Origin of the sequence: Sulfoacidibacillus thermotolerans (genome assembly GCF_003144315.1) — a bacterium.
In the GTDB taxonomy this organism is placed as follows: Bacteria; Bacillota; Bacilli; order Alicyclobacillales; family SLC66; genus Sulfoacidibacillus; species Sulfoacidibacillus thermotolerans.
This window is the reverse complement of record NZ_MPDK01000019.1, coordinates 1-54,636: the sequence shown is the minus strand read 5'-3', so window position 1 is coordinate 54,636 and position 54,636 is coordinate 1. Positions and strand designations below refer to the sequence as shown.

The following is a 54,636-nucleotide window of genomic DNA, read 5'->3' as shown; positions in this document are numbered from 1 at the left end:
GAGCAGCAGGAGAAATGGAGGCAGAAGGTCGAGGCGGAGGCATCATGAAGAGCTTCCACCTTGCGCTTGGGTCCCGTCTGGCCGGACAAACCCAACCGCATCCATGCAAGGGTGGAGCCGCACGAATCGCAAGATGAACGGAAGAGCTTCAAGTCGCCAGAAGGCGATGAAAAGGCAAGGCACCCCGTCGACAAAGGGAAAACGAAATTACACACAATTACGGACTTGATCACAAACTCCTCGTCCTTTTTTGCAAAAGGGTGCGTCTATGACCAAGCGTCTATAGAGAAACTTCTTGCGAAAATCTGCACGTCTATTCTGCCATCCACTCTGAACATAGAACCCCATACTACTCATCCTTCATCTTCATAGATGACTTCTGTAAACTCTATTAGAATACAAAACAGATAGCGCTATTTTCGTGTATTCTTGAGTAGACACGGAGTTAGTGAGGGATCTTTTCATGAAACGTTGGATAGGTTGGACAGATCAAACACTCGTTGTCGCAGGAGAAGCATGGCATGAAGGGGTTATCGGCATCGTTGCAGGGAAACTCACGCAAAACCTGTACAAGCCTACACTGTGCCTGTCGATCAAAGATGGCGTCGCCAAAGGATCAGGACGGAGTGTACCTGGTGTTGATCTCTATGCGTTGTTGCAAGCGGTACAAGCAAAAACGGGTATCTTCACCGCGTTTGGTGGCCATGCAGCGGCGGCAGGATTCTCCTTACCTGATGTTAGGCTATTTACGGTGTGTAGCTTAAAATCAGAATCATACTTATCACCAATATAGATGCCTCAAATCGATTTACTTATTTTAACATTTTCGATTCGTCGTATCCACTATTTCATCACATCAGGATTCACGGTACGCTCGGCTACTTGACTCCGGTTGAGTACAAATCAATACATCTTTAAAAAGTTGCCTAGTTTAGTATTTACAATTAAAAATAGAAGTGGTAATATTTTGTCTTACTTACACAAAATCAAACGGAGTGGTGCTATTGATTTGTCAATCCGACATTCAAAGCACCTCAAAGCACTACTGCTACGTGGCTCTGCATAACATTTTGGTATGCGAAAGTTAAGATAAGAATTACATTTAATTATTCTGGGAGTAGATTTTTAAAATTATTTCGATTTATCTGATGTTGTTGTTTCTATCAATAAAATATGAGGAGTAATTCGAAAATGGTATTGAGAAAATCTGCAATTTTTATTTTGGCGGTTGCCGCAACTTCTGTAATGTCGATCGAAACGAGCTATGCGGCCACTGTACCATTGAATTCCCAAATTACCCTTACGAAGTCGCAAGTTCAACAAGGTCAATCTCGACAGGCTGATTTGAATCAAAAATACGGGGCTATAGCCCTAGGTCAGTCTCCTAAGGTATCAACCAGCAATGCAATTATTCCTAATTACGTCCCTGGAGGTCCTCCGTATTCCGCGTCTGCACCTGTTGGGAACATGAACGAAAGCGATTCGGGGTCAACATGCGGACCAATATCTGCATGGAATCTATTGGATGGTGAGTTGGGCTCGAATACGCCTTCTCTTTCAACTTTGGAGTCGCAACTGGGTTGGACTCAAGGTGGTGGCACTAATCTCGGGAGCAACTGGACGTCCACACTGAACAGCGACCAATCTTATTACACCTATTCCGTCATGCCCAATCCGACACCATCAGACGTCTTCGTCGACACAGCAACGATAGTTGGTCTCAGCGATATCGGGAACATAGATAACATCTACGGATATTTGCCTGGATACAAAAGCGTTTGGTATCTCGGATATACCTATCATTACGTTACTGGATATGCCTACAGCGGCTACGGTTACGGTACCGCTAGTTCGCAAGATGTCACATGGTATGACGAGTCAGACATCAATAGCTACGGACACCACATTACAAATTCTGTGGCAACACTTCAAGGGCTGGAAGGTTCATCGCAACCAGGGCTAAATTTTCAGGGGGTTATCTCTTAGGATGCTACGTTCGTATCGTTCGGCTCACATAGGTCTCTGCGTATTGATATCACTCGCCTTGTATGGATGCGGGACGGCTTCGGTTAAAAGCCAACAAAGCAGAGAAATCCAAGTGATCAACTTGACGAATCAACCTTTCGAGAACTTGAAAGTACGCAATGTAGAACATTACAGTATTCCATTTTTACCCTTGACTTATTCGAAAAACACAGGTGTGGTTAGCGCCACGCCAGTGTTTCCCAACGGTCAGCCGGGGATGCCTACAGTGCCCTACAAGCCACAGAGAGTACTGATCGAAAAGAATATGACATATCTCCCACAGCCCAATCCGCTTAGAGATTATGGATGTGCCTTTGTACAAACCGACGGAAATTGGATTACTTGGATGTATTTAAATAATGGTTTGGGTCAAGGTTATGGTGAGCGTTTGTACGCATACAACGTCGCAACGAAAAAGACGAGCTTAATATGGAAACCACTTGACACTCATACGCAATTGTTTGATGTTCAGTTAAATCATGGAATTCTCTATTATGGGCTAGATCAACAAGAGAGCACCAAAATCACACGGTGTGTTATTACCTACAATCTGGATTCGCACGTGAAAAAAACGGTATTGTCCACTTCGGCTGCATCGAATGAAGTCACGTTGAGCAACCAGAAAACCATTTACGATTTTCATGTGTCCGGTGGATTAATCGGCGTGATTTCGGCTCCTTTTTCGCAAGTTTATGCTAACCCAACGGATTTCCCGTATCAATTCAATTTGTACACTTTGTCAGGTCATTTGTACCGTTCTGTTTTCCAAGGGACATATCCGAACCAATTTGATATGGCTTCTGACAAGGGGACTTGGGTATGGTCTTCGAATCAAGGGGGTGTTTACTACTACTCCGAAAAGAATTCACGGGATCATGTCTACCATATCCTCAATGAGGCGAGTTATGTCCAAATATCCGGCAACTACATTGAAATGGAGCCATTGAACAAGCCTCAGGAGTATCTCTTCAACACAAAGGACGAAAAATACGTACATCTCCCGAGCAAGTACAAGAACTTCACAATTACTGACGGTGTAATTGGTCTAACGACGGATAACAGTATGTTTCCTGTGAATGGGTATGATCTTATTACATTGCCAACATCCTGATGTAAGGTGGACCCCGTTGTCAAGAGTTGTAGAATAACCAGGCTTTGGGCGTTCTGGACCTAGTATAAGATAGTGGACACCAATGGAAGGACTACTATACGGAGATTGCACTCTACAAAATTTCCTTTTCGAATGAAAGTGATTATATCATTTTTATAGATGATTCTATTACGCCCATACTTATCGACCTAATTTTTAGGAAAAGCAGAAGTGCTTGCAGAACGCTATGCACTCGCGTATGGCATCGACATCGTTTCCTATCCAGAGTACCTAGATGACCAACGAACGATCACTGATCTGATCGCGAGTGTACACATGCCAGAAAGACCTTATGGTCGAATGGAACCCATCACACCCGTGATTGTAGGTTATATCGATCATGCGCCCACACGAAAACTGTTGCACGAACAAGTGCACACACTTCGTGATGCGGTGTACATCGACAGTGGCAACGGTGGCGGCTGTGTTTTGCAAGCAAACATAGACAAGCCAAAGGGAAATTGAATACTGTGGTATATTCAAAAATATCTATGATCAGAAGAACGTCTTCTAACTTATAAGTATATCCGTTACTGCATAAATATGCATGAGTAATGAAAAGCAGTAGTGTCGCTATTGGAGCAGAAGAGCTTAACAAGGCATTGAGAAACGAGGGTGAACGTACAAGTGTCGATAAATCATGATAACTTAGAGGAGTATCGAGATGCCGATACCTATGATTTCATAAACGGAGGATTTGAGATCGGCGGAAATTTCTATTTGAATTTAGCCCGTGAGTACGGAAGCCCCATCTTAGAGATTGCGTGCGGAACGGGTCGAATAACAGTTCCAATGGCAGAGCAAGGATACAACATCACAGGAGTGGACATCACTCAAGAAATGCTTGAAGCCGCACGGCAAAAAGCAACACATCACGGCGTTTCTGTGAAGTGGGTTCACGGTGACGCAAGGAATCTTGAATTACAGCGAACTTACCGAATGATTTTTACCACTGGCAACTCCTTTCAAGCCTTTTTGGATCGCCATTCACAGGAGAGATTACTGCTAACAGTTCACAAACATTTGGACAGCAATGGCGTTTTTGCGTTCGAAACGAGAAATCCCATTATGTCACAACTGTCGACCAGCAACGGCAAGGAAGAAGATGCAGGTGCGTACGTCAATAAAGAGGGAAGAACCGTTTTCGTTACTGAACGGTGTTTGTATGACCACCGAACCCAACTGGAGCATTATGTGACCCGTCGCCGATGGAAAACCAAATCAAGTGCAGAGGAAAGCGCGGAGACCCGAATTGCGATTCGTTACGTTTTCCCTCAAGAGCTTGAAGCCCTGCTGCATTATAATGGATTTTACTTGGAACAAATGTATGGCAATTTTGACTTAAGCCCTTTCCAATCCGATAGTCCGCTGATGGTATGCGTTTGTCGGAAACGACCAATCTAACCACTTATTTTATTGCGTTAACGGGCGCGAATGTGCAAGAAGGTCCATCATTCTTATGCGCTATTTATACATTATTTTTGCATAAATAGCGCATAAGAAACCAGCTGAGTCTGTATCATGTGTGTATGCTCTGCCGTAATAGGTGCAAGAAAAAAGACAAACTCCTCGTCCTGGAGCAGTATCATTTTCGTTGAGTCAACAAACTCGTAATTCTGGACGGAATGATAAAAAAGGAAGAAGGAATCCAGATGCGAGTGTACGATAAAGAATTCAAAGAAGAAGCATGAAAATGGTATTAAGTCAATATCGTGGACACTTAAGAACAGAGAAATTATAAGTTTTCATATTCTGATATGATGCTTGTTGTTGCTCAGTTTGCTGCATCTTCTAAGGATTTGTAATATCTTCTTTCGAATTCAACCGGTGTTAGGTAACCTAGCGATGAGTGAGTTCACTTCCGGTTGTACCAAACCTCGATGTATTGGGAGATGTGCTTCATTGCATGCTCTCTTGTCTTTAACTTCTCCAGATAGACGAGCTCTCTTGATGATACAGTGAAACGATTTGATGTAGGGATACTCACCCTTGCATCGGGCCATTCCACAGCGTCATTAAGCGCGAACTCGTACATTTGGAAAAGTACCAAACACATAAAGAAGAAAAAATAACATTTGGGAGTACATCGAGATTGGGTACAACCGCCTGCGGATTCATTCGTCAATTGGATATAAGACGCCTGTACAATTCCAATCAATGTATTTCAAAAAAGCGAACAAGAAGGCTAGCTAAATCCAAAGTGCAATCCTTCAGACTGTTTTGATATTATTTGTTCGATGTGTCCACGATATTGACTTAATACCAAATTGGACGCAACCCTAGAAAAGGATGTTTCGATCGGTCTGCATATATATGCAGCGTGCACGACGCACGTCTTCTTGGACATCAGGGCCGGATAGCGGCGTGACGGGAGGGGATTGACCGAAGTGATATCGTACAAAGAAGGCAATAAGAGATTCAATTACAGAATTGTTGGTGTGTGCATCTACGATGGTCATGTCTTGCTCCATAGGGCTGTGACGGACGATTTTTGGGCTTTGCCAGGCGGGCGAGCTGAGTTGCTAGAATATTCACCTGAGACGCTTCGTCGAGAAATGAAAGAAGAGCTGGACGTCGAAGTTGATATTGGACGCCTGTTGTGGATTTCAGAGAACTTCTTTGAGATCGAAGGCGATACATGGCATGAGTTGAGTCTGTACTTCGTCATGAATTTTCCAGAGGGATATGTACACAATACCTCGGCTGAATTTCGTGGAATTGAGGAAGATGAGCGATTGGTATTCAAATGGCATCCACTTAGTGAGCTGCTGAATACAAGACTGTATCCAACATTTCTACGGGAATCATTGACCAATCTACCGAATACTCCAGTACATATCCTGCACCAGGACAAGGACTGATCAGATTGGAAGTGACTTATGAACATTCGTTTGCACGGGAGGATCGACTGAATGTGTACTTCGCTTCCTCTTATTCGGGTAACGGGTGCGATACTTGGAGCGGGAACGAGCGAGCATAAAGGCGTATCTAAAGATTGGGTTCCAGGTAGAAGGGACATTGAGAGAAGCTGTTCTTGTGAAAGGCGTCCCAATGGATCAAGTGGTGATGGGACTGCTTCGTTCAGAGTTGATTTACTGAATGCCGGAGCCATTCGGCAGCACAGAATCTCGGTGCTTGCTTGCATTATTATGCGTTAGCTGATGGACTGTACCTCTGTCGCACATGGAGCAGTTTAGTAATATTCAAAATTTTATATATATTTTTCTTGGTAGGAGGGGATGCAGATGTGGAGGCACCTGAAATGAGGAAACTACCAAAGGATAGGTGATAAACCCATGGATTTTCATATAAGAAGTGTCGAATAACATGACATCCCGTTTTTGTGGGAGATGCTATACCAATCCATGTTTGTGCCTGAAGGACAGAAGCCATTTCCAAGAACAATTATAGACAAACCATTTATCTCTAAATATGTGGATGGATGGGGAGAACAGAATAGTGATATTGGATTGATTGTGGAAAAGGACAATCATCCAATCGGAGCCATTTGGTTGCATCGGTTCGATGAAGCACACAAGGAATTTGGTTATGTGGATGATGAGACACCAGAAATCGGCATTGCCATCCTAGAGGAATTTCGTGGAGAAGGAATTGGTACTGCTTTAATGTGTGAGCTTGAAGTCCAAGCTAGAAGCTACGGCTATAAAAAGCTATGTTTAAGAGTCGACCCCACGAATCCAGCTCGCCGTTTGTACGAACGATTTGGATATGTACATGTTGGATGGTGTGATACTTCCTGGACAGATGACGAAGCACTTCGTGACTTGATGCGTGCACGAGAAGCAACCAAAGAGGATCAACTCCGGGCTCGCCACCAACTGATCAAATTTCTTTTGCAACATGAGGTTAAATCACCGGAGAAGGAATGATTATCTATGGGTTTCATGAAGTTTAATCTCGAAAATAGTCTAACGTCCGATAATATACATTATGTTAACTTATTACGGACAAAATGAAAAAGGGCTTTCGCCCTTCAGTATTTTTCAACGAGCATGCTTTTTTGAATCACGGTAAATTTTCATGAGGTTCAACTGCATCTTTTTTGCGAAAAACTTCATAAAACCGCTCGTATTTACCTGGTTGTACCGCAGGGACAATCTGTTCTTTATTCGTATCCATGATGCGCTTCTTTTCTTGCATCCCATCAGATTTATTGCGCTGCGTGTTGCTGCTGTTTGTATTTAATCGTTTATTGGTTCGATCCGCAAAACGGGCTCGATATTTTTTTCGATACTCTTGAAGCTGTTGCTCAGATTTAATATGTGCTCGCATCCAATCAGTTAAGACGGTATCAACATAGCGAAAATTGTATACGCCAGCGAGAACAGATTCGCGCAATGCTTCAATGATCATCCAATCGGGATACTGGTCTTCATCAATCCAATGCATAATCTGCTCATATTCTAAGGGCGACAAGAGCCTTCCAAATTCCTCCTCAAAACGATTATAAATCGAAGAAACTGTATTCGCTCGATTTTCTAGTCCTAGGAGGCGTTCAATGAGCGGTCGTAGACTCACTCGTTCATTGCCATGCTGTAAAAGTCCTTGTCCCATAAGCCCTTGCAAGATGACAGCGATTCGCTCTTTGGAAAGACTCATACGCAAAGCTAGATCGTCAAGGCGAGGAAATGAATGCTCTGCTTGCTGTGTTGCGATAATGTGTAAGATTACGAGGAATTCTTCATCACTTAAGCCGATTGAATGATAGCGACGAAATAAAATATATGGGAATGTAGCATAACTATCCTCTAACGCGTCTAAAGCTTGGTCGAGGGGTTTACTGCTCACGAGGTACCACCTCCGCTTCTCAGTATACCATTCTCCTATGAGCGCTAATAGGGGTAATTTTATCGCTTGTGACGTCTTACAAACATCTGCAATGCAGGAGGAGAGGTATATTTTCTATACACTCCCCTTTTTTGTTTTCAGACGCGGTTATGGGTATAAGCGGTACAATAAACGCGGGAATGGAATCGTTTCGCGTACATGCTCTAACCCGCAAATCCAAGCAACTGTCCGTTCTAATCCGAGACCAAAGCCTGAGTGTGGGACTGAACCGTATTTGCGCAAATCCATATACCACGCATAGGCTTCTTCCGGCAGTTCATGTTCGGCAAAACGCGCAGCAAGTAAATCCGGGTCATCAATGCGCTGAGATCCCCCAATAATTTCTCCATATCCTTCAGGTGCGAGCAGGTCTGCACACAGTACGACTTCTGGACGAGCAGGATCGGGTTTCATGTAGAACGCTTTAATTGTTGTAGGGAATCGCTCAATAAAAACAGGGCGCGAGAAATGCTCGACAATGGCTGCTTCATGGGGAGCTCCAAAGTCTTCCCCCCATTGGATTTCGTGGCCGTCTTTTTGTAATAAAGTGATCGCTTCATCATAAGAGATGCGTGGAAAGGGCGCAATGACTTGCTGTAATTTTGTAAGGTCGCGACCCAATGTTTTTAATTCAATTGCACAATGAGTGAGTACATGTTGAATAATATATGCAACCAGTTGTTCTTGAATCACGAGACTTTCTTCATGTGTTGTATACGCCATTTCAGGTTCGATCATCCAAAACTCAATGAGATGACGTCTAGTTTTCGATTTTTCAGCTCGAAAGGTCGGACCAAAAGAATAAACACGACCTAAAGCCATAGCGGCAGCTTCCATGTATAGCTGTCCACTTTGCGTGAGATAGGCATCACGGTCAAAGTATTGTGTATGAAATAGTGTGGTAGTCCCTTCACAAGAGGATGGAGTTAAAATCGGAGGATCAACTTGTGTAAAGTCTCGTTCATCTAAAAATGAACGGATTGCCTTAATGATTTCTGCGCGAATCTTTAAAATTGCCCGCTGGCGTGGACCGCGGATCCACAGATGTCGATGATCGAGAAGAAAGTCTACTCCATGCTCTTTGGGAGTAATGGGGTAATCGTGTGTAAGATACACGACTTCGACATCTTGAATTTGCAATTCAACACCTGAAGGAGCACGCTCATCTTTAACGACAGTGCCAGTAACGCGTAGTGAACTTTCTTGCGTAAGCGCAATAGCACGAGCAAAAATTTCTTCTGAAACTTCGGCTTTCGTAACTACACCTTGAACAAATCCAGTGCCGTCGCGCAATTGAAGAAATGCTACTTTTCCTGAGGATCGCTTCGTATGTAACCAACCTTGAATCATGATGGTTTCACCAATATGTTCACTTAAATGTTTGATAAATACAGTTTGGACCATAACCTTACGCCTCCAAAACGTAATCATACAGATCACAGCAAGTAGTCGCCCTACATTTGAAAGGATGGGGAAACTAGGTTCATTGTAAAAAGAAAGCTCCTACAATGCAAATCACTGTAGGAGCTTTCTTTCAAACCCAATTTGCCTGATGACAAACTTTCCTGCCTAATTGGCTAAAGTCATATCCAATACAGGTGTAGTTATGGTTGAAGAGGATGCCTGTTCTTTGCACTGAGCAAGCCATTCGCGAAATTGACTCCCATCAATACTTTCAGTGACTACTACATATTTGGCGTATTCCTCTAGTGCCTTAGCAAATGGAGCTAGCACTTCCCGCGTGCGTTGTTCGATCTCTGCTAAGATAAAACGAACTTCTTCATCAAGAATATTCTCTGGCAAGTGTTCTTCTGCAACGATACCCATTCGACTTAAGCCACACATGACTTCCGTACGGGCAATGCGACTCGCCTGCAAAAAGTCGTTTTGTGCTCCAGTCGAACGGTTGTTAAAGACTAAGCTTTCGGCTACTGCTCCACCGAGGGCCACAACGATTTGTTGATCGAGTTGTTCTTTTGTATATAAATAACCATCTGTTTCCGGAATTTGTCGAACAAATCCCAGAGCATTCCCTCGCGGTGCAATGGTAATATGTGAAACGGAATGCGGGCGCATCATCTCCGAAGCGATGGCGTGTCCTAATTCGTGCACCGCTACTCGATACAATTCTTCATCTGTCGGATGACGCCCCGTTTTTTCTCCCATTAAAACTTTATCAACTGCGTCACGGAAATACGCTTGGGTGATACGCGTTGAGTTCTCGCGCAGTGCGATAATCGCAGCTTCATTGCACAAACTTTCCAATTGCGCACCAGAAAATCCATACGTCTCCCGTGCAATATGCTCTAAATCGACATCTTGTGCAAGCGGTTTATCTTTGGTCTGAATGCGCAAAATATGAAGGCGTCCTTCTCGGTCTGGTAAATCGACGCGAATTTGACGATCGAAACGCCCCGGGCGCAAAAGTGCGCTATCGAGAATATCTGCACGGTTTGTCGCTGCAATGACGAGGACCATCGGACTTTGCGTCGTTTGCATACCATCCATCTCAGTCAGTAGTTGATTGAGCGTTTGATCGTATTCCTGATGACTGTGCGCCCCTCGTTTGCCACCGACGACGTCAATTTCATCAATGAAGACAATCGCGCTGTCTTTCCCTTCTTTTCGCGCACTTTGGCGTGCACGTCGAAATAAATCCCGAACGCGTTGAGCCCCAACGCCGACATACATTTCGACAAACTCACTTCCTGAAGCTGAAACAAACGCTGAGTCTGTATACGTTGCAGCAGCTTTTGCCATCAATGTCTTTCCTGTTCCAGGAGGACCAGTCAGTAAAATCCCTTTTAATGGACGAATACCTAACGAGCGAATTTTCTCGCGATAGCGTAAAAAATCAAGAGCTTCCATTAACTCGCGCTTGGCGTGCTCCTGTCCTCCAATGTGGTCGAAATTCACAGCATGGCGCATCGCTGTCTCTTTAGAGCCAGTTGGCGCGATCATCTGTCTGCGTTCTAATAAGGTGTAAACTGCAAATCCAACAGCTACAAGCAACAAAGCAGGCAACACGTTAATTCCGATAACAGCTAAAAAAATCACGAAGGCAACAGCAACCCCAATGAGCCAATCTCTCACTGTCCATTCCCCCCAAGCCCACGAGTTGCATAAGGTACAATGCTATACAGATAACCATTGTCCTTTGTCAACTGGATAAAGATATCCTGGCTGTTCATAGTAACTGTACAGTTTACGTGTTGTTGTTTGGCAGAACTTTCAAGTTCATGAACCATAGAAACGTACATTCCCTGTGCGATTCCTTGGTACAAAATCGGTTGTAATACCTCAAAGGCTGAGGTGAGCGATGGGGTTGGATGATCTTTCAAAACGATATTGATGGGTCCGCCCAAGCTATTCTCAACTTCCGTTTGAATTTGAGTATAGGTTGCTTGCAAGTCCTGTACAGGTCCAAGCGTAATTGTTACGGATGGCGTTTGTGCAGTGGCATTCACTTGTACATCACGAACTTGCGGAATTTGCGCGAGTTGGCTTTCCAGCGGTTGAATAATCTCATAGGTGCGATAGACCTGCAGTCCCCCAAATAGCACAATAAGTGTGAGCAGGAGTGCTGCAAGTGCCGGCAGAATACGGATTCTCGACAAATGAATCACTCCTCCACAAACAGTCTAGCAAGAGTATATCATTTATCGAGAAAGAGAGCAGCCCGTAAAGTCGACCAAGAGAACATAGAAATTCCTTTGGCGCAATATCTATTCCACTTGAGGTAAGCGATTCGTTTGAAATTGAAACAACATACGGCCTGTGTACATATCAACGTACGCAACTAGGAATCCCCCATCAGCAAGACGAGCGGTCACTTGCCAGACGGCGTTACCACTTGCTTTTGCGGAGAGCGGAGTGTTTAAATTCTTATCGACTAGCCCAGGCACAGCAGACACAATGCTAACGATAGGCGCATGAAGAGCATTTACAGCAGCGATTGCGCGCGCCTCTGAGATTGTTTGGCTTTGATAAACCACAATCGCTTGTTGATTGCGAACAAAAACATAGAGTGGGCGTCCAAGCGCATCTGTTCCTGTCACTGTGACGTCACTTGGTTCACCTGTATAAATCACAGCGCTCTGTACGTGTTGTAAGGGTGTATGATCAAGAGCAAACAGCGTTGCTGTTTCGAGTGTAGAATTTGTACTTGTTAAGTATGGAAGAATCCATACAATCACAAGAATCACAACGCAAATAAAGATCACTGCAAGGCTAACTACCGTATATAAAACTTTACGCTTCATACGTCCGTCCTATAGATGGTCACGGTGTATTTTCCAGGTTGATTTGATTTGGACAACCCAAAAATTACGTCTTTATCTTTCAGATTGCGATTCAAAAAATCGATCAGAACATAAAGTTCTGCTGTTCCTTCAACTTCCTTGACCGCTACTACGCGATTAGTTTGTTCCATAAATAGTTTACTTCTCTCCTCACAGTGTGAGTTGCCACGAATCTAGTGTAACAAGGGTTTGGGGATTTGTAAAATTAAAATGAATTGGTGTTACACTGACTTTTCCTTCTTCAATCGCTCGCACGTCTGTATCGGGTTCGTTCTGCACATTGACAATTTGACCTGCTTGCCAATAATAGCTGCGGCCTAAAGGGTCTTTACGTTGTTCATACGCATTTTTATATTTGCGTACACCGATGCGTGTCACACGAATCCCCTTAAGTTGATCATATGCAAGGGGGGGGATATTTACATTTAGGTAGGTATCTGCTGGGAGACTGTGTTTGATGAGTTCGTGCGCCAATTTTTCTGCAATCCGCACACTTGACGTAAAATCAAAAGGAGGCTTTGTGACAGACAAGGCAATGGCTTTATAGCCTTGCAAAACGGCTTCCGCTGCTGCTGAGGCAGTACCAGAATAAACGATGTCAAGACCAAGATTCGCTCCACTGTTGACTCCGCTTAACACGAGGTCAGGCGCATGGTCACAAAGAGCGCCAAGTGCTAACTTTACACAATCAGCTGGCGTGCCATTGACCTGAAAAGAGCGAATATTTGCGCCAATGTGCACTTCATCGACATGTAAGGGTTTGTGAAGAGTAATGGCATGACTCGTTGCACTTTGCTGGCGATCTGGGGCTACAACAGTGACATGTGCAAATGCGGCAAAGTGTTTTGCGAGCGCTTTGATTCCAGGGGCGTAAATTCCATCGTCATTTGTAATTAATACACGCATTTGTACGGAGTCCTTTCTGTATTGGCATAACCTACGTCTCATGCAAAGTACGCGGGACGGTGATAATAGGCGCTAAGGAGGTGGCAGCCGCAATGCCACAACAACCACCAACGAAGAGGATGCTGGCTGATCGCGATCTATTGCTAAGAATGCCCGAGTTCACCCCGGCACATGAGCCAAAGCGCCTACTTTTTGACGCGCCTAAATTATATCGATTTTTGTTTGATCAGACGTTGACACGCTGAGACAAAGGGAATTTTTGCACAACCCGTTTTACATTGTAAAAAACTTTTTCTTTGTCTAGAGTAAGGTGCTCACGCTTGCGAAATAAGGGCTTGCCAGCCACGAAGACATCGGTTACGTCACCCCCATGGGAACTGTAGACGATGTGCGAAAGTAGATTGTGGCGTGGATAATAACGCGGCCCGCTGATGTCAATGAATTGAAAGTCTGCAGGTGCTCCGGGCTGTAAGGTGCCTAGCATAGGATCTAAAAACAGCGTTTTTGCCCCTTCATTTGTAACAAGGCGTAAGGCAGAAAAAGCGTCAATTGCTGTTGCGTCCTGTTCTACACCTTTATGCAGTAAAGCGACTAAACGCAACTCTTCGTAGAGGTCGAGTTTATTGTTGCTTGCTGCACCGTCTGTTCCAAGACCGACCACGATATTTTGTTCTAATAATTTGCGTAATGGAGCAATCCCACTGCCCAATTTTAAGTTGCTTCCCGGATTATGTGCGACGTGAACATGATGTTCAGCCATCAGTTCGATGTCGCGATCTGTTAGATGTACACAGTGTGCACCGATGATTTGACATTCAAAAAGTCCTGTTTCATAAAGTAATTCCACGGGAGATTTTCCATATTCCGAATAAGAGTCGGCCACTTCTTTTGCTGTTTCTGCAATGTGGATTTGCAAAGGAACAGCGAGCTGTTGTGAGCGTGTGATGACGTGTTTAAGATAATCAGGTGGACACGTATAAGGAGCGTGGGGGGCGAATGTCGTATGAATGAGCCCCTCCCCTGCTCCTTCGTACATGCGAACAAAGCTTTCTGATTCAGCAAGTTTTTCAAGATTTACGTCATCAAACCCAATCAGCCCACGGCCTAATACCGCACGCATACCTGCTCTTATTGTGGCGTTGGCGACGCGATCCATATCCGCATACATGTCGGTGAACGTCGTTGTACCCGTTTCAAGCATTTCCAACATCGCAAGTTCTGTACCCAGTTCGATATCATCTGGTGACAATACCGCTTCGGCTGGCCAAATAAGATCCTTTAGCCAAGTATGTAGGGGGAGATCATCTGCATATCCACGTAATAGCGACATTGCTGCATGACCATGCGTATTTATAAAACCAGGGAGAAGCAATCGATCCTTTCCGTCGATTCGCTCATATGAAGCGTCACAAAGCGGCGCTTCTCCAGCTCCGAGCGCTTCAATTTTGCCATCTCTGACAAGCACATAGCCACGTTCCATACACGTGTTATGAATGCCGTCAAAATAGGCCACATTTTCGATAAGCCAGTTCATCGCAAAGTCCCCTTTAGCACATAATCGAAGTAAGTCAATAGATCACCGCGAATCAGATTGTTCCAGCCGCTGTTGAACAAGCACAGGATGCAGTTTTCTCAAGTGTAGCGATCGCTTCAAAAAATAAAGTGCGAATGAAGTGTACATTTTTTGCCATTTCATCTAAAACCTCTTGATGTGTGAGAGGTGATCCTGACATTCCAGCGCAATAATTTGTCACCATTGCCACCGTTGCATAGCAAAGTCCCCGCTCTTTTGCGAGTACCGTTTCTGGAATAGAAGTCATGCCCACTACATCACCACCCAGTTGTGCAAACATGCGAATTTCAGCGGGCGTCTCAAAGCGCGGTCCTTCTGTGCATACATACGTGCCTCCTGGCGCTGCCACAATCCCAAGACGCTGTGCAGTAGTTTGCAAATGCCGACGAAGTCGACCACAATAAGGATCTGTCATGTCTGTATGAGTTACAGGTTCTCCATCTTCAAAAAACGTCAATGGTCGATTTTTTGTGAAATCTAGAAATTGATCCACAATGACCAAAGCTCCCGGAGCTAATGATTGTCGCATACTGCCGACAGCAGCAGTTGCAAAGATTTGCTTAACGCCAATTTGATAGAGGGCTTGAATGTTCGCTTTATAGTTTACCTGATGTGGTGGGACGTGATGTGATTTGCCGTGTCGGGGCATAAAAGCAATGCGTTTGCCTTTATATTCGCCGATTGTACATGTTGCAGTGCCATAGGGAGTTTCAATCTGTTCTTCTGTTGGGTGATCGAGCAATGCGGGATCATAAACCCCTGTCCCGCCAATAATTGCATAATCCGCATGAATCATAAGTATCATAACTCCTTCCGCAGTCTATTTTGCCATTATACCGTTTATTCATTTTCTAAGTAGTAAGCAAGTGCTTGTAACTCGGTGGTTACGTCCGTGTTGCGTAAATGAACACCTTTTGGAATGCGCAAATTAGCAGGAGCAAAATTTAAAATCACTTTGATCCCTGCTGCCACAAGTTCATCACATACTTCTTGTGCGGCAGAGGCAGGGACAGCAATAATGCCCATCTGCAAATTGTATTTTTGTCGGTACAAAGGAAGATCTTGTGCATCTGCAACGGTGAGCGAACCCACTTTTTGTCCGATCTTTTGAGGATCACGATCAAATACGGCAGTGATTTTGATCCGCTCTGATTGAAAGCGCGCGTAGTTTGAAAGCGCGATCCCAAGGTGTCCAGCGCCGATCAACGCGACGTTAATCTGGCGATCCAGGTTGAGTATTTGACGCAACTTCCAATCGAGATAAGCGACGTTATAACCTACTCCTTTACGTCCAAATTCGCCAAATGAAGCCAGATCTTTGCGGATTTGGGCGGGGTTTAAATCGAGGCGATCGCCCATTTCTTGTGATGAAATTGTTGCGATAGACAATTCTTTTAACTCTTGCACGAGCCGCAGATATACGGGCAAGCGGCGGATAACCGAGGGTGAGATACGCAACTCTTTGTTCCCCATCTCCCAAAGCCTCCTTATGAAATCATGTAGTAAAAAGAGCTTCAAATTCTTTGTGCGGGTTCAAAAAATGCCTGAGCTCGAATACAAGTTTCTTGTAGAGTTCCTTCAAAAATCTCTGGATCGGGCAGTGATCGAATAAACATACGGCCGTATTGCGTTTTTGTAATTCGTTTGTCAAGGACGAACACAGCCCCGCGATCCGTTTTTGAGCGAATGAGACGTCCAAATCCTTGCGTGAATCGAATAACGGCAGAAGGGACACTATATTCGATAAATGGACGTTTTCCTTGTCGAGTGAGTTGTTCACTGCGTGCTTCTACAATCGGGTGAGTAGGGACGGAAAAAGGTAGCTTGACGATAATCAAACAAGACAGGTCGTCACCGCGGATGTCAATCCCTTCCCAAAAACTATTTAGACCAAAGAGAATTGCGCGTTCTGCTTTACGAAAAGCATCAATCAGGTAAGTTTTGCGATGGTCTTCAAATCCTTGTGCAAATACAGTAATTCCACGATGTTGTAATTCTTCCCGTTCATTTTCATAAGTGTAAGCAAGCATCTGTTGTGAAGTAAAAAGGACGAGTGTACGCCCGTTTGCCGTAGTGGCAATTTCTGTAATTGCTTTGCCGATCGCAGATTGAAACTCCATTTGTTGTTTGATGTCTGGCAAATCGGTTACGACACACAACAGAGCTTGACGCTTATAATCAAATGGCGAGGCAACAATTTCTGTTCGCGCACTTCCAGTTGCAACCAATTGGCTCATCCCAATGCGATCGAGAAAATAAGAAAATGAATTCGCAACAGCTAATGTAGCCGAAGTCAAAATGACCGATTGTTTTTTGAGAAAAAGTTCTTGTAAAAGAATTTCCGCTACACTTAATGGTGCCAGCTGCAAAGAGATGCGACGTGTGTTGCGTTTTCCAGAAATTGAAATCCAGCCAACGAACTGTTCTCTTGAGACGCGCAATAACAAAACATCTAGACAGACAGTGAGTCCGAGTTGCAGTTCTTTTGCATATGCGAACACATCAGAGATTTTGTGCATCACTTCATCTGGTAATTCGGCATCTTCAGCTAAGTGCGCAAATGCATTCCCTGCTTCCAAGAGGAGTACACGGCAGGTATCGATGTCAGTTGCGGCTTGAATTACCGGTTTATATAAAGGTTCATTCGTGCGTTCCGGAGTTAAGCGCCATTCCCCTTGCGAAGTGTCCATAGATTCCACATATTGAGCGATCACGGTAAAGAGTGTTCGCACATCCTGTGCAGTTCGTATCAGTGCTCTTCCTAATTGATTTAAGACGGCAGCAAAAGCTTGTCCTAAAATCAGACCTTGCGATGACTCAGTTTTTACTGTGCGCAAAGCTTCATGCAGCAATCCTGTACGAGTGTGAAGCAAACGTTCAAGCAAGCGCAACAAGTCTGCTTCTGTCACTTCTGCTCCAAGTTGCTTTGTCGCTGCGTCTTCGAATTGGTGGGCCTCATCGATAATGAGGCGATCATACGCAGGCAATACACGAGATTCAGCTTTTAAATCAGACAACACCAAGGAATGGTTGGTTAAAATGAGATTGGCTTTTGCTGCTTTATGGCGAGCTCGAAAGTAGTAGCATTCTTTAAAAAATGGGCAGCGTTTTGCAATGCAAGAGTTGCTGTCGCTTGCTACGTCGCGCCAATATTCTTCTTCGCTTTCAGCAAACGCAATTTCCTCGCGATCCCCTGCTGCTGTTTCGGTGAGCCAGACGGTGAGACCCAAATCAAAATCTCTTTCTTGTATAGATAAAGAATGGATTTCCTGGATGTTGTGGTTTAATTTTCGCATACAAATGTAATGATTTCTACCTTTTAGTATTGCAGTCCTGACAGATTGCAAAAGAGGACCCGTGATCAGAGGTACATCGTATCTGTGCAATTGTTCTTGTAAGGCAATTGTATGTGTAGCGATAACGACTTTTTCATTCTGCGCAATCGTAAACAGTGCGCTTGGCAGCAAATACGCAAGTGACTTTCCAGTTCCAGTTCCTGCTTCTACAATCAAATGGGTATTCGTTTCAAGTGATGCTGCAACAAGTTGCAGCATCTGCTCTTGGCCTGGTCTACTTTCATAAGGAAAGTCGCCCATCGCACGAAATTGTGTGCGCAGTATATAGAGACTCTGTTTTGCGAGTGACTGTTCTGGAACTTGGAGGAATGCTTCTTCGTTCGCTAGATGATTTGCTTCTTCAAGTGACGTTGTGAACGCTAGATTTTCAATGACCTTTATCCCCTCTTGTGCACGCACCGAGTTGCGAGATGGTGATTCTGTAAGCTCGCGTATAATGCGCAAAAGAACGGGGTGCATTGTGGCTTGAAGGATGCGAAGCGTAGCTTCTGGCAGCGCTTGCAAGCGCAAGAACAGTTCTCTTGCGACACATTGTACGATGTCAAAATCAGAGACAGGCAGATCGTTGGGTTTACATAGCGTGTGATACATTGCCTGAAGATCTCTTTTTGCGAACTGAGGCAATAAAATCCGACTTAACCATGCACCTACTAGGGTGATTTCTGACCCTAAAGATGAATATCCAGTTTGCTCCACAAGAAGATCGAGGCGTTTTTTGTCCTCAGGATCAAATAGAAAGACAATATCATGATCTATCCACTTCATACACTCTATCCAAGCGTCAGCAAATGAAGCGACTTGAATCGTCTTATTTGTGGTTTTCACAGAGTAAGTTCCGTTTGGCTCTTGATATAAGCTAAATTCAGAGCGCAAATGAGGATCCCATAACTGCTGGCGACTCATTGATAAGGATAATAGGGTCGGTTCAGAAATCCCTTGCTCCAGAATGAAATGGAGAACAATATACTGCAATCCGAGTTCCTCTTTTCAACGCATGCGATTAGACGTTCCTGACAAATTCACGTCGTAGCTTCAGTATCTGAGAGCAATGAGATACTGTCAATCCCAAAACTCGGAGTAACCTCTGTTAGAGTTTGCAAATCTGATGGCTGCGTCTCATGTAAAGCTCCTTGATGCATCGCAATACCTAAAAAAACGAGTGTTGATTCTTGAGATCGATCAATGCGAAGTGAACAGTGGAGATAGCGTTTCGCTCGCTCAATATCCCCCTGTTCGAGGTACATTCGACCAAGTTCAGCTAATCCGAGTGCACGCACTTTGTCTTGTTTTGCACGAATGATTCGCCGTAGGTATGAGCGCGCCGCCGCCATTTGACCACGCAAACTAGCAATACGCGCAAGTCCAACAGTTGCCTGTAATGAATAGCCAAAAAGTTCTACATGACGTTCAAAATAGTGGGCGGCTTCATCGAATCGCTTATCGGCATACAATGCCCAAGCAAGTCGTTCTAAGGAAAGATTTGTGCGTGTCAGGCATGCTTGTTTTTTAAAAAACGCGACGGCTTCTTGGGTGTGCCCTAGGCGCAACGCCAGTTCCCCTTTTGCCCCATAATAGTGAGCAAAATGATGTCCGCGCCGCTCGATCTCACGTAAAAGTGCATCTGCTTCTTTGAGACGCCCTAAATGGAGTAAAATAATGGCCATTTCAGTGGCGATATAGGAATTTGTGGGGAGCCAAGTAGAAGCGTTTTGATAGGCTTTTAGCGCTTGTAATAAATTTCCTTGCGCAAATTGGGCAGCGCCGTAAATTCGCCACAGATCGCCATCTTTTGGTTCGGTTACTAAGGCTTTTTGTGCGCTTGCTTGCGCCTGTTTGTAATCTCCTAACAAATAGGAACAAACGGCATAGTTAAACTGCGCGTCGCTATAATTCGGGTTGATCGCAAGCACGGCGCTCAATTCTTGCATAGCTTTCGCAGGTTGATTTTTCAATATCCACAATTGAGCGCGTGCATCATGCACTGCAGCTTGTAACAATTTGTCTTTTGCGCTTTTTTGTACAATGTTTAAGTGTGACTGTGCTTCTTCATAATGTCCAGTCGCAAGATAGCTGATCGCGAGATAGAGACGTGCAATCACCATGTCGGGATCTGATTCTACAATTTCTTTAAATTCGCGAATAGATTCAGGAAACATAAGAAGATCAAAATAGCCTAGGCCTTTTCGGAAAAGTTGATAACCTTGATCAGACGAAAGTGTTGTACCAATTTCTGCTGCAATCATTGGAGTGGTGTCTATCTTCTCATGATGGTCTGGCGCATACTGTTCATACAGTGCGTCTAACTGATCTTCGAGTTTAAGCCACATTTCTAGGAATGGATGAGCGAGTTCACGCAAAGCTTCAAGTTCTTGCAAAAGGTAGCCTCTCTGCTCAGAATCAGCTTGTGCTAATTGTTGTGCGATGCGCTCAACGGCGCGATGAAGCCGTTCAAATGATTTATGAAAGAGCATAACAAACACCGCCGCTGGTTTTTATTTAGTGTGGCTGATCTGCGGCGGTGTTATACAAAAAGAGGAGTAGTCACAACAGGGCATCACGTAATAAATACGTTGTCAATTAGGCGCGTTGACCCTACATAGACCGCGACGGCTAGCAAGATTTTGCGGTCAGTATCAATATAATCGACAGGTGTGAGCGTTTTCGCATCTACGAATGATAGATAGTCAACTTTAAATCCGGGGAACTGCTGTAAACGGTCAATCGCTTCACGCTGCAAGTGCAGCACTCGATGTTCTCCCTCTTCTATCTGTTTTTTAATCATTTGTAGGGTACGGTAGATTTCTGGTGCTATTTTTCGTTCTGCGGGCGACAAATACGCATTGCGTGAACTTTTTGCCAAGCCATCTTGTTCGCGCACGATGGGACAAGGCACAATTTCGATGGGAAGTGATAAATCTTGTACCATCTGCTCGATGATGCGCAATTGTTGCGCGTCCTTCTGTCCAAAATAAGCAGCGTCTGGCTCGATGATGTGAAAGAGTTTCGATACGACTGTACAAACTCCATCGAAATGGCCAGGTCGAGAAGCGCCACATAAGTGATCCCCTAATCGATCAACGTGCACGCGTGTAAATACTTCATCGTGTCCATACATCGCCTCCACAGAAGGAGTAAAAAGTACATCTACACCCAGTGATTCACAAAGTGTCTGATCTTCCTTTGGGGAACGTGGGTAGCGCGCTAAATCCTCATTTGGACCAAATTGAAGAGGATTGACAAAAATCGAAACGGCGACGATTTCATTTTCAACTCGTGCTTTTTGGATGAGCGAAGCATGTCCTTCATGAAGATACCCCATGGTTGGCACAAAACCAACGCGTGAAGCAGATTCACCTTTTCTGCGCTCCTTGCGCAGTGCGTGTATGGCCCTGCGCGCGGCGTCGATCGTTTCAATTACAATCACAAATTTTCTCCCTTTCCTGCTCGATTCGAGAGTTTGGAGATCGCGTCTGCTGCAATATCATAGCGATAGTCTGGATTCGGAAACTCTCGACGTTTCACTTCATCTTTGTATTTTGTGAGGGCGGAAATTGCAGAATCACCAAGTGTCGCGTATTTTTTTACGAATTTTGGTCTGCGATGGTGCATCCCTAACCCAAGCACATCATGATAGACTAAAACCTGACCCGAACAGTTCTCCCCCGCCCCTATTCCAATAGTTGGAATGTCCAGAGATTCTGTTACGAGTGCGCCGAGGGCGCTTGGGATACATTCTAAAACCACCATGAAAGCACCTGCCTGTTGTAACTGAAGTGCATCATCAAGTAGTTTTTGCGCCGCATCCATCTCTTTTGCCTGAACGCGAAATCCGCCAAATTGCAGGACGGACTGAGGGGTGAGTCCGAGGTGACCGCAGATAGGGATGCCTGCTTGCACCAAAGCTTGCACATGAGGTAAAATCTCACTTCCCCCTTCTAATTTGAGACCATCTGCATACGCTTCTTGCATGATTTTGCTCGCGTTTCGCACCGTGTCCGCAACACTCTGATGGTAGGAGGCAAAAGGCATATCTACTAGTACCATCGTGTTTTTTGCGCCACGTCGTACGGCTTTGGCATGATGAAGCATGTCATTTATCGTGACAGGAATTGTCGTATCATACCCAAGTACAACCATTCCGAGTGAATCACCGACTAAAATGACATCGACGCCCGCAGCTTCGGCGTGTGCGGCTTGCGTTGCATCGTAAGCTGTAACCATGACGATCGACTCTTTGCGCTCACGCATCGCTTGTAAGGACAGAGTAGTATGTTTCGTTCGCGATAATTCTGTCACAGTGGCAGGACTCCTTCTTTGGGTAAATGGGTGAATGGATGACTTTCTAAGATCTCTCCACTAACAATTCGATGTAGTTTTCCCTGATCATCGACGACTAAAAGCACTCCTAATGGATCGATGCTATGTGCAGTCCCTTCGATGATATCCCTTCCTTGTGCAACGCGTATGTGTTTGCCAATCGTATGACACTGTGCAACCCATGTTTCATGAAGATCAGAAAAACGCATTCCGTTCAATACTTGCTTACGCAGCAAATGCATCTGTGTAAGGATTGCGGCAGTTAGTTGATTGCGATCATATTCCCGTCCAGTGACTTCAAGCAAAGACGTCGCTTTTGTACGTAATTCGGGAGGCAAATCTGTACTTTTTAGGTTTACGTTGATCCCAAATCCGACAATGAGATTGCGCTTGTCACGAGTAGAGCTAAGTTCAGTCAGGATGCCGCACGTCTTGCGTTCTGCAAACAAAATATCGTTCGGCCACTTGATTTGCGCTCTAACTCCTGTTAGATCGGAGATGACCTTATGTGCTACATAGGCTGCTAAAAGCGGCCATTCTTCATAGTGGACTGCATCAGAATGTGTAAATGAAAGTGCCACAGATAAGAGTAAACCAGTACCTTTAGGTGAAGTCCAAGTACGGCCGCGTCGGCCGCGCCCTGAAGTTTGCGTCTCCGCTAGCACGGCTAAGATTGGTTGACTTGATTGTGCAATGAACTGATAGGCTAGATCATTGGTCGATTCCACTTCATCAAAAACATACAGTGGGAGTGCGCGTAGTTCTTCATCTAGTTCAGCTTGAATTCTTGATGCAAAGAGTTTAGGGTTTTCGCTCAATTTCATCACCTCCTTGCAAAAGGTGTTTAAGGGAATGGATGTATCTCATTAATTCCGCACGCTCATTTCGCAGCACGCCTTGTGAGACGTTTTCATATAAAAGAGAGAGTGCTGCTCCAATCTCTTTGCCCCGCAAGTTACAGCTTTTTAGAAGATCTTCGCCTGTCACGGCAAGATCGTGCAGACTCCGTAAAGGGCTGTGCGCGAGTAAGTCAGTGACTTCGCGCTCGCTTTCTATGCGCCAATTCACATTCCAAGGTTCTTGGCTGCGCGCGAACTGCATGGCTTTCGCTATGTGTACCGCTCTGATGAGACCACTTTCCCCAATCTGCGCTAAGAGCGATGTCCACTGTAATGGTAAAAAGCTAGGTGGTTCACGTAAGTAGGAAGATGCAATTACTACCAAAGCAGCAACTTCGCGCATTTCTTTACGTGAATATTTCATGGAGGAGAGCAGTTGCACGGTTGACTCCTCTGGTTTGTCAGTGGCATTGTTATTTATTGCTAAACTCATTAGAGCAAGACGATCTAGATACCCGTGAATCATCGAGTAAAATTTGCACTGTAGAACTGTCTTTGGCACGGTAAGACCTGTCCACTGGGAAAATATTTGTTGTGGCAAGTTTGCACAATCGGTTGCAGAGGCATACGTTAGCCATTTTGTCCACTCGTCACGACGTCTTTCCATTGAAACTTGTCCTAATTTTGTCGCACAATGCTGTAGCGCTTGCTTTGTCTCAGGTGCAATCGTAAAGTTTAGCATTGCAGAAAAGCGATAGGCGCGCGCTATGCGTAAGCCATCTTCGCGAAATCGCAACTCAGGTTCACCAACGGCCCTAATTTCTTTGCGGGCAAGGTCGGAAATCCCATCATATGGATCATAGAAAATGCCCTCTTCATCCATTGCGATCGCATTCATCGTAAAGTCTCGTCGACTAAGATCTTTCATTAAATCCGTTTCGAATGTAACAAAGGCAGGACGTCTCCCATCTCGATAAGGGCCTTCCGTTCGAAATGTGGTCACTTCAAAGGCATATCCTTTGTCTACTACGGTAAGAGTTCCATGCGCTATTCCAGTTAACTTTGCGTCTGGAAAGAGGCCAAGTAGGTCAGAGGGTGTAGCGTCCGTGGTAAGATCAATATCGTTGATCGACCGATTTAATAGTAGATCACGCACAGCTCCACCGACAATATAGGCTTTAAATCCGGCTTTGCGCAACTGTTGAAGAAGTTTTTTGACACTTTGCAACCTCTCGTCATCTGAAAAAAAAGGATACTTCTTCATGACTCACATTCCTGTGGTTGTAAAACAAGTCGTTGATATAGAGATTCATATTGTGACACTTTTTCTTCCATTGTAAAATGTGCTGCGCGTTTACGTGCAGCACTTGAAAATATTTTCCAGTTCTCGGGATGTTGTAAGAGAGATAGCGCATACTCGCCCATTTTTTCTGTATCTCCAACAGAAGCTAAATATCCTGAGACACCATGTTCAACAACTTCTGGAATTCCTCCAGCAGTTGAACCAATGACTGGTACTCCACATGCCATTGCTTCTAAAGCGACAAGGCCAAAACTCTCCTTCTGTGATGGCAAAAGGAGCAAATCAGCCAGTGATAAAAGCGGGGCAACTTCGTCTTGTTTTCCTAAAAACAGCACATCATCAGCAATGCCCTCTTTACAAGTTAACTTACGCGCGGCATCAAGTTCTGGTCCTTCGCCCACCATCAATAATTTTGCAGGCAATTCGCGGCGAACCTGACGAAAAATTTCAATGACATCAGGGATACGCTTGACCGCGCGGAAGTTTGACATGTGCAATAAGATTTTCTCTCCGTTTGGTGCAATTCGTCGTTTTAACTTCGGACTTTCAAGCCTGCGATATTGATGTAAATTGACGAAGTTGTGAATCTTAATGATGGGGCAGGCCGGTTCAAACAATTCATTGGTTTGATCGATTAAGCTTTGCGATACTGCAGTGACCGCATCACTTTTTTCAATGCCAAGGCGAATGACATCACGCAGCAGTGGATCTTGCGCCAAAACCGTTATATCTGTACCGTGCAACGTCGTGACGATGCGTACTTTGTGTGAATGGAGCATCTCGCGCGCCAAAAATGCACACACTGCGTATGGAATGGCGTAATGTGCATGCAAAATGTCTAAGTCAAAATGGCGAATGACATCTGCCATTTTTGCAGAGAGCGCCAAATCATAAGGAGATGATTGCAGTACTGGATACGATGTGGTTTCTACTTCATGGATATAGATATTCTCCATGAAGTAACCGAGATATCCAAGGCGAAACGGGGTTCCAGACACGATGAAATGCACTTCATGGCCACGCATCGCGAGTGCCTTGCCAAGTTCAGTGGCAACTGCTCCAGATCCTCCAAGGGTGGCATAGCAACTTATTCCAATTTTCATGGTCGGTTCCCCTCCTTCGCGAAATACTATTTTAGATTCGTTCGCAATGAAGCTGCATAAAGTGGATCGGTTTGCCAAAATCCTTCGGCAAAATCACACCCGATCGCTTGTCCAAACATCCGATCGCGTCCTTCAATCATAGGAAGAAAAGAGCTTTGCGTGAGTGGCGTTGCGACACCACTGCTAGGATAAAACTGCGATGAATATGCGGCTAATGCAGAACGCTTTTTTTCATACACCGAAGAAACGTCAACGGCGAAAGATGCCTGATGCATTCCGTTGATAAAATACTGATAAAAAGCAGATGGACGATGTGGTGGCAATCCATCCTCGTGTTTTCTGAGCCCTGATGTAAACAAAGCTTCACGAACGAGTTCTGCGCAGTGACCATGATCAGGATGTCGGTCATGGGTGTGAGGAGCTAATACAACTTGTGGCTGAAAGGTGCGAATGACCTTTACAATCGCAGAAATCGTATCAGCACTAGGTAAAAGTCCGCGATCTCGCAATCCCAAGCAGATTCGAGCGGCTACCCCAAGTTCTTCAGCCGCTTTAGTCGCTTCTTTCCATCGCAATTCAGGATTTCCATTCGAAGACATCTCAGCGGCTGTTAAATCACAAATGACAACTCCGTCTTTTGCGTGTAAAGCACAAGTTGCGCCTGCCCCCAATTCGACATCATCCGGATGAGCGCCAAAGGCGAGAATAAAAGTTTCAGCCATTCTGTCCACCTCCTGAAACTGCCTGTGGGCATAAGATGACACTACGAAGATCGATCGATAGTTTCCTTCACTTTACCCATGTGTACGCTCATACAAGCGGTTCATTGGGTTCTGCCGTTTTGCGCCAATCAAGATCCCCGCGCCAAATTCCGCGCAACAACGATTCAGCAGATGCCATGTTGGTGGCTACGGGTACATTATGTACGTCACAGAGTCGAAGTAATGCCGTGATGTCAGGTTCATGAGGTTGCGCCATCAACGGATCACGAAGAAAAATCAGCAAATCGAGGCGGTTTTCTGCAATCAGCGCTCCAATTTGTTGATCGCCGCCAAGTGGTCCACTCTGAAAGCGTTGGATGGTGAGCCCCGTGGATTCCATGATGCGCTTTCCCGTAGTCCCTGTCGCATACAATTCATGACCTTGAAACAGAGCTTGATAGGCAATGGCAAAATTAACCATATCTTCTTTTTTGGCATCATGTGCTACAAGTGCGATACGCATCCAGATCCCTCCTAGTATACACCGCAACTAAAACAGAAAGTGTTCAAGTCCGTTTACGAGTCCTACGACGTTCATCACGCGCTGGATTCCTAATAATATCCCCGGCATAAAGCTCACACGTGACATGGAATCGTGACGAATGGTCAGATGCTCGCCGTTTCCCCCAAAAATGACTTCTTGGTGTGCTACAAACCCAGGGAGTCGAACGCTGTGAATTGGTATAGGTGGCACTTCTTTCCCGCTTTCAATCAATGCGCGAGCGATTTCTTCAGCTGTTTTTTTCGCTGTACCCGAAGGCGAATCTTTCTTCGTTGCATGGTGGTACTCAATAATTTCGATGTCTGGCAAAAATGGGGCTATGAGCGCAGACATTCTCATCATGAGCAAGGCTCCAATCGCAAAATTAGGCGCAAATAGGCCGCCAAGTTCCGCTTGTTGCAATTCTTGATCGAGCATCTGCAAAAATTCCGCATCTAGTCCTGTCGCCCCAATTACAGGACGCACCCCTGCTTCCACTGCGGCTAAGGCATTGCTTTGCGCTCCTTTTGCGTCAGTGAGATCTACATAAACATCAGGCTTTTGCTCGACAAAACAGAGGCTTGGATCTGTGTAGATCGGGAATGAAACATCTGCTGATGCAACAGATGCTTCTGTATATGTACGAGGACGATCAATGCCAGCAACGAGGGTCATGCCTTTCGCGTTGGTAACAGCCAACACCGCTTCTCGGCCCATTTTACCTCGAATCCCAGCAATGACCACGCGAATTGGTTCCACGTGCAACACCTTTCTTTCATTTTCAGTTGTTTTCAGACTGTAAGGACTGTTTACGCGTGAAGCGATCACGATCACGCGTTTGAAATTTTTCAATCACTGCGTCATGTGCCTCAGTCAGATCAATGCCAAGGGAATTTGCGAGGCAGATGAGTACAAAGAGTAGGTCACCTAATTCGAGGGCGATATCCCCGTCTGGCTCAGTTGCTTTTTTAGGCTTTTCACCATACGAGTGATTCACTTCGCGAGCGAGTTCCCCTAGTTCTTCAGCGAGGCGAACGACAAGCGTCATGGGTTTAAAGTATCCTACTTCGAATTGCGAAATATAATCGTCTACTTCGCGTTGTAACATCGCTAGAGTTTTGCTCAACCCAATTCCTCGCTTTCCTTAGCAAATAGGTTCAGTTTGTATTATATCCTCATAACTCATGGACAGCCATCATAGTTTTAACAGTGACTGCATGTACCATAGACGGAGGGGATCTGCTTGCAAAGGCGCCGCAAACAGATCGGGACGATGTTGCTTGCGACTGTTGTCGTTTTGTTCACAGCGTCTCTGGTCGTATATCCCGAACAAGGTTTTGAAACAGGCATTGAAGGACTCAAAGTCTTTTGGGATGTCGTCTTTCCTTCGCTGCTCCCTTTTTTCATTTTATCCGATTTACTGCTTGGTCTGGGAGTAGTGAATGCGCTAGGCGTTTTTCTCGAACCTTTGATGCGCCCCGTTTTTAACGTTCCCGGAGTAGGTGCATTTGCATTATCTATGGGGCTTGCCGCAGGATATCCTATGGATGCTGTCATTGCCGCCAAATTTCGCCGCACGGGTGCGTGTACGCGTGTGGAAGGGGAGCGTTTACTGGCTTTCACGAATACTGCAGATCCACTCTTTATGTTTGGAGCTGTAGCTGTTGGCATGTTTAAATCGCCTGCACTCGGTGGTTTGCTGGCTCTTGCACATTATTTGTCAGCGCTTCTAGTCGGGCTCACCTTTAAGTTTTACGGTCGCAAAGAAGAACGGTATCAGAGCCCTCATGTAGACTCTAAACCCAAAGAAAGAGTCGCGATGTGGAAACGTGCCTATCAAGAGATGATGCGCGCACGTGCAGCAGATAATCGTCCCTTTGGCAAGTTGCTTGGCGATGCTGTCACAGATTCCGTGAGGACTTTGCTGATGATTGGCGGATTTATCATTTTCTTTGCCGTTTTATTGCGGGTGATGACTCAAATCGGAGTTGTCGGTCTGCTCGCCTTGCCGCTTGCGGCGCTGTTTCAGGTCATTCATTTAAACCCTTCTCTCATTACCCCGCTGATTAAGGGATTATTTGAGATTGACATTGGGTCTGCTGCCACTGCCACTGCATCTGCCACTCTTGTGGAACGTTTAAGTGTGGCAAGTGCAATCATCGCGTGGAGTGGCTTAGCCGTTCATGCACAGGTTGCCAGTGTGCTTACAGACACAGATATTCGTTTTCGACCCTATGTGATTGCACGTATCTACCAGGCGTTCATCGCAGCCGTTTTGACCGTTGTTTTTTATAAAATGGGCATCGGCACGCGTATTGCAATGGTTCCCCACGCCGTAGCTGCAATGGCTCCGATGACAGGCGGACTTATGTCCTGGGCCAATTCTTTAACAGAAATTACAACGTGGGTTGCATTGCTTGCGATTGCTTCGGCGGTTTCCCTATCGATACATTTTGTAAAGCGTTTCAAAATTGCCTTTTTCTATTCCAAAGGTGCATAGATAGCGCGCGTTCTGAGGAGATGACAAAACGTGCCTAAGTCCATGACAAAGCGGCGAGGACAATCCCCCACTCGCCGCTTTGTCATGGATAGAAACACCAAGGTACAGAGGAAGAATTAGAAGAATCGATGGAAGATCCATTGGTCACTCATGATGAGAACTCCAAGAAGGATCGTGTAAACTCCAAAAGGACGTAAACTCGCTTTGGCAATGAACTTTAGAAGAAAGCGAATGGCGAGATAACCAGTGAGCGCACTGCTCCCCATTCCAATGAAAAGTGCAGGACTAAGTAAGAAGTGCATTGCCGCTACATTCTTTAATTTGAATAAAGAAGCTCCGAGAATGATCGGCACGGACAGTAAAAATGAGTAACGCACGGCCTCGCTCCGATCAATACCAAGCCCAAGTGCTGTACACAAAGTGAGGCCAGAGCGCGATAATGCTGGGAATATGGCTGCCCCTTGAGCAAGTCCGATCCAAAAGGCACTTTGATAATGCATGTCGCGAGCCAGAGTCGGCACTTTCTTAGGTGGAAGTGATTCAACATACAGCAGCAGAGTTCCTGTTAGAAAAAACTCAATTCCAAGCGTTGCACCAGAATGGAAGATGGATTCAAACGTTTTTTCAAATAGGAGTCCAATGGCTACTGTTGGCAGAGTGGATAAAGTGAGAAGTATTGTGAGGCGAGAGAATGGATGTAGGGCAAGTTCGCGCAATTCTTTGCGCAGAGCAATAAGGACGGCTAGTAATGTGCCAAAATGCAAAAAAACATCAAATGTTAATGAATCCCCCTTCCAATGCAAAAGATGTTGAACTAAAACTAAGTGGCCGGAACTGCTGATGGGCAAAAATTCAGTGAATCCTTGTACAGTCCCAAGCAGCAAAGCTTGAAATAGCGACATTTGCCGCACCTCCTGCCTCATTCTATGGCGATCAGGCTATAAAGAGTACAAGCTAGCATGTTTTTACTATTTATTGAATACACGTGTATGGGGGTGAATAAGGTGCGCCAAAAAGAGATTATGACTGCTCTGCAAATCGCTGCGACCTATATCGGAACGGTTGTAGGTGCAGGATTCGCATCTGGCCAAGAAGTTTTACAATTTTTTACGCGCTATGGATCATATGCAGTACTTGGAATTGGCTTGACTACTCTTTTGTTTTTCGTTTTTGGTCTGTATGCGATGTCACTAGGTCCGATGCATGGCGCGCCAACTTTCTCTGATGTTTCGGAAAGTGTCATGAGTAAAGGGACAAGTCGCTTAATCAGTGGAATGTTACTCATTTTGTTGTTTGGGATAACGATTGCGATGATGGCAGGCAGCGGGGCTTTATTGTCTGAACAGTTTCACTGGTCATTTGGCATGAGTGCAATATTCACAGGGGTTGTGACAGCACTGACTTTGGCGTTAGGAATGCGTGGGATGATGTCTGTGAATTCAGTGATCGTCCCCTTTTTAGTGGTATTTGTCGTGGTTCTCTTTCTCTATGTGTGGTGGACAAATCATGGGGCGATCATGCAGCTCGCGATTCCAAGCTCCGTACCTATTCTTAGTCCATGGAAACTGCTCTTTTCTGCGTTTACCTATGCTGGATTAAACGTAGGGCTTTCTTTCACTGTCTTAGTCCCACTTGGTCACGTAGCGAGTCGGAGAAAGGTTTTAATCAGCGGGGCATTGCTTGGGGCAGTCGGACTCGGATTGTTGTTGTTTTTACTACATTTGCTCCTTGTTAAAATGTATCCTGATGGGCTCCAATATGAGGTGCCCATGGGTCATTTAGCGCTATCTCTCCCCCCTATGTTACGCTATAGTTTTGTGATCATCTTATGGGCAGAAATATTTTCAACCTTACTTGGCAATGTGTATGGAATCGCAAGTGAGCTGTCTCGCAACGCCAAACACTCCTACTTTCGCTGGGTAATTGTCGTGCTAAGTGCAGCTCTCCTTGTATGTCAAGTGGGATTTGCTCGCATCGTCAGTATAGCGTATCCCATCTTTGGCTATGTAGGACTTTTTATTCTTATGATGATTCTGCTTAGTGAACGTCGACTAATCAGGTTATAATGAAAGCCAAATGGTATGAAAACGCAGGGAGTGTGCTTTGTGAAACGCAGTTTACCCTATTTACTCATCGTTTTGGGAAGCTTCATTTATTCGATTGGGTTAAATGCATTTATCGTAGGCAATCAATTGGCAGAAGGGGGATTTGTTGGTCTTTCAATCGTTTTATTATATAAAATGTCCATTCCTATTGGGGCTTCTTTTTTGATTTTAAATATTCCTGTCCTTATCTTAGGGTGGCACTTTTTTGGACGAAAATTCATTATAAAGACGATGCTAGGTGTTGTTGCTGTGTCTATTTTTACTGTTTTGACGCAACATCTAGCTGAGCCTGTACACGATCGACTCCTTGCAGCTCTCTATGGCGGAGTTATTTGTGGAGCAGGTCTAGGCATTATTTTTCGCAGCGGTGGGACCACTGGGGGCGTCGATATTTTGGCGCGGATCGTACGACATTTTTTCAATCATTCGATGGGGCGAATCATGTTTGCTTCAGATGTGGTCGTCATCTCATTGGTCGCATTAGTGATCAATATGGAAACCGCGATGTACTCACTGGTTGCGTTATTTGTCTCTAGTCGCGTGATTGATTTTGTAATTGAAGGGATTTCAGCTTCTCGCGCAGCGATGATTATCAGCGATCACTGGAATGAAATTGCTGATCGCATTCACACAGAAATGGGACGAGGTACCACCCTGTTTTACGGTCAGGGTGGCTATACAGGGGAAGCAAAACAAATTGTTTACTGTGTTGTTAGCCGCGATGAAGTTGTACGTCTGCAGCAGCTTGTCCACGAAATTGACGATCGCGCATTTGTTGTTTTAAATGATGTAAACGATGTTTTAGGTGAAGGTTTTACAAGATAGTAAAGAAGTTTCACTCGCTTAAAAAATGGTGCGCTTGCTGCAAGAGTTGGCGCACCAACTGATTCCATAACAGACTCCCTTCATGCGTGCTCGCATCTTGTGCACGATAACGCAGAAGACTCGCTTTGTCACGGACGACAAGATGATCTGCAAGCGCCATCATCAATGCAGTCTCTAAAACACCAGATGGATGAAACTCGTGCGTTTGCATAAAGGTGTTTTGTGCTGCAACGTTTGTTTCGCCGTCCAAACGCAATCCATCCCGCCACCACACAAAAGGAAGGATTCGCAGCTTTTGCACTGTTTCTTGAGATAAGGTCTGGAGGATAAGTTGTTCTTTATAGAGACTATCCGTGAGTAAAATAATTTGACGAACCTCAAAGTGGCGCATTAATTCTTGCACATAGTGGGTAACGAATGAACCATATGATTCCTGTGGGAGTTTTGCAATTGCAGAGTCATCAAAGGTTGTATCAATGGACTGAACAGGTAAAGTGAGAATGCGCTCTCCAAATGCAGTTTCTACTTCGTCACGTAATTTTCTTAGAATATACCAGGTAGTCCCGATCGGAAGGTGCGCGGGCCGCCAGGTTAGTCCGCCAAAAGTCATCAATATCGTATCTATTTTACCGCGTACTGCCTCAATCTTACCTATATTCAGTTCTTCAAAACGCATGTGCATACTCCTTTTTAAAGTAAAACAACACGCAGTCCCCAAAGCGATCGTTCTGCGTGTTGTAGAATGTTCCTTGATAAGCCAGACACTTAAAATCGCGCAAGTCCAAACGTCGCTGTTTGATTGACAAAGTAACCAGGTAAATCAAGCGCTTGATCATCTTCTAGACGTTTCATCCCAAGATCACGCAAAGCCTGTTGAACTCCTTGGTGAATGGCTTGCTCCATTTCAGGTGAATAACGGTCATAGAGGGAAAGAGCCTCGCGAATTCCTTGACTTACCGATCGGGTTACATAAGAAACGTCAAGTCCGGCGCATACAAGTCCATGCAATACTCCACGCGTCGTCTCAGAAACAGCAAAGCTGTGCAGAGGAACACGACTAAAGATGACACCGATCAGTGCATGCTGGGCAATCTCTGGAATTTCACGATGCAATGTCTCCGTATCGTCAAGCGTATTACAATACATGGTCACTTCATGAGTTACGACGGAGCAAATGCATGTTTCTGACGACGTTTCTTCAAGTTCAATGCCATGTCTAACGCCTTCTTGGATATCATGAATAAAAGTCATGTCAATCTCCCCTTTTCATTTTTACACGCCTAGAAAACAAAAACCGTGACAGTTTCATCTGGTCACGGAAGCGCGAAGAAAACGGAAGTAGTTATTCGCATAACTATCCACCCCTCTTTCCGCTTACGAGGTTAGCTGTCGGATTCGGGCTGAGAGCTGCCCTACGAATCTAAAGATTCGATTCACCCCTAAAAACTTGGGTCCCCCGCTTCCGAAGATCGGAATTGAGCGCAATCTAGTATGAAGCTGCAAGTTACATTATACTTCATATCATACCTCTCTTTCTAGATCCGCACAATGGAGAAATCAGTCCTATTGGTGAACAATTTGTAGAAACTTTCTGTAGTTTTCACTCAGTGTAATAAATGCATCACGATCCATCCGATCTAACGCTTCATCGATCGCTCGCAGCAATTGCTCTTTACGATGAGTTTGTTCAATGTGATCAAGTAAGAGTTCGACTTGTAATTCTATGAGTATGTCAGTGGGTGTCGCTTTGCTCATCGCTTCTTGTAAGTTTTCAACCACGGATAAATAGTGGACGCAATCGCTTCGACCACGATAGTAGAGTGTGACGTAGACATCTTCATCGGGATGAGTATGCACATCGAGAAACGCTTTCTCTACATCGGAAGTCACGCGCTTATTTTTATAAAATTTGAAGCCAGTCATTTGTACACAAGTCGTTGACATAAGAATCGATTTTTTCGAGTTGCGAAATTGTTCTGTAAAATGAACCTTTGCCAACAATTGGTCATTAGATGCTAAATATTGCAGGAGCCATTCTGCCTCTGGATTGCGCAACTCGTAGTGTTCGAGAAACCAGGTGATAAAATGCTTTTTATCTGCGACCGTAATGACGTTTTTCATGTGGGTTCGCCTCCTGTTAGCCTCCCAGACAATCCGCGTAAAAGTGTGAATGTTTGCTTCTTTATAATGATGTATTCGCCAATACCTTGTCGCTTTCCTGCTGTTGCAAAAGAAACAAAAAAATTGCCTGAGAAAGGCAATCTATATCTTATAAATATGGCTTTTACTCTGAGGAATTTTGCTTTAGGACTGTTTTGCAAATTGTGTCTTTAGTTCTAGTGGATAAGCGACGAGAAAACCCAATTTAATAAAAAGATCGAGCAAAGAGTCTGCGTCGCCAACAGCAAAACCAAGAGACTGAGGATTGAGACGCACAGGCGAACGTTTAACAATAGCGTCTAATTGTTCCAGTGATTCAGATGTCTCTTGATCTTTACACGTGACAACGCAATACATTTGCATGGAGATACTCCCGTATTCTTCACCCCAGTCATTCAAACAGCGATCTACATTTTCAGGAATTTCTGCGCCGCTGATTGTCTGTAGAAATTCGCGAATTTGTAGGAGTGTCCAGCCGTTTAGCATCGCGTGATAAATGCTATCCCGTGTAAGACGATAGATGCTTATATGATCCCGATGCACGGGTTCGGCTAACTTTTGAAGATCCCATGTATACACATGATCAGCTTCCTGCGGGACTAAGATTTCAAATGTAGGTTGAATGACTGCAAGTGGACGGGATGTGCAACGCGTGGTCGCTTGACTCTTCGCTACTTCTTTTGTCGTTTCTAACCAACGTTCACCATTCTCAGTGAGTTGATAGTAGACGTCACCTCCCGTATCTGTTCCTTGTGCGATAAATCCTAAATAGATAAGCATCTGCAAAATGCGGTTCGGATAGATCTGAGTCTTAGATTCATAATAGAAATCTGTGACAAAAGCGAGTAGCGATTGTTCGAGTGACTGTGCATATACCCAAGTATTGGCCGTGAGCTTCCCCATTCTCGAAACAATTCGCCAAAGTGTAGGAATCGATGAGCGATAGGTGCGCATATAAAAACGAAATAACTTTTCTTGGCGTATATCTTCAGATTGGGTGAGATATGTGCCGCTCTTTTCCTCATTGAGCAAAAGAACACCAGAGGGGTCTTCGATCAGACAACCTTCTGCATATAGATGATCGTAGAGAAGTGCAAAGCGATCTGGATAATCATGAAATCTCCTGCCATAACCAAAACGAAACCCTATGTGAGCTGGGAGAATGTCTTCTTTAATTTCAAATAGTTGTAGAATTTGCGATTGTTGACGCTTGAAAATAACACCATCCTGCGTCAATTTGATCTCATGACGAGCAAGGAAGAGGAGAAAAGTAACCGCATCGTGTGCGAGTGCATTGAAATCGTTACGCACCCATTGAGGTGTGCGCGAACTTTCTTGGATCGTTTGGCGCAATTTTTTTGTTTCTAAATTTAAAATACGCGACCAAATTTCAGTTGGACAGCGATATGCACGTTGTGATGGGGATCCTGTGGCGAAAAAGATGCCTTCTTCAAGTAAGTCACTTAACAGACGATGAGGCTCATCTTCGACGGACTTGTCAGAAAGTGGGTGGCGACGACGCAAAAGTGTCAGCAGCTCGGCTTCAGCGAACTCCTCTTTTCCCTCAAGCGTGATTTCTTGCAAGGCATACTGAATCTGTGGAGACAACGCATTCAGTCGTTCTGTAAGATAATTTGGATCACTAAAGCGATTTAAAATTTCTTGTAACAATGTGTTTTTGGAATATAATGGACAATTTATGGTGTGGCGCTGAGCAATTTTACGCAACTTACTGATATCGCTTTGATTCAGGCAGTCTGCGAGTCGCATAGGATCACCCCGAGAGAAATTACACCGTATGTGGAGTAGTATTTCTCATCTCAGTCCACAATATTCATTTATAGGAATAAAAAGGACTCGCATGAGATTGCCCATGCGAGCCAAGAGAGAGATTATAGGAGTGGAGAGAAACTGCGTTACACATCCTGTCTTATCATACTCGACATATTTATGGGAAGTCAACAGGTTAAGAATGCGTTTTCATTGTTGGGCAATCACCTGGTAATTATGTTTTCGCAAAATATCTTCAGCGCGATCGGCAAAATCAGCTGTGTCAAATTGCAATAAAAGTTGTCCATCGTCGCCTTCACGACTTTCAAGTATGCCAATATTGCGGATACTGATGGACGACTCGCCAAGGAGGGTAGCAATCCGTCCGATAAGTCCAGGTATGTCTGGTACAATGACCATCAAGGAAAATACTGCGCGAATTGCGCCTGTAGACTTTACGGGCAAGGCGTCGCGAAAAGTTCGTGCATTGGCGAACAAAGATTCAATTTGAGCTGCTTCGCGCTGTTCAATCAACTGCTTCAATGAACTGATTTGCTCGATCCACTCATCAAGTAAGGGGATGATCTCTCGGTGATTTTCAAGAGAGGTATCACGCCACAGTTTCGGATCACTCGAAGCGATGCGCGTGATATCTCGAAAACCTCCTGCTGCAAGTTCTACGTAAAGGGGTTCAGTACTCGCACGCTTTTGTACTTGATTTACTAATAGAGCAGCAATCACATGAGGGACATGACTGATCGCTGCGACAACGCGATCGTGTAAATGGGGAGATAACCATTTTACACGTGCCCCCGTAGCTTGTAAGAGTTTCGTCAATTCATGCAATCGGTCTTGCGGGGTCTTTACAGACGGCGTCAAGACATATACTGCATTTTCCAGCAGTAAAGCATTCGCTGCGGAAACTCCTGATTTCTCTGATCCAGCCATCGGATGTCCTCCGATGAAGACAGCATGCGTAAACAACTCTGCAGCTGCGTCTACCACATTGGCCTTGATTCCTGCCACATCTGTGATAATCGCTTCTTGCGCCAATTGCGTTTCAAATTTGGAGATCTCTTCTAAAATAGCAACTGTCTCAGAAATAGGTGTTGCAAGGACGACAAGATCCGCCTGCCATAGAGCAGATTTGAGGCTGGTTCCGATTTCATCGATTACCCCACGCTCGAGAGCGATGTGTAAGGAATCAAGGTGGATATCAAGACCTACGACGTGTTCAATCTGCCGAGTCGACTTTAGAGCAAGAGCTACGGATCCTCCAATGAGACCACAACCGATAAGGCACAATTTCTTAAATGTTCGTTGCGTTTCTGACAAGTGCGGACGCTCCTTTACCCTTTGTTCCTCAACTCTTGAAATTTTTGAATCACTCAGCGGATGCAGCGGCATCTGAGAGCGAACGGGCAAACTGGATCAGTTCGTGTAGCGCTTTGTCAGCGAGTTCTGGCTGGTGTGCATTTTGCGCGGCAGCGATCTCCTGACAGCGTCTGACAAGCGCACTCCCAACAATGACACCATCCGCATAGGCCGAAAGGGTTCGAACGTGTTCAGGTTGGCTGACTCCAAATCCTACAGCAACTGGGACAGGACTTGCTGCCTTAACTGTTTTGACAAATTCCTCAAGATCCGCAGCAAAATTTGCACGCTCTCCAGTGACACCTAGTGATGAGACACAGTAGGCAAAACCGGTAGCACTTGCAGCGATTTTTGTGATGCGCTCTTGGCTTGTCAAGGAGATCAATGGGATCAACGCGAGTTTAAAACGATCAGCCAATTGTCTGATTTCTTCACTTTCTTCGTAAGGTAAATCCGGAATAATAAGTCCGTCTGCCCCCACTTCAGTACAAGCTTGTAAAAGACGTTCGGGGCCATATTGAATGACCGGATTGACATAGGTAAAAACAACAATGGGCACATTTGTGACGGCTCGCACGCGCGCAATCAGCGCAAGTGCCTTTTTAAGTGTCATCCCTGCCTGGAGTGCGCGCAGAGACCCTGCTTGAATTACGGGTCCATCTGCTAATGGATCGGAATACGGGATTCCAATTTCAATCACGTCAGCGAACTGTGCAAGTTCGACAATCAATTGTAAACTATACGCCTCGTTAGGATCACCCGCTTCCACAAAAGGGATGAATGCCGCGCGTTTGCCGCGTTGTCGCAACCTATTTTCAATTGCTTCCCTGCCTCGGATCGTCATGCGAGTTCTCCTCCCAACAAACGCTCTACGGTGTGCACATCCTTATCGCCGCGCCCAGATAAATTAACAATAACAATGGCGTTTCGAGGAAGTGTCTTTGCATATTTTTCTGCATATGCGATTGCATGTGCCGATTCAAGCGCAGGAATGATTCCTTCTACTCGAGCGAGTGTAACAAATGCATCTAAGGCTTCTTGATCTGTGATGGGTTCATAAGATGCGCGCTTGCTCGTGAAAAGGTGAGCGTGTTCAGGCCCGATCCCAGGATAATCGAGTCCAGCTGAAATAGAGTGAGCAGGCTGAACTTGCCCATATTCATCTTGCAACAAGAGGGTCATTGATCCGTGTAAGACTCCCTTTCTCCCTTTTGCGATGGACGCTGCATGACGAGGTGTGTCAATCCCTTCCCCTGCCGCTTCAATGCCAATAAGTTTTACCTGTAGATCGTGAACAAACGGATAAAAGATGCCCATAGCGTTACTCCCACCGCCTACGCACGCGATAATTGCATCGGGAAGACGACCTTCTTGTTCCAAAATCTGCTCTTTTGTCTCATCTCCAATCACACGTTGGAAATCGCGTACCATCATTGGATAGGGATGCGGTCCAACGACAGAACCGATGATGTAGTACGTATCGGTTACGTGTTCAACCCAATAGCGAATCGCTTCATTTGTTGCATCTTTTAGCGTTTTTGTCCCTGATGTTGCAGGCACTACCTCTGTGCCCAGCAAACGCATGCGAAACACATTTAACGCTTGTCGTTCCATATCTTCTTCGCCCATAAAAACTGTGCATTGCAACCCGAGTAATGCTGCAACGGTTGCTGAAGCTACTCCGTGTTGTCCTGCCCCCGTCTCTGCAATGATGCGTTTTTTTCCGGTCATTTTAGCAAGTAGACCTTGGCCGAGGGTGTTGTTGATTTTATGGGCACCCGTGTGGTTAAGATCTTCACGCTTTAAGTAAATTTTTGCTCCCCCTACATGCTCTGTGAAATGGCGAGCATAATACAGAGGTGTCGGACGTCCAGAATAGTTGCGCAAATAATAACGCAATTGTTTTTGAAAATCTGTATCCTGAATTAAACGTGAGTAATCTTCTTCGAGCGTTGTCAATGCAGACATCAAGGTTTCCGGTACATATTTTCCACCAAACTCGCCAAAACGTCCATTCTGATCAGGATACATCCAATCCACTCCTCGCAGCATTCACAAATTCTCTCATTTTATCAGGGTCTTTCTGCTCATCCGTTTCAATTCCGGACGAAACATCTACCGCAAAAGGATGATACTTGGCAACTACAGACCCTACTGTATGGGGAGATAATCCACCAGCTATAACAAGCGGAGTTTCGGGTAGCAGGACTTGCAAGCGGGGAATCTGCTGCCAATCAAAGAAGTGACCTGTCCCTCCGTGGCTCCCTGCTTTATAGGTGTCAAGCAATATCGCATCAACATGACCGACATAGTGCGCTAGCATCTGATCTTCCTCTGTGCCGCGCACGCCCCAAGCTTTCCACACGGTAAGTCCATATTTTTCACGCAACAAAGAACAAGTCGCAGGCGCTTCCCGACCACACAATTGAACGTGCAAAACACCTGTTGTCTTACACAAAGAAACGATCTTTTCAACAGTTTCATCGACGAGGACGAGTACGGGTTTGGGTCCGACAGACTTGCTGCGGTCCAGTGGTTCGATTGCTGTTACGACTTCTTTGTCCGTAACTTGGCGCTTGCTCTTAGCAAGCACAAACCCAATATAATCTGCCTTCGCGTTTTGTGCAGCAAGGACATCATTCACGTTGCGCAACCCGCAAAGTTTTACTCGTGTCATGGGGATTGCTCCCTTCCAAGCAACTGAGCAATCCCCTGTTCAACTTTTTCTGGACCAAAACGCATGAGAGTTTCTCCGACCAAAATGGCCTGCGCACCAAAGGATTGTACACGTCTTACATCTTCATACGTACGAATTCCACTTTCGCTGACCAGAATCACATCATCTCTTACTTCATTTGCCAACTTCTCAGTAAGCTGCAAATCCACCTGAAATGTGTGTAAATCACGGTGGTTAACCCCTACAATGCGCGGATAAAGGGGACGTATTCGCTCCCATTCGTGGAGGGAATGCACTTCAATTAAAGGGGCTAATCCGAGATGTAGGGCAAGTTTGTATAGTGCTGTAAGTCGTTCATCGGAGAGTGCAGCGACAATCAGTAAAATCGCGTCAGCGCCCATTGCACGCGTCTCATAAACCTGCCATTCATCAATGATAAAGTCCTTGCGTAAAATGGGCAGTTGTGTGATTATGCGAACCGATTGTAAAACATTACTCGAACCTTGGAAATATTCACGATCTGTCAAAACGGAAAGGGCGCTTGCACCTGCGCGCTCATATCCTTTAGCCATTGCGATCGGGTCAAAATTTGCGGCGATGACTCCTTTTGATGGGGAGGCTTTTTTTATTTCGGCAATCAGCGCAACAGGAGATTTCCCTTGTAAACTCTCCACAAATGGCTTAGGTGCCGGGAGTGATTCGATACTTTGCTCCCATTCGCTTGCAGTCATACGTTCTCTTAGTTTTGCTACCTCTGTTTTTTTGGTTGCTAAGATGCGTTCTAAAATCGTCATGCGCTCACTTCACTTCCTAATTTGCGACTGCATTCGATCAGTTGTCCTAGTTTCTTGGCAGCGATTCCGCTGTCGATCAGCCGTTCTGCTAATCGTGCTCCTTCTTGTATGGATGTCGTTTTTCCAGCTACAAAGAAAGCTGCAGCAGCGTTGAGCACGACAATATCACGTCGCGCCCCAGTCTCACCGGAAAAGATCGCTTCGATCAGCCGTGCATTTTGTTCAGGTGTACCTCCTCGAACACTCTCCAATGGATATTCCTGAAGTCCTACGTCACTTGGACGAATCGTTAATTCCCTTACGGTGTGATCCTTAACTTCAAATAAATAAGTGATTCCGGATATAGAGATTTCATCTAGTCCTTCTTGAGATGTGACGACAAGCGCATGTTCACTGCCAAGTGACGCTAACACATGTGCCATTTTCATTGCGATCTCGGGATTGGGCGTTCCGAGCACTTGTCGTTTTGGACGAGCTGGATTCGTTAAGGGGCCTAAAATATTAAACATTGTGCGAAATCCTAATTCGCGACGAATTGGGGCAACGTATTTCATCGCGGGGTGGTATGCTTGTGCAAAGAGAAAGCAAATCCCGGTTTCTTTAAGGCACTGTGTAGCCGCTTCGGGGCGAAGTTCGAGGACTACGCCAAGTGCAGCAAGCACATCAGCACTACCCGCTAAGCTTGAAGCTGCGCGATTTCCGTGTTTGACCACAGGAACCCCTCCTGCCGCAGCTACGATGGCGGCAGCTGTAGAGATATTAAAGGTACCTGCTCCATCTCCCCCTGTACCACAGGTATCGACGATGCGGTCATCGACAAGGAGTGGCAATGCGTGTTCGCGCATTGCCCGCGCACTGCCGACGAGTTCAGCAGTGGTCTCACCACGCGCTTGTAACAATGTTAAATAAGCGGCAATTTGCGCAGCAGTAGCTTCTCCGCGCATAATTGCATGCATGGCCTGTTCTGCCTCTTGTTCCGTCAAGTGATTGCCTTTTGCGAGTTTGAGTAGAATTTCTTTCATCCTAATCTCTCCTTGTAAAAGCTGTGACTATATAAAATAAGAACCAAGGGTAGCCCTTAGTTCTCGTGAACGTCGCTGCTCATACGCGAAGAGATCGTCACTTTTTTACTCTTCCACGATCTCATAACTTTGCTCAGCTCTGCTCCGCTCACGCTACTAAGGCGACCAAACGCCTGTCTCTCTCGTCTCTGACGACTATCACTGCCGGCTCTGTGGCAATGCATAGTATAGGTGTCAGCTAAAGTAATCGTACTACGAAACGTAAAGTTGGTCAATCAGCGAGAACTTGTCTTACGACAGCTTCGTCTACAGATGCTTCGAAAGACACCGTCCCAAGACGCTCTGGAAGAATAAAGGGCAAACTGCGTGAATGCGCTTTTTTATCGCGGCGCATGTGTTCAATCAGCGCATCAATCGCTTCTTTTGACTTTTGTTCTGCAGGCAATGACGTCGGCAACTGCGCTTTTTCAAGCAATACGCGCAGGCGATCTTCAAATTCTACATCGATTTTTCCTAGTCTTCGCGCAATCTTTGTTTCATAGATCATTCCAATAGCCACCGCAGCTCCGTGCGTATAATATCCATATTGCAGCGCTTCGATTGCGTGTCCGATCGTATGCCCAAAGTTTAAAAACGCGCGAATCCCTGACTCCCGTTCATCTTGGCTGACAATTTTCGCCTTAACTTTACAAGATTGATAAAGCAAGTGCGTCAAGGCGTCAGAATCTCCTAAAAGAATGGGCTCGACGTGTTCTTCAATATAGGCAAACAACTCAGGATCATAAATCACACCGTGTTTAATTGCTTCAGCAAGCCCGCTTGAGCGCTCATATAAAGGGAGCGTTTGCAGAGTTGCGACATCGTAGAGGACAAGTCGCGGCGCGTGAAAAGCGCCGACTAGATTTTTTCCTTCAGGTAGATTAATCGCCACTTTTCCACCGATACTTGCATCGTGTGCGAGAAGTGTAGTCGGAATTTGCACAAAATCAATGCCACGCATAAACGTAGCAGCTGCAAACCCAGCCAAATCGCCAATAACGCCTCCGCCTAAGGCGAGCACGGCAGATCGTCGATCAAGCCCTGCTGCAAGGAAGGCACTGTACAAACGAGCTGCGTGTTGCAATGACTTTGATGATTCGCCAGACTCAACAGCGAATGAATACACATTGACAAATTCTTTCTTAAGAGACTGCTCTAATGTTTTTACATACCCTAGTGACTCTAATTTTGCATCATAGACGATCATAAGACTTGTCTTTGGATTGAGGATCGAAGTGAGCCATGATGACGCTTGCTGCAACAGTCCCGTGCCAATGACGACTTTATAATCACCTTGTTGCGCCGTGACGGTGAGTTCTTTTGGTGTACCTGTCAGCTGCTGCTGCACTTCACGAACGCTCCTTTACTTGTGTGAGATAATTTTCATAATTACGTTGTACTTCTTTTATCGAATCCCCGCCGAACTTTTCCAAAAAAGCTTCTGCGATGACCCATGCTACCGCATTTTCACCAACTACCGCAGCTGCAGGTGCAGCGCATGCATCAGACCGCTCAATCGCGGCTAAATAGGGTTCTTTCGTCTCAAGATCTACACTTGGCAGTGGTTTATACAGAGTAGGAATCGGCTTCATCGCGGCACGTACAACAATCGGTTCGCCATTTGAGATTCCGCCTTCAATTCCTCCAGCCCCGTTCGTTGTCCGGTAAAAACCGCGTATTTCATCATAATAGATTGCGTCATGGACAGCAGAACCGAGTTGTCGAGCGGCTGCAAAGCCAGCGCCAATTTCGACTCCCTTGATTGCCTGAATGCTCATGAGCATTCCAGCTAAACGCCCATCAAGTCTTCGATCAGGCATAACGTAGCTACCAAGTCCCACGGGGACACCCGTCACAATGACTTCAAAGATTCCCCCCACGGTGTTTCCTTGCTCTTTCGCTTCATCGATTACAGCAATCATTTGTTTTTCTGCTTCCACATCTGCCGTTCGAACCGGAGATTGTTCGGCAAGTGCTGCGATTTGCTCCATGGTCAGAGAAGCGAGAAGATCTGCTGATGTAGAAATTCTTCCAATTTGAACGATGTGCGAGAAAAGATGAATGCCAAAGACAGCTAAAAATTGCCGAGCAATCGCTCCAACAGCAACTAATGTAGCTGTGTTCCGAGCACTTGCTCGTTCGAGTGCATCTCGTATATCCGAATAGTCATACTTTAAGGTAGCCGCCAAATCTGCATGCCCTGGTCGTGGTTTCGTGACGATACTTAACTCATCGGGAGGATTCCCAGTAGGAGACATTCTTGATTCCCAGTTTTTATAATCTCGATTTGCAATGCGAAAAGCAAGAGGAGAACCTAATGTTTTTCCGAACCGCAATCCAGATAAAAATTCGATTTGGTCTGACTCGATCTTCATCCGAAAACCGCGGCCATACCCTTGTTGACGACGCCATAATTCGTGATTGACTTTTTCTATATCGACATTCAAGTAAGCAGGTAGACCTTCTATGATCGCAATGAGTGCAGGGCCATGAGATTCCCCAGCAGTTAAATAGCGCAACATCACTGGCCCTCCTTATGGGATTTGTCACATTATACTACAAACTGTGTCTGCTGTGTCCGATTATGCATGAAAATAACCATGCACAGGAGATGTTCTATCCATTGCGCATGGTTATTTTGGAGTTTCTAGGAGATTCTTAAGAGAGAAGTGATAAAAAATTATGTAAAACTTGTTGGGCGCTTGTGACATCGGCAAGGCTCACCATTTGTGATGGAGTTCCCACGTAACGTGCAGGAATTGCGAGTCCACATGTCGGGATTCCAGATTGCGCCAAGAAAATTGCGCCTGCATCGCTCGTCGTTCGCGGAGCTACTTCAATTTGGTACGATGCCGATACGTTTTTTGCTGCTTCAATCAAATGGTTACTCCATTTTTTTGATACCACCATTGTTGCATCGAGTACTTTTACTGCAACCCCGGCTCCGAGAGTGAGTGATGAACGTTCAGCTTTTGGTGTATCACCAGATGGACTGATGTCAAGGACAAGAGCGATTGTCGGATGAATGCGATGACCCGCAACTTTTGCTCCGCGGGAACCGACTTCTTTCTGTGCGGAAAAAACGCCGACGATCGTGTAGTCGCTTTGTGCATGTTGTAGAGCGTCGATGAGCAAAGCACACCCCACGCGATTGTCAAGCGCGTGCCCGACGATCAATTGATTCCCCACTTCCTCAAATCCATAGGCGAAAGTAGCGGCATCCCCAATTTGCACATCGCGCATCGCATCGCTTTGAGTTTGTGCGCCGATATCGATAAAGAGATGGGAGAACTCCAAATCCTTTAACGCTACGTTATGTTCGGCGCCAACGACGCCACGTCGTCCCGTGCGCGCAAAAACGACGCGGGCGCCAACAAGCGAGGCTGCGTGCAAGGGTCCAAGAGGTGCAATGCGCAAAAATCCATCCTCATCGATATCAATCACACTAAGGGCAGGTTCATCCATGTGCGCAACGATCATCACCGTTTTTTCTGAGATTTCGGAACGCGCTTTTTTGATGACGTAAAGATTGCCTAATACATCCTCGTACCATTCATCGACATGTGGCTCAACAATTCTCAGGATGCTTTCTTTAATTGCAAATTCATCCCCAGATGGTCCAGAAGGGACGGTTAATGTACGAATTAGATCTTTCATTAGGCTGAAAAACCTCCCTGTTCAATACTGCGAAGCACAGCTTCTAAAAGTCGCACGGTGTTGTCATAGTCATCTAGGCTGATCATCTGTGAGGGTGCGTGAATGTAGCGCGTGGGGATGCTGATTGCCGCACTGATGATCCCCATTTCCGTTAGATGAATGGCTCCAACGTCGTTTGCGCCGCCGATTGTCCGGCGTAGTTGCACAGGGATGCCTTCTTTAGTCCCCACTTGCACAATGTGTTCACGAAATGCGCGATGAGCAATCGTTTTGGCATCGACGACAGAAATCGCGGGTCCAGCACCTTGAAGCGTAGATTGACCATGTGACGGTGTCTCCACGACATCGAAACACACCGTTCCCTCGACGACGAGCGCCAGGTTTGGTTTAATGCGATAAGCGACGGGCCCTGCACCGCGAAGTCCTGTTTCTTCTTGCACAGTAAATGCATAGACGATGGGCAGATCAAATTTCTTGCGCATGGTTTCAATCAGGACTGCACAACCTACACGGTCATCAAATGATTTTGCCTTGGCGCGGCGTTCCCCGATCTCTTCATATTTTGTAGCAAATACAGCTAGATCGCCAGGAGCGATATATTTTTCTGCTTCTTCGCGAGAATGTGCGCCAATGTCGATGTAGAGTTGTTGTAACTCTAAGGGTTGTTCGCGCTCTTTTGGCTCTTGGAGATGTACGGCTTTTGAACCTATAACGCCAAAAATCCGGTCTTTGCCAACAAGTACTGGCTTTGACACAAGAATGCGCGGGTCTACCCCTCCAAGGGGCCGAAAGCGCAAAAGCCCATGGTCTTCAATATCAACAATCATAAACCCTACTTCATCCATATGTGCAGCGAGTAGAATTTTGGGACCACGCGCTGTCATATTGGTTTCTACAATCAAAGATCCAAGTGCATCCGTGTAAATTTTATCACCATAAGATTTGACTTCTTCATAAATAACTTGACGGATTTCATCTTCAAAACCTGAAGGCCCGAAAGCTTCGGTTAATTTTCTAAGTAACATGTAAGCCCCTCCACAAAAGCCGCATCAATTTGAGCAATAAAGCGAGCCAACAACACACCGGTCAAGCGCACATCAGAAAAATCAAGAGTTTCCACAGATGTGTGCATATAGCGCAGAGGAATGGAGAGGAGTGCCGTTGGAATCCCTAGTTGAACGATTTGCATAGGATCTGCATCCGTCCAGGTAGGACCTTGACTGACTTCAATTTGCAGAGGGATATTCTGTTGTTGCGCGACCTCCCGTATCGCATAAAACAGTTTAGGATGTATGCGCGGGCCTAGAGTAAGTACAGGTCCACCACCAAGTTTTTTGGCTAGATCCGTGGAGACGCCAGGAGTTTCTCCATGACACACATCAATTGCGATGGCGATATCTGGCATATAGCGAAAGGCTGCGGTTTGTGCGCCTTTACTGCCAATCTCCTCTTGAATGGTACCTACAGCATAAACATCGGCGCGATGACGCAGTTTTTTCAGTTCATCCAAACAAATTGCCATTGCTGTGACACTCGCGCGGTTATCCATCGCTTTACCACTCATACGGTTGCCAAGCAAATGCATCGTCTGTCGGTGAATCGTAATGCGATCACCTACTGAAACGAGTTCTCGCACACGCTCCTCTGTCATGCCTAGATCGACAAATAAGTCATAAAGTGGAATCGCTTTTTTGCGCTCTTCTTGTGAAGACAAATGCGGCGGCTTTGATCCAATAATGCCAATTAAGCTTTTTTTTGCATGAACCATGACCTCTTGCCCTAGAAGTGTGCGAGGGTCAAAACCTCCTACTTGAGCCACACGCAAAAAACCGCCTACTTCAATTTTTGCCACCATGAGCGTAATTTCATCAATATGTGCAGCCAACATAATCCGCGGTTGTGGTTCGCCACTCTCTCCATGGGCAATGAGTGCGAGATTCCCCACTGTATCAAATTCAATTTGATCGACCAGTGACTTTGTCGCAGCAGCAAGGACATCAGCCACATTGGACTCATCTCCGGAACCGCCTGCTGTTTCTGTCAAGCGGATCAACAGTTGTTTTCCATCCAGCAAGCTTGTACCCTCCATATGCTTTGCATCTGCATCGCATCGCTTAATTTTTTACTGTAGTGGATCTTAAATCGATTTCGAGTTTTTGTAAATCCTCGGGTAGGTCGCTCTCACACACAACAGGTTCTTGTGTAAAAGGGTGTATAAAAGATAATTTATACGCGTGAAGCGCTTGGCGCATAAATAAATCGGCAGTTGCCACGTTTCCATATAAGGGATCGCCAAGGAGAGGATGGCCAATAGAGGACAAATGTACTCGAATCTGATGAGTTCGTCCAGTTTCCAATCTGATCTGAACTTTTGTCGCTTGACTATGTTTAAAAACTTCTAAAATGCGCACATGGGTCACTGCAGATTTTGCGTCATTCAACAGATCGTTGGGATATATGGTACGCTTAATGGTAGATCCTGCAGCAAGCCCTATGGGTGTACGAATGCACTGTTCTGGGAGATTCATGATTCCAGCGGCAAACGCGATGTATTCGCGATGAATTTCGCGTTTACGCAAAGCGCGCGACAAGCGCTCATGAGCAAGCTTGTGTTTGGCTAGAATGAGTAATCCAGACGTGTCGCGATCTAGGCGATGAACGGGGCGAAACCGGTAGGACTCTTCGCGTTGGGCCATATAGTAGGCAACTGCAGAGGCTAAAGTTCCTGTGCGTTCTCTACTCGTCGGATGGACAAGCAATCCTGCCTGCTTATTGACTACAAGTACATGAGCATCTTCAAATACGACGTCGAGCGGAATGGGTTCAGGTAAAAACTGGCTTCCTGGTTCAAAAACTTGTTCAATTGTCACAACGTCGCCATTGTGCACTCGACTGGTGAGAAAAGTTGGACTTCCATTTACGCGAATATGTCCAGCCAAAAGAAGTTCTCGCCGCAATCGGCGACTCAGCTTGAGGGGGCCTAGTAGATTTTTTACCATGCGCCCTTCATCCTCATCTGTCACAACTTTTTCGAAATACAGCACCGTAGTTACCGCCTTTATGGCATGTGTAGAGTACACCTGTGTATACTTGTACAAACCCCTTATGGGATATGTCGTGCAATCGAGGTGTTTTTAAAATGAAGTACATTTTTACAACGAGTCAACACAAAGATCGCATAAATCCAAGAGAAGTCAATCAAAAACGGCGAATTTTTACTGCAGGGATTCTGACAGGAATCGCACTGACTCTTGTGATGTTTTCCCTTTTTATTGTAGGAGCAATGCATTATTTACAGCAAAAAGCAGACCAAACATCCGTCTTTGCAATTGCTCCTGATCAACAACCAAAGGATAATCGCGTGCAACTTTATTTCCCACTTGAAAAATTCTTAGCTTGGCGTTCCACTGCACAATTGCAACTCGGAATGATCAATGACCGCGTCGTCATTCATTTGATGGTTCACCCATTTACACAAATTCCATTACAATTTGCAGTTTCGATCTTTGGAACGCCAAACGTGTATCATGGATATTTCATGTTAAGTCAGGTTCATGGTACAGTTGACGGAGTTCCTTTACCCACAAGTTGGTTGCTCACAGCAATAGCGGATGAAGGAGCAAAATACGGTGTACACGTGAATGACAAAAAAGACACATTGTACATTGAAAAAACATTTGGCGCATATCGACTAGTAGGATATGACATGCAGACGAAAGACCTAATTATCTCCTTGCCAGTGCAGACTGTAGAACATGCAGCACAGGGGCAAGTGACATTATAAGGTAATCTCAGTTACTTCGTCTGTGATGATAAGGGGTGCACCAGTTTTACTTTGGACGTCCTCGATGGTGTGTCCCGGTGCAACTTCCCGAAGTACGAGCCCGTCCGAAGTGACATCGATCACCGCCAAGTCAGTGATGATGCGATGTACGACTTTTTTACCGGTAAGCGGAAGTGTACACTCTTTTAGGATCTTTGGCTCACCATTTTTACTTACGTGTTCCATCGTCACAATGAGTCGTTTTGCACCGTGAACAAGATCCATGGCACCGCCCATGCCTTTTACCATTTTCCCAGGGATCATCCAATTGGCCAGATCGCCTTGTTCTGAAACTTCCATTGCACCTAAGATGGCGACGTCGATATGGCCTCCGCGAATCATAGCAAAAGATTCAGCACTTGAAAAATAGGCGCCACCTTTTACAATTGTCACTGTCTCTTTCCCTGCGTTGATAAGATCTGGATCAACTTCATCTTCTTTTGGATAAGGCCCTATACCAAGCAACCCGTTTTCAGAATGCAAAATGACATCTGCATCTGCGGGTATGTAATTGGCTACGAGCGTAGGCATGCCAATGCCTAGATTCACATAGGAACCTCTAGGAATTTCTTGTGCTGCACGTTTTACAATATCTGTCCGAGTCAGTGCCAAGTTGTACTCCTCCTTTCTAGCTGCGTACCATTTTGCGTTCGATGCGTTTTTCGTAATGTTCTCCGACAATTACACGCTGAACATAGATACTAGGCGTGTGAATTTGTCCGGGATCTAACTCTCCTACTTCCACTAGTTCTTCTACTTCCACAATCGTAATTTTTCCGGCAGCAGCCATCATGGGATTGAAGTTTTGCGCAGTTTCACGATAAATCACATTGCCAATCCGGTCTGCCTTCCAAGCTTTAATCAACGCAAAGTCAGCCACAATCGGATACTCTAGTAAATATTCTTTGCCACTAATCACGCGTGTTTCTTTTCCTTCAGCAATAGGCGTACCTACTCCTGCAGGGGTATAGAAACCGCCAATTCCAGCTCCTCCAGCACGGATGCGTTCTGCAAGCGTACCTTGTGGAACAAGTTCAACTTCCAATTCTCCACTTAAAAATTGTCGTTCAAATGTTTTATTCTCCCCAACGTAGGAAGACACCATTTTTTTAATTTGTTTGTTCTGCAATAACAATCCCAGTCCAAAGTCGTCTACACCACAGTTATTGCTGATACAAGTTAAATCTGTGATACCGCTTTCTTTTATTGCTTGAATCAAATTTTCAGGAATACCGACCAATCCAAATCCTCCGACAAGCAGCGTGCTGCCTGATGTGATGTCAGCGATAGCTGCCTTGGCGGATGGGAATACTTTATCCAAAGTTTCTCCCTCCTTTGTGATTATACTAGCATATCAGAGCGATGCGCGTCATGGGGTTGGAATTCTTTTTATCATGCGATAATCGATGATCGAATAGCCGTTTTTTTGATACAAATTTACGCCTTCGACATTCGTTTTTGTCACAAAAACCTGAAAGATATGTGTTCCTCTTGCAAGCAGCCATTTTTCAGCCTCCTGTAAAGCGAACGTATCGGCTCCCTGGTTTCGCCAAGAGTCCTCGATGAATAACTCTCCGAGTATTCCTATTTTATCCATGCTAAGTGGGTCGATTGTTTCTGTGACAAATACATATCCCGCTGGTTCTCCATGTACTGTTTCTACCATCAGAGCATGTCCCTCACGTTGTATCGTCATGCGATTTAATTGAGCGACAAACTGTGCGCCTTCTTGACGATTTCTCAGTATGCGCCTAGTTTCTGCAGGATCATTGGGCAATAAAGATAACTTACGCCACAAATCATTTTGAGAAACGACAACTTCTGTATGATAACGTTCTACGCGTTCTCGATCGCGGACAAATTGAAAAGGCCGAGCAATAAATTGAGTACGATCTGTTTTTTGTTCTGTTTTTTTTTCTAGACGCTGCACCTTTTTGGATGGTTTCTTGTGAGAAGTGGGTTTATGTTGCATAAGTTTTGCTGCTCCCTTCGTGTAATTTGCCACGTCGCTTGGATTTTACGCGCAGGAGCTTGGTTACATGTGTCTTTCATTGGTTTCTGCTAAAAGTTCATAACGTTCCAAAATGTGCGTGAGATAGACGAGCGGAGTGTTTTCTACGCCACCATACTCTGCTTTCGTATGCAAGTGAACCGCATCGGGGAATTCCTCATTGAGAATTCCTCGAATGCGTCGACCGGCTCGATCGTGGTCAGTAAAAATATAGACTTGTGCATCGCCGATGGTGGTCTTTAACTCCATCAAGTGATCGTGTGTAGGGATTCCATAAGTACATAAAATCACCGTTTCTGCATTGACAAGTGGAGACAGTCGTTCTTTATCATGCTTTCCTTCTACGATGATCACGCTGTGCACGTCCGCCCCACTCCTTTTGCCAGATTGATCAAAGAATCACAGGTATTCGTTAGGCGCGAGGAAACGATTTTTTTACTTTTATTTTCTCAGTTCAGGTACACCTTCTGGCGCTAATGTATGTTCTTGTAGTTGTGTGCGCACATGTTTTTCGATTGGCACTGTTTTTTGCGTGGCATAGTCATAGTGAATCATGACGGCCTGACCACGTGCGACCCATTCTCCACGATCGTTTTGGAGTGCATGTTCAATTGTAAGACTGGAAGATCCAATATGGCTAATCCACGTATAGGTTGTTATTGTCTCCGCAAATTTCACCTGTTGTAAATAATCACAACGTGTAGCAGCGACGATTAAATTCCACGAGTTCAATTCTAATGTTGGAATGAATAGACGGAAAACTTCAACGCGTGCTTCTTCCATGTATACATAATAGGTAGTGTTGTTGACATGACCTAACCCATCACATTCGCTAAACCGCACAGTTGTTTGACTCGTAAACATAATGTATCACTCCTCTTATTTTCATACGCTTACACTACTGCACGTGTGCTCAGCGAGCTTTACTACAGTTAATTCAGTGAATTTATTAAGTATTGAGGACTACTCCCTCGTTCGCTAAAGTGATTGATCTCGTTGCATTTTATGCTTCGCTTAGGCTTCGTTTTCGAACGATAAGACACAAGCGTGTACATGTTTTCTTTTCAGTGATTCCCGTTTTGTCTGGCACATTTGGATCGTACATAGAGAGGAAATTGTTTTTATTATAGCGTGAGATCGCAAGAATGTCTCACCGATCGGCAAATTACACTGAAGTTGAAATTTAGTTACAAAATCATTACAAAAGGCTCTGTTCATCTCTGATTTTCTGTCGTAAAATGAAGACCAGATTACAAAAAAGATTTTGCATGGGGGATCAAAATGAAGAAAAGACGTACATTAGGTGTTGTAGCTGCGAGCTTACTATTATCTGCATTGACTGGAACAGAATTAATAGATCATCATGTATTTGCTTCACAGGCGCAAGTAATGCCAAAGCAGATCGTGACAGAAAGGAAATTCCCCTGGCCGTATAAAGCGATGCTAGCCATCGAATCAGATGCAGACCATACGGATTTGCGGAAATTTAATATCATCCATGAGTTTCTCAATACAAAAGACGAGACAATTTTAGGGCGAGGCTTGGGACTTGATATTTCGGATTCTTTTTTCCTTTATAATGGCTCAAATGAACCGCAAGAGATCGATTATAACGGTGCGACCGTAAAAGATGAGATGACAATGTTTCAAGGGACTTCACATGATCCCTCTATATATGCTCCGATTTTGTTGTATTACATTCGGCATGGTTGGATTGACACATTCCACAGCGCGGGTGACTTTTCACGGGTTAACTCCAATACAACTTTGTTTTCACGCAGTTTAGAAGCATACGCGATGGAATTTTTAAAAAAGGAGCATGTGCCAGCGATTACGATTTTTACCGACCATGGAAATCGTTCAAATGTGGCTAACTTTGGGTCTTATACGCCATTTGATCATTATATGGAGGGAGATAACCCAAAATCGCCCTACTATATCACAGACTTATTAGAGCATGAAGGCGTGCAATTTGTGTGGTCCGATCATTTTGGTGACCAATACAGTTACAAGACGATGCTCTATCCAATTACTCTGCGCGATGGTACAAAGATGTGGGGATTCTATCGTTTTACTGGAACGCGGAAAGTAATCTTTTTACATCACCATAGAGATGCTGTTGCGGATTGGGATAATATGTGGAACCCTACTTATCTATGGGAGCAACTCTCACCAGAACGTCTTGATCAACTCGTTAAATCAGGTGGATATACGGTCATTGCTACTCATTTAGAAGGTAATGCAAATGAGTACCCTTTAAATCAGCAAACCATCGAGGCATTGGTTCACCTCGCTCATATGCAAGATCACGGGTTAATTCTCGTGGCGCGGACGAGTCGTTTATTACAATATAACCTCGTACAGCAAGGTTTGCAGTACAGAGTCTTCTACAACAATCAAAACGGAATCACAGAGATTAATATCACAGAGGTGCGGGATCCAGTGGATGGAAACTTTATTCCCACATGGGAGCAACTACGTGGAATTACCTTTCATGTCGAAAACCCTAGTTATGTAACCCTGACAATTAACGGAGTTCCTGTTCCAGACGCAGAATTGGTTCGCTCTGCACATACGATAGGAATACGTTGGTATACACCTGATACCACAAATTGGGCCGTGACTGTCGGCAGTCCTTTGTATCATCGACTTGAGGTACGTATGGAAGATCTTCTTCACTAAACCTTAGGCTCTGAAGTTATTTCTCTAACTTCAGAGCCTTTTTATATACACAAAGTCAACATAATAATATTATGGTTAATAAAAAGAAAGTGTAAAAAAGAAGCATTATCCAGCAAAAGGCACACGCTCTATTACTTTGCGTGTGCCTTTTGCGTAGTGTATCGATGTTGTCTGGCAACGACCTACTCTCCCAGGACCCTGCGGTCCAAGTACCATCGGCGCTGGAGGGCTTAA

58 protein-coding genes and 1 riboswitch are annotated in these 54,636 nt (G+C 45.1%); of the genes, 15 read left to right on the top strand and 43 right to left on the bottom strand.

Translation table 11 applies throughout. From position 1 onward, the window contains the following. Nucleotides 1-463: 463 nt before the first annotated feature. The 9 genes from BM613_RS10680 (at nucleotide 464) to BM613_RS10645 (ending at nucleotide 7,065) form a co-directional block, all read left to right on the top strand. A complete protein-coding gene (locus tag BM613_RS10680; protein WP_109431173.1) occupies nucleotides 464-793 on the top strand; it encodes a DHHA1 domain-containing protein in 330 nt (109 codons plus the stop codon). Between the two features lie 398 nt (nucleotides 794-1,191). Next, nucleotides 1,192-1,986, top strand: a complete 795-nt coding sequence (locus BM613_RS10675) for a hypothetical protein (protein ID WP_109431172.1) — start codon at nucleotides 1,192-1,194, stop codon at nucleotides 1,984-1,986. A 112-nt stretch (nucleotides 1,987-2,098) separates the two neighbouring features. Then, the gene (locus BM613_RS10670; protein WP_146192795.1) at nucleotides 2,099-3,136 is read left to right on the top strand and encodes a hypothetical protein; all 1,038 of its coding nucleotides are present in this window, start codon (nucleotides 2,099-2,101) and stop codon (nucleotides 3,134-3,136) included. Nucleotides 3,137-3,346: 210 nt separating this feature from the next. Further along, the gene (locus BM613_RS10665) at nucleotides 3,347-3,640 is read left to right on the top strand and encodes a hypothetical protein (protein ID WP_109431170.1); all 294 of its coding nucleotides are present in this window, start codon (nucleotides 3,347-3,349) and stop codon (nucleotides 3,638-3,640) included. Nucleotides 3,641-3,790: 150 nt separating this feature from the next. After that, nucleotides 3,791-4,579: a class I SAM-dependent methyltransferase gene (locus BM613_RS10660; RefSeq protein WP_109431169.1), complete on the top strand. Its 789-nt coding sequence runs from the start codon at nucleotides 3,791-3,793 to the stop codon at nucleotides 4,577-4,579. A gap of 669 nt (nucleotides 4,580-5,248) precedes the next feature. After that, nucleotides 5,249-5,368, top strand: coding sequence for an IS3 family transposase (locus BM613_RS15805; protein WP_109431178.1), 120 nt, complete (start codon nucleotides 5,249-5,251; stop codon nucleotides 5,366-5,368). Nucleotides 5,369-5,562: 194 nt separating this feature from the next. After that, entirely contained in the window at nucleotides 5,563-6,036 is a 474-nt protein-coding gene (locus BM613_RS10650) for an NUDIX hydrolase (RefSeq protein ID WP_219930678.1), read from the top strand. 85 nt (nucleotides 6,037-6,121) lie between these two features. Next, nucleotides 6,122-6,274 carry a GNAT family N-acetyltransferase gene (locus BM613_RS14895; protein WP_181363064.1) on the top strand — a complete coding sequence of 51 codons (153 nt, stop codon included), beginning with the start codon at nucleotides 6,122-6,124 and terminating at the stop codon, nucleotides 6,272-6,274. 266 nt (nucleotides 6,275-6,540) lie between these two features. Continuing rightward, nucleotides 6,541-7,065 (top strand): GNAT family N-acetyltransferase, encoded by a 525-nt coding sequence (locus tag BM613_RS10645; protein ID WP_245926359.1) that lies wholly within the window; start codon nucleotides 6,541-6,543, stop codon nucleotides 7,063-7,065. Between the two features lie 136 nt (nucleotides 7,066-7,201). Here the strand turns inward: BM613_RS10645 and BM613_RS10640 are convergent, their stop codons facing one another. From BM613_RS10640 to surE, 7 genes are all read right to left on the bottom strand, one after another. Further along, entirely contained in the window at nucleotides 7,202-7,984 is a 783-nt protein-coding gene (locus BM613_RS10640) for a DnaD domain protein (protein WP_109431166.1), read from the bottom strand. Nucleotides 7,985-8,131: 147 nt separating this feature from the next. Continuing rightward, nucleotides 8,132-9,427 (bottom strand): asparagine--tRNA ligase, encoded by a 1,296-nt coding sequence (gene asnS / locus BM613_RS10635; protein WP_109431165.1) that lies wholly within the window; start codon nucleotides 9,425-9,427, stop codon nucleotides 8,132-8,134. 165 nt (nucleotides 9,428-9,592) lie between these two features. Next, nucleotides 9,593-11,116, bottom strand: coding sequence for an AAA family ATPase (locus tag BM613_RS10630; protein ID WP_109431164.1), 1,524 nt, complete (start codon nucleotides 11,114-11,116; stop codon nucleotides 9,593-9,595). Further along, nucleotides 11,113-11,640, bottom strand: coding sequence for a hypothetical protein (locus tag BM613_RS10625; protein WP_109431163.1), 528 nt, complete (start codon nucleotides 11,638-11,640; stop codon nucleotides 11,113-11,115). Before BM613_RS10625 ends, BM613_RS10630 begins: the two co-directional genes overlap by 4 nt. 108 nt (nucleotides 11,641-11,748) lie before the next feature. Next, a complete protein-coding gene (locus BM613_RS10620; RefSeq protein WP_109431162.1) occupies nucleotides 11,749-12,285 on the bottom strand; it encodes a cell wall elongation regulator TseB-like domain-containing protein in 537 nt (178 codons plus the stop codon). After that, on the bottom strand, nucleotides 12,282-12,455 hold the full coding sequence (locus BM613_RS10615) for a YpmA family protein (RefSeq protein WP_109431161.1): 174 nt from the start codon (nucleotides 12,453-12,455) through the stop codon (nucleotides 12,282-12,284). The genes BM613_RS10620 and BM613_RS10615 overlap by 4 nt, the downstream gene beginning before the upstream one ends. A gap of 19 nt (nucleotides 12,456-12,474) precedes the next feature. After that, the gene (gene surE / locus BM613_RS10610) at nucleotides 12,475-13,230 is read right to left on the bottom strand and encodes a 5'/3'-nucleotidase SurE (RefSeq protein WP_109431160.1); all 756 of its coding nucleotides are present in this window, start codon (nucleotides 13,228-13,230) and stop codon (nucleotides 12,475-12,477) included. 92 nt (nucleotides 13,231-13,322) lie between these two features. On the opposite strand from surE, the gene BM613_RS15090 reads away from it, so the two are divergent. Further along, nucleotides 13,323-13,475, top strand: coding sequence for a hypothetical protein (locus BM613_RS15090; protein WP_181363063.1), 153 nt, complete (start codon nucleotides 13,323-13,325; stop codon nucleotides 13,473-13,475). On the opposite strand, the gene BM613_RS10605 is transcribed toward BM613_RS15090, so the two are convergent. The 14 genes from BM613_RS10605 to BM613_RS10540 all read right to left on the bottom strand — a co-directional run bounded on the left by BM613_RS10605 (nucleotide 13,457) and on the right by BM613_RS10540 (nucleotide 28,071). Next, nucleotides 13,457-14,764, bottom strand: coding sequence for an amidohydrolase (locus tag BM613_RS10605; protein ID WP_109431159.1), 1,308 nt, complete (start codon nucleotides 14,762-14,764; stop codon nucleotides 13,457-13,459). The genes BM613_RS15090 and BM613_RS10605 overlap by 19 nt on opposite strands. A 52-nt stretch (nucleotides 14,765-14,816) precedes the next feature. After that, nucleotides 14,817-15,599 (bottom strand): S-methyl-5'-thioadenosine phosphorylase, encoded by a 783-nt coding sequence (gene mtnP / locus BM613_RS10600; protein WP_109431158.1) that lies wholly within the window; start codon nucleotides 15,597-15,599, stop codon nucleotides 14,817-14,819. 44 nt (nucleotides 15,600-15,643) lie between these two features. Next, entirely contained in the window at nucleotides 15,644-16,276 is a 633-nt protein-coding gene (locus BM613_RS10595) for a redox-sensing transcriptional repressor Rex (RefSeq protein ID WP_109431157.1), read from the bottom strand. Nucleotides 16,277-16,317: 41 nt separating this feature from the next. Then, complete coding sequence (locus BM613_RS10590; RefSeq protein ID WP_109431156.1) at nucleotides 16,318-19,131, bottom strand: ATP-dependent DNA helicase; 2,814 nt, start codon at nucleotides 19,129-19,131, stop codon at nucleotides 16,318-16,320. A 47-nt stretch (nucleotides 19,132-19,178) separates the two neighbouring features. Next, nucleotides 19,179-20,630 (bottom strand): tetratricopeptide repeat protein, encoded by a 1,452-nt coding sequence (locus BM613_RS10585; protein WP_109431155.1) that lies wholly within the window; start codon nucleotides 20,628-20,630, stop codon nucleotides 19,179-19,181. An 83-nt stretch (nucleotides 20,631-20,713) separates the two neighbouring features. Continuing rightward, nucleotides 20,714-21,583 (bottom strand): pantoate--beta-alanine ligase, encoded by an 870-nt coding sequence (gene panC / locus BM613_RS10580; RefSeq protein WP_109431154.1) that lies wholly within the window; start codon nucleotides 21,581-21,583, stop codon nucleotides 20,714-20,716. After that, nucleotides 21,580-22,455, bottom strand: coding sequence for a 3-methyl-2-oxobutanoate hydroxymethyltransferase (gene panB, locus BM613_RS10575; protein WP_109431153.1), 876 nt, complete (start codon nucleotides 22,453-22,455; stop codon nucleotides 21,580-21,582). Before panB ends, panC begins: the two co-directional genes overlap by 4 nt. Continuing rightward, nucleotides 22,452-23,294 carry a biotin--[acetyl-CoA-carboxylase] ligase gene (locus BM613_RS10570; RefSeq protein ID WP_181363062.1) on the bottom strand — a complete coding sequence of 281 codons (843 nt, stop codon included), beginning with the start codon at nucleotides 23,292-23,294 and terminating at the stop codon, nucleotides 22,452-22,454. The genes panB and BM613_RS10570 overlap by 4 nt, the downstream gene beginning before the upstream one ends. Beyond that, nucleotides 23,278-24,579, bottom strand: a complete 1,302-nt coding sequence (locus tag BM613_RS10565; protein WP_109431151.1) for a CCA tRNA nucleotidyltransferase — start codon at nucleotides 24,577-24,579, stop codon at nucleotides 23,278-23,280. The genes BM613_RS10570 and BM613_RS10565 overlap by 17 nt, the downstream gene beginning before the upstream one ends. Then, nucleotides 24,576-25,721: an N-acetyl-alpha-D-glucosaminyl L-malate synthase BshA gene (gene bshA, locus BM613_RS10560; protein ID WP_109431150.1), complete on the bottom strand. Its 1,146-nt coding sequence runs from the start codon at nucleotides 25,719-25,721 to the stop codon at nucleotides 24,576-24,578. The genes BM613_RS10565 and bshA overlap by 4 nt, the downstream gene beginning before the upstream one ends. A 26-nt stretch (nucleotides 25,722-25,747) precedes the next feature. Further along, the gene (gene bshB1, locus BM613_RS10555; protein ID WP_109431149.1) at nucleotides 25,748-26,443 is read right to left on the bottom strand and encodes a bacillithiol biosynthesis deacetylase BshB1; all 696 of its coding nucleotides are present in this window, start codon (nucleotides 26,441-26,443) and stop codon (nucleotides 25,748-25,750) included. Nucleotides 26,444-26,531: 88 nt separating this feature from the next. Further along, nucleotides 26,532-26,945, bottom strand: coding sequence for a methylglyoxal synthase (gene mgsA, locus BM613_RS10550; protein WP_109431148.1), 414 nt, complete (start codon nucleotides 26,943-26,945; stop codon nucleotides 26,532-26,534). Nucleotides 26,946-26,972: 27 nt separating this feature from the next. Beyond that, a complete protein-coding gene (dapB, locus tag BM613_RS10545; protein ID WP_109431147.1) occupies nucleotides 26,973-27,722 on the bottom strand; it encodes a 4-hydroxy-tetrahydrodipicolinate reductase in 750 nt (249 codons plus the stop codon). A 22-nt stretch (nucleotides 27,723-27,744) separates the two neighbouring features. Continuing rightward, nucleotides 27,745-28,071, bottom strand: a complete 327-nt coding sequence (locus BM613_RS10540; protein WP_109431177.1) for a nucleotide pyrophosphohydrolase — start codon at nucleotides 28,069-28,071, stop codon at nucleotides 27,745-27,747. Between the two features lie 135 nt (nucleotides 28,072-28,206). Between BM613_RS10540 and ylbJ the strand changes: the two genes are divergently transcribed. Then, nucleotides 28,207-29,463 carry a sporulation integral membrane protein YlbJ gene (gene ylbJ, locus BM613_RS10535; protein ID WP_245926358.1) on the top strand — a complete coding sequence of 419 codons (1,257 nt, stop codon included), beginning with the start codon at nucleotides 28,207-28,209 and terminating at the stop codon, nucleotides 29,461-29,463. Nucleotides 29,464-29,579: 116 nt separating this feature from the next. Here the strand turns inward: ylbJ and BM613_RS10530 are convergent, their stop codons facing one another. Continuing rightward, the gene (locus tag BM613_RS10530) at nucleotides 29,580-30,365 is read right to left on the bottom strand and encodes an undecaprenyl-diphosphate phosphatase (RefSeq protein ID WP_109431146.1); all 786 of its coding nucleotides are present in this window, start codon (nucleotides 30,363-30,365) and stop codon (nucleotides 29,580-29,582) included. 93 nt (nucleotides 30,366-30,458) lie between these two features. On the opposite strand from BM613_RS10530, the gene BM613_RS10525 reads away from it, so the two are divergent. Then, on the top strand, nucleotides 30,459-31,529 hold the full coding sequence (locus tag BM613_RS10525; RefSeq protein WP_181363061.1) for a YkvI family membrane protein: 1,071 nt from the start codon (nucleotides 30,459-30,461) through the stop codon (nucleotides 31,527-31,529). A gap of 39 nt (nucleotides 31,530-31,568) precedes the next feature. Then, the gene (locus BM613_RS10520) at nucleotides 31,569-32,393 is read left to right on the top strand and encodes a YitT family protein (RefSeq protein WP_342767165.1); all 825 of its coding nucleotides are present in this window, start codon (nucleotides 31,569-31,571) and stop codon (nucleotides 32,391-32,393) included. A gap of 10 nt (nucleotides 32,394-32,403) precedes the next feature. Here the strand turns inward: BM613_RS10520 and BM613_RS10515 are convergent, their stop codons facing one another. The 16 genes from BM613_RS10515 to BM613_RS10440 form a co-directional block, all read right to left on the bottom strand. Beyond that, complete coding sequence (locus BM613_RS10515; protein WP_181363060.1) at nucleotides 32,404-33,069, bottom strand: creatininase family protein; 666 nt, start codon at nucleotides 33,067-33,069, stop codon at nucleotides 32,404-32,406. An 89-nt stretch (nucleotides 33,070-33,158) separates the two neighbouring features. Further along, nucleotides 33,159-33,644, bottom strand: a complete 486-nt coding sequence (locus BM613_RS10510) for a hypothetical protein (protein WP_109431142.1) — start codon at nucleotides 33,642-33,644, stop codon at nucleotides 33,159-33,161. Between the two features lie 106 nt (nucleotides 33,645-33,750). Further along, nucleotides 33,751-33,885: riboswitch (cyclic di-AMP (ydaO/yuaA leader) on the bottom strand. 71 nt (nucleotides 33,886-33,956) lie between these two features. After that, nucleotides 33,957-34,514 carry a YpiB family protein gene (locus BM613_RS10505; RefSeq protein ID WP_109431141.1) on the bottom strand — a complete coding sequence of 186 codons (558 nt, stop codon included), beginning with the start codon at nucleotides 34,512-34,514 and terminating at the stop codon, nucleotides 33,957-33,959. Between the two features lie 183 nt (nucleotides 34,515-34,697). Further along, entirely contained in the window at nucleotides 34,698-36,224 is a 1,527-nt protein-coding gene (locus tag BM613_RS10500) for a helicase-associated domain-containing protein (protein WP_181363059.1), read from the bottom strand. A gap of 309 nt (nucleotides 36,225-36,533) precedes the next feature. Beyond that, a complete protein-coding gene (locus BM613_RS10495) occupies nucleotides 36,534-37,658 on the bottom strand; it encodes a prephenate dehydrogenase (RefSeq protein WP_245926357.1) in 1,125 nt (374 codons plus the stop codon). 49 nt (nucleotides 37,659-37,707) lie between these two features. Continuing rightward, nucleotides 37,708-38,541, bottom strand: a complete 834-nt coding sequence (gene trpA / locus BM613_RS10490; protein ID WP_109431138.1) for a tryptophan synthase subunit alpha — start codon at nucleotides 38,539-38,541, stop codon at nucleotides 37,708-37,710. After that, nucleotides 38,538-39,728 (bottom strand): tryptophan synthase subunit beta, encoded by a 1,191-nt coding sequence (gene trpB, locus BM613_RS10485; RefSeq protein ID WP_109431137.1) that lies wholly within the window; start codon nucleotides 39,726-39,728, stop codon nucleotides 38,538-38,540. Before trpB ends, trpA begins: the two co-directional genes overlap by 4 nt. Continuing rightward, nucleotides 39,718-40,374 carry a phosphoribosylanthranilate isomerase gene (locus tag BM613_RS10480; protein WP_109431136.1) on the bottom strand — a complete coding sequence of 219 codons (657 nt, stop codon included), beginning with the start codon at nucleotides 40,372-40,374 and terminating at the stop codon, nucleotides 39,718-39,720. The genes trpB and BM613_RS10480 overlap by 11 nt, the downstream gene beginning before the upstream one ends. Further along, nucleotides 40,371-41,168 (bottom strand): indole-3-glycerol phosphate synthase TrpC, encoded by a 798-nt coding sequence (gene trpC, locus BM613_RS10475; RefSeq protein ID WP_109431135.1) that lies wholly within the window; start codon nucleotides 41,166-41,168, stop codon nucleotides 40,371-40,373. The genes BM613_RS10480 and trpC overlap by 4 nt, the downstream gene beginning before the upstream one ends. Beyond that, nucleotides 41,165-42,190 (bottom strand): anthranilate phosphoribosyltransferase, encoded by a 1,026-nt coding sequence (gene trpD / locus BM613_RS10470; RefSeq protein WP_109431134.1) that lies wholly within the window; start codon nucleotides 42,188-42,190, stop codon nucleotides 41,165-41,167. The genes trpC and trpD overlap by 4 nt, the downstream gene beginning before the upstream one ends. 271 nt (nucleotides 42,191-42,461) lie before the next feature. Next, nucleotides 42,462-43,577, bottom strand: a complete 1,116-nt coding sequence (aroB, locus tag BM613_RS10465) for a 3-dehydroquinate synthase (protein WP_245926356.1) — start codon at nucleotides 43,575-43,577, stop codon at nucleotides 42,462-42,464. Between the two features lies 1 nt (nucleotide 43,578). Next, nucleotides 43,579-44,751, bottom strand: a complete 1,173-nt coding sequence (gene aroC, locus BM613_RS10460; RefSeq protein ID WP_109431133.1) for a chorismate synthase — start codon at nucleotides 44,749-44,751, stop codon at nucleotides 43,579-43,581. A 136-nt stretch (nucleotides 44,752-44,887) separates the two neighbouring features. Beyond that, entirely contained in the window at nucleotides 44,888-45,886 is a 999-nt protein-coding gene (locus tag BM613_RS10455; RefSeq protein ID WP_109431132.1) for a M42 family metallopeptidase, read from the bottom strand. Continuing rightward, nucleotides 45,886-46,911, bottom strand: a complete 1,026-nt coding sequence (locus tag BM613_RS10450) for a M42 family metallopeptidase (RefSeq protein WP_109431131.1) — start codon at nucleotides 46,909-46,911, stop codon at nucleotides 45,886-45,888. The genes BM613_RS10455 and BM613_RS10450 overlap by 1 nt, the downstream gene beginning before the upstream one ends. Beyond that, nucleotides 46,893-47,960 carry a M20/M25/M40 family metallo-hydrolase gene (locus tag BM613_RS10445; protein ID WP_245926355.1) on the bottom strand — a complete coding sequence of 356 codons (1,068 nt, stop codon included), beginning with the start codon at nucleotides 47,958-47,960 and terminating at the stop codon, nucleotides 46,893-46,895. Before BM613_RS10445 ends, BM613_RS10450 begins: the two co-directional genes overlap by 19 nt. Nucleotides 47,961-48,000: 40 nt before the next feature. Then, nucleotides 48,001-48,930, bottom strand: coding sequence for an RluA family pseudouridine synthase (locus tag BM613_RS10440; RefSeq protein ID WP_109431130.1), 930 nt, complete (start codon nucleotides 48,928-48,930; stop codon nucleotides 48,001-48,003). A 95-nt stretch (nucleotides 48,931-49,025) separates the two neighbouring features. Between BM613_RS10440 and BM613_RS10435 the strand changes: the two genes are divergently transcribed. Beyond that, on the top strand, nucleotides 49,026-49,670 hold the full coding sequence (locus BM613_RS10435; RefSeq protein WP_109431129.1) for a hypothetical protein: 645 nt from the start codon (nucleotides 49,026-49,028) through the stop codon (nucleotides 49,668-49,670). Here the strand turns inward: BM613_RS10435 and BM613_RS10430 are convergent. From BM613_RS10430 to BM613_RS10410, 5 genes are all read right to left on the bottom strand, one after another. Next, nucleotides 49,665-50,321 carry a CoA transferase subunit B gene (locus BM613_RS10430; RefSeq protein ID WP_109431128.1) on the bottom strand — a complete coding sequence of 219 codons (657 nt, stop codon included), beginning with the start codon at nucleotides 50,319-50,321 and terminating at the stop codon, nucleotides 49,665-49,667. The two genes, BM613_RS10435 and BM613_RS10430, sit on opposite strands and share 6 nt — an antisense overlap. Nucleotides 50,322-50,337: 16 nt before the next feature. Beyond that, nucleotides 50,338-51,030: a CoA transferase subunit A gene (locus BM613_RS10425; RefSeq protein ID WP_109431127.1), complete on the bottom strand. Its 693-nt coding sequence runs from the start codon at nucleotides 51,028-51,030 to the stop codon at nucleotides 50,338-50,340. Nucleotides 51,031-51,078: 48 nt separating this feature from the next. Next, the gene (locus BM613_RS10420; RefSeq protein ID WP_109431126.1) at nucleotides 51,079-51,681 is read right to left on the bottom strand and encodes a GNAT family N-acetyltransferase; all 603 of its coding nucleotides are present in this window, start codon (nucleotides 51,679-51,681) and stop codon (nucleotides 51,079-51,081) included. A gap of 63 nt (nucleotides 51,682-51,744) precedes the next feature. Next, entirely contained in the window at nucleotides 51,745-52,083 is a 339-nt protein-coding gene (locus tag BM613_RS10415) for a toprim domain-containing protein (RefSeq protein ID WP_109431125.1), read from the bottom strand. Between the two features lie 78 nt (nucleotides 52,084-52,161). Beyond that, on the bottom strand, nucleotides 52,162-52,584 hold the full coding sequence (locus BM613_RS10410) for an acyl-CoA thioesterase (RefSeq protein ID WP_109431124.1): 423 nt from the start codon (nucleotides 52,582-52,584) through the stop codon (nucleotides 52,162-52,164). Between the two features lie 417 nt (nucleotides 52,585-53,001). Here BM613_RS10410 and BM613_RS10405 point away from each other — a divergent pair, with 417 nt between their 5' ends. Next, nucleotides 53,002-54,402, top strand: coding sequence for a hypothetical protein (locus BM613_RS10405; RefSeq protein ID WP_109431123.1), 1,401 nt, complete (start codon nucleotides 53,002-53,004; stop codon nucleotides 54,400-54,402). Nucleotides 54,403-54,636 lie beyond the last annotated feature (234 nt).

Coding starts and splice junctions, on each gene's coding strand:
- trpD (WP_109431134.1), bottom strand. CDS start 42,190: ATGAAAGAAATTCTACTCAAACTCGCAAAAGGCAATCACTTGACGGAA.
- BM613_RS15090 (WP_181363063.1), top strand. CDS start 13,323: ATGCCACAACAACCACCAACGAAGAGGATGCTGGCTGATCGCGATCTA.
- BM613_RS10410 (WP_109431124.1), bottom strand. CDS start 52,584: ATGTTTACGAGTCAAACAACTGTGCGGTTTAGCGAATGTGATGGGTTA.
- trpB (WP_109431137.1), bottom strand. CDS start 39,728: ATGTATCCTGATCAGAATGGACGTTTTGGCGAGTTTGGTGGAAAATAT.
- BM613_RS10620 (WP_109431162.1), bottom strand. CDS start 12,285: ATGAAGCGTAAAGTTTTATATACGGTAGTTAGCCTTGCAGTGATCTTT.
- BM613_RS10405 (WP_109431123.1), top strand. CDS start 53,002: ATGAAGAAAAGACGTACATTAGGTGTTGTAGCTGCGAGCTTACTATTA.
- BM613_RS10510 (WP_109431142.1), bottom strand. CDS start 33,644: ATGACTTTTATTCATGATATCCAAGAAGGCGTTAGACATGGCATTGAA.
- BM613_RS10435 (WP_109431129.1), top strand. CDS start 49,026: ATGAAGTACATTTTTACAACGAGTCAACACAAAGATCGCATAAATCCA.
- trpA (WP_109431138.1), bottom strand. CDS start 38,541: ATGACGATCCGAGGCAGGGAAGCAATTGAAAATAGGTTGCGACAACGC.
- BM613_RS10585 (WP_109431155.1), bottom strand. CDS start 20,630: ATGCTCTTTCATAAATCATTTGAACGGCTTCATCGCGCCGTTGAGCGC.
- BM613_RS10450 (WP_109431131.1), bottom strand. CDS start 46,911: ATGTTACTTAGAAAATTAACCGAAGCTTTCGGGCCTTCAGGTTTTGAA.
- BM613_RS10675 (WP_109431172.1), top strand. CDS start 1,192: ATGGTATTGAGAAAATCTGCAATTTTTATTTTGGCGGTTGCCGCAACT.
- BM613_RS10420 (WP_109431126.1), bottom strand. CDS start 51,681: ATGCAACATAAACCCACTTCTCACAAGAAACCATCCAAAAAGGTGCAG.
- BM613_RS10680 (WP_109431173.1), top strand. CDS start 464: ATGAAACGTTGGATAGGTTGGACAGATCAAACACTCGTTGTCGCAGGA.
- BM613_RS10505 (WP_109431141.1), bottom strand. CDS start 34,514: ATGAAAAACGTCATTACGGTCGCAGATAAAAAGCATTTTATCACCTGG.
- BM613_RS10455 (WP_109431132.1), bottom strand. CDS start 45,886: ATGAAAGATCTAATTCGTACATTAACCGTCCCTTCTGGACCATCTGGG.
- BM613_RS10645 (WP_245926359.1), top strand. CDS start 6,541: ATGTTTGTGCCTGAAGGACAGAAGCCATTTCCAAGAACAATTATAGAC.
- trpC (WP_109431135.1), bottom strand. CDS start 41,168: ATGACGATTTTAGAACGCATCTTAGCAACCAAAAAAACAGAGGTAGCA.
- aroC (WP_109431133.1), bottom strand. CDS start 44,751: ATGTTGCGCTATTTAACTGCTGGGGAATCTCATGGCCCTGCACTCATT.
- BM613_RS10540 (WP_109431177.1), bottom strand. CDS start 28,071: ATGTTACAACGCGAAGTAGACGATTATATTTCGCAATTCGAAGTAGGA.
- BM613_RS10615 (WP_109431161.1), bottom strand. CDS start 12,455: ATGGAACAAACTAATCGCGTAGTAGCGGTCAAGGAAGTTGAAGGAACA.
- BM613_RS10595 (WP_109431157.1), bottom strand. CDS start 16,276: ATGGGGAACAAAGAGTTGCGTATCTCACCCTCGGTTATCCGCCGCTTG.
- mtnP (WP_109431158.1), bottom strand. CDS start 15,599: ATGATTCATGCGGATTATGCAATTATTGGCGGGACAGGGGTTTATGAT.
- mgsA (WP_109431148.1), bottom strand. CDS start 26,945: ATGCGTATCGCACTTGTAGCACATGATGCCAAAAAAGAAGATATGGTT.
- BM613_RS10515 (WP_181363060.1), bottom strand. CDS start 33,069: ATGCGTTTTGAAGAACTGAATATAGGTAAGATTGAGGCAGTACGCGGT.
- asnS (WP_109431165.1), bottom strand. CDS start 9,427: ATGGTCCAAACTGTATTTATCAAACATTTAAGTGAACATATTGGTGAA.
- BM613_RS10605 (WP_109431159.1), bottom strand. CDS start 14,764: ATGAACTGGCTTATCGAAAATGTGGCCTATTTTGACGGCATTCATAAC.
- surE (WP_109431160.1), bottom strand. CDS start 13,230: ATGCGTGTATTAATTACAAATGACGATGGAATTTACGCCCCTGGAATC.
- BM613_RS10480 (WP_109431136.1), bottom strand. CDS start 40,374: ATGACACGAGTAAAACTTTGCGGGTTGCGCAACGTGAATGATGTCCTT.
- BM613_RS10530 (WP_109431146.1), bottom strand. CDS start 30,365: ATGTCGCTATTTCAAGCTTTGCTGCTTGGGACTGTACAAGGATTCACT.
- BM613_RS10565 (WP_109431151.1), bottom strand. CDS start 24,579: ATGAAGAAGTATCCTTTTTTTTCAGATGACGAGAGGTTGCAAAGTGTC.
- bshA (WP_109431150.1), bottom strand. CDS start 25,721: ATGAAAATTGGAATAAGTTGCTATGCCACCCTTGGAGGATCTGGAGCA.
- bshB1 (WP_109431149.1), bottom strand. CDS start 26,443: ATGGCTGAAACTTTTATTCTCGCCTTTGGCGCTCATCCGGATGATGTC.